Origin of the sequence: Pseudomonas karstica (genome assembly GCF_009707515.1) — a bacterium.
Classification (GTDB): domain Bacteria; phylum Pseudomonadota; class Gammaproteobacteria; order Pseudomonadales; family Pseudomonadaceae; genus Aquipseudomonas; species Aquipseudomonas karstica.
Genome location: NZ_WLYI01000037.1, coordinates 1 through 47,176, shown reverse-complemented (window position 1 = coordinate 47,176; position 47,176 = coordinate 1). Strand labels below are relative to the sequence as shown.

The window sequence follows — 47,176 nt, the reverse complement described above, 5'->3', positions numbered from 1 at the left end:
GAGATTGCTGAAGGTCCTTCGGCCCTTATCGCAGCCTCGTGCCTCGACAGCGGCTACAGGGGGCGACTCCCGCTTGTGGCCTCATTCGCCGCGAATGTACTGCTCCAGTTGTTTGATCAGGTCCGTCTGTTCGGCAATGGCTTCCTTGACCAAGTCACCGATGGACAATAGGCCCAAGAGTTGGCCGTCCTCAACCACTGGAAGATGGCGCAGGTGGCTGTCGGTCATGATGTTCATGCATTTCTCGACGGTTTGGTGGGTGTCAACGGTAATCACCGGCGAGTTCATGATCTCGTGGGCCTTGGTCGTCACGGAGGACAGGCCATGAAGGATGACCTTGCGGGCGTAGTCACGTTCACTGATTATCCCGACAACTTTCCCATCTTTGAGAACGGGCAAGGCACCGACGTTTTTCGACGCCATTACGATCAGCGCTTCAAACACCGTATGGTCATGTGGGATGGTGTGGACTTGCTGGTTTTTCTGGTCTTTGGACTTGAGCACTTGCGCAACGGTTTTCATGGAGGCCACTCCGATATTGTTATCGTTGGGAGGTTAGCAGTCCCTACAGAATCCTAGACTGCCCAAGGCAGGGCAAGGTCCAAAGCGGCGTATATCTCGTCGAAAAACGTCATTGTTCCGGTTTCTTCACCCTTCTACGTCTTGTTTATCGGTTTTTTCGCCTGCCTGGGGCTGCTCGCTGTCTTGCGCTTGGCCGGTTTGCGCTTGTTTTTCCAAGGTGTGGCTCCGCGTCCCGCTAGGCTGGCCGGACCGCTGATGGTCAGACGCATGCCGGTACAGCGCGCCACCTGTTTGCTCATCCACGCGGCCTGTTTGGCGACGAATTCTTCCAGGCTCATTTCACCACTCTGGACCATGTCCAGGGCCTGCTCCCAAATGGCCGTGGTGCCGGGATCGGCAATCGCCCGTGGCACTGCATCGATCAGGCTGAACGCTGCCGGTGTCGCCGACAGGGCCTTGCCGTTTTTCACCAGGTAGCCCCGGTCCAGCAAGCCCTGGATGATCCCTGCACGGGTGGCTTCGGTACCGATCCCGGTGGTGTCCTTGAGCTTTTGCTTGAGCAATGGGTCTTCCACCAGTTTGGCGACGTTTTTCATTGCCTTGATCAAGTCGCCCTCGGTGAACGGCTTGGGCGGTTGGGTCCACAGGTCCTTGAGGTTGACCTTGGCTACCGCGTAATCATTGCCTTGTACCAGCGTTGGCAAGGACTGCGGCGCCGACGCCTCGCGCCCCTTGGTCGGTGCCAGGGCTTCAGGCAGTGCGCGTTTCCAGCCCGGCTCGACGATGACTTTGCCCACTGCCCGCAAGGCTTCGCCCGCGCAATCGAAATCGGCCTGGGTACGGTCGTATTCGTGGTTGGGCAGGAACTGCGCCAGGTAGCGGGCACGAATCAGGGTGTAGACCGCGCGGTGCTTGCCCGTCAGTTGCCCCAGGTCCCTGCCGGCGCCAGTGGGGATGATGCCGTGGTGGGCGCTGACCTTGGCATCGTTCCAGGCCCGGGAGCGGCGCTGGGGGTCGATATGCGGCATCAAGGCTTGGACCGCCTGATCAGCCCGGCCCAGCGCTGCAAGAATGCCAGGTGCCTCGCTGTGTTGACTAAGGGGCAAATAGCCGCAATCACTGCGCGGATAGGTGATGACTTTGTGGGTTTCGTAGAGCGATTGGGCGATGTCCAGGGTTTCCTGGGCACCAAGGCCGAGTTTTTTCGAGCAGATTTCCTGCAGCGTGCCGAGGTCGAAGGGCAGAGGCGCCACTTCGCGCATGCGTTCGGTGCGCAGCTTGATCAACCGCGCATGGCTGGCGTTGTTCATGGCGTCGGCGGCATCTCGGGCCCGCTGTGGATTCAGACAGCGGCCCTGATCGTCACAGACGTCTTCGGCGGCGCGCCATTGGGCGGTAAAGGTTATAGGGGCATGGAGCAAATCGACATCGATGGCCCAGTAAGCCACCGGCACGAAGTCTGCGATGCTGCGGTCGCGATCGACGACCAGGCGCAGGGTCGGGGTTTGCACCCGGCCGACCGGCAATACGCCTTGATAGCCGGATTGGCGCCCCAGCAGGGTAAACAGGCGGCTCATGTTCATGCCGATCAGCCAGTCGGCACGGGAACGCCCCAGGGCCGAGTGATACAGGCTGAAGGTTTCGGCGCCGGGTTTTAGTGCCGTAAGGGCTTTGCGAATCGAGGCATCGTCCAGCGCCGAGAGCCACAACCGTTGGATTGGCCCACGATAACGGCAATGTTCCACCAGTTCCCGGGCGATCATCTCGCCTTCCCGGTCGGCATCAGTGGCAATCACCAGTTCCTGGGCTTCCCCCAGCAAGCGCTTGACCGCTTTGTACTGGCTGGCGGTCCTGGGCTTGACCAGCATCTTCCATTTTTCCGGGACGATAGGCAGGTCGGCCAGCACCCAGCGTTTGTACTTGGCGTCGTAGGCATCGGGCGGAGCGGTTTCCAGCAGGTGGCCGATGCACCAGGTTACCGTGACCCCCGGCCCCAGCCAGCAACCGTCGCCACGTCGGCTCGCGCCGAGTACGGCGGCGATATCCTTGGCCTGGGACGGTTTTTCACAGAGGAACAGCCGCATGGTCACCACATTCATCACGAAATTGAATGGGAGCAGGATGAGCAAGTAGACCGCGTTGATCAAGCTTTATCTGTATGGATGTACAGCTGAAGGTTTCAAGCTGCAAGCGACAAGTAAAAGCCGAATCGCTTTTTCTTGCCGCTTGAAGCTTGCCACTTGCTGCTCAGTCGCTATCGATATCCACATTCCGGGTTTCTTTAAGGCAGAACAACCCGACAATCAGGCTCACGCCGGTAATTACCACCGGGTACCACAAGCCATAGAAGATATCGCCGGTGTACACCACCAAGGCAAACGAGACCGTGGGCAGGAAGCCGCCGAACCAGCCGTTGCCGATGTGATAGGGCAAGGACATCGAGGTATAGCGGATGCGGGTCGGAAACAACTCTACCATCAGCGCCGCCAGCGGCCCGTAGCACATCGCGGCGATGAGGATCAGCGCGACGATCAGCACCACCACCATGGTTTTGTTGACCTGTGCCATATCGGCTGACTGCGGATAACCTGCCAGTGCCACTGCGCCCTTCAAGGCTGCTTCGTCGTAGCCGTCAATGCGTACCTCGCCCACGTTCACCTGCACCGGGCTGCCTGTCGGGGCGGCAGCGCTGCTGTAGGGCAGGCCCTGCTTGACCAGGAAGGTCTTGACCTTGTCGCATGGGCTGTCGAAACGCGCCTTGCCCACCGGGTCGAATTGGAAGGTGCAAGTGGCCGGGTCCGCCAGCACGGTGATCGGCGCCTGGTTGCTGGCCTGGTCCATCGCCGGGTTGGTGTAGTGGGCCAGGCCCTTGAAGATCGGGAAATACAACAGGGTAGCCAGCAACAGGCCGACCATCAGCACCGGTTTACGTCCCACTTTGTCCGACAGCCAGCCGAAGAAGATAAAGAATGGTGCACCGATCACCACGCTGATGATCAGCAGCATATTGGCCAGGGCCGGGTCCATCTTCAGGAACTGTGTGAGGAAGAACAACACATAGAACTGCGCGGCGTAGAACGTCACGGCTTGCCCGGCATTGATGCTGAACAGGGCGATCAGCACCACCTTGAGATTTTCCCATTTGCCGAAGGAGTCGCGGATCGGTGCCTTGCTGGTCTTGCCTTCTTCTTTCATTTTCAGAAAGGCCGGCGACTCATGCAGGCTCATGCGGATCCAGGTGGAAACCCCCAGCAGCACGATCGACAGCAGGAACGGCAGGCGCCAGCCCCAGACTTCGAATTGATCGCCGGTGAAATAGCGGCACGCCAGTACCACCAGCAAGGACAGCAGCAGGCCGAGGGTGGCGGTGGACTGAATCCAACTGGTGTGGAAACCGCGTTTGCCAGCCGGGGCGTGCTCGGCAACGTAAGTGGCCGCGCCGCCGTACTCGCCACCCAGGGCCAGGCCCTGGAGCATGCGCAGCGCCACCAGGATAATCGGCGCGGCAATGCCGATGCTGGAATAGGTCGGCAGCAAGCCGACGCAAAAGGTCGCCACGCCCATCAGGATGATGGTGGCGAGGAAGGTGTATTTACGCCCGATCATGTCGCCGAGGCGCCCGAATACCAGAGCGCCAAACGGCCGCACCACAAAGCCGGCGGCGAAGGCCATCAACGCGAAGATGAAGGCCGTGGTGTCGTTGACCCCGGCAAAGAATTGTTTGCTGATCACCGCAGCCAGGGCGCCATAAAGGAAAAAGTCATACCACTCGAACACCGTCCCCAGAGAGGAGGCGAAGATGACTTTTTGCGTGTCGTTGCTGGCGCGTGCGCCGAGCGCCGGGTCCAGAGGTTGAGCATGTTCTGACATTGGGTAGCCCTCACAGTGATTATTTATTGTTGTTCCACTGTCGACGCCGGATCGGCGCCGCTGTTCTTTTGTAGGAGCGAGCTTGCTCGCGAAAAACCTGAGAGCGACGTTGAGTACCAGGCTTCCCGCGTTATCGTTAACGACCTCCGCGAACAAGAACCAGGAATCCCCCTCGCTCCCACACTACAGGTCAAACCGATGTAACCCGTTGTTTCTCCGTGGCGAGACTCCTTGTGTTCGGCGAAAGGATCAGATGCGCGGCTTTTTCCGCGATCATCAGCGTCGGTGAACAGGTGTTGCCAGAGGTGATGCGCGGCATGATCGAGGCGTCGGCGATGCGCAGGCCAGGGATGCCATGGACCCGTAACTGCGCGTCGACCACGGCGTCCTTGTCGCTGCCCATGCGACAGGTACCTACCGGGTGGAAGATGGTGGTGCCGATCCGCGCAGCGGCTTCGTGCAATTGCTCTTCGGTTTGCAGGGCATCGCCGGGCAGGTACTCCACCGGCTTGAATAGCTTCAACGCGGGCGCGGCCACGATACGCCGGGTCAGGCGAATGGCGTCGGCGGCGACTTTCAAGTCGTGCGGATGGCTGAGGTAGTTGGGCTGAATCAGCGGCGCGTCCTGAGGATCGGTTGAGCGAATATCGATGCGCCCACGGCTTTGTGGCCGTAGGTCGCAGACCGACGCGGTAAAGGCCGGGAACGCATGCAGCGGCTCGCCGAAACGCTCAAGGGACAGCGGTTGAACGTGGTATTGGAGGTTGGCCGACGTCTGCTCCGGCCCCGAGCGGGCGAACGCGCCGAGTTGGCTGGGCGCCATGGACAGCGGGCCGCTGCGGTCATACAGGTAGCGCAGGCCCATGCCCATTTTGCCCCACAGCGTGCCGGCGACCTGGTTCAGGGTGCGGGCGTTTTCCAGCTTGTAGATCAGCCGCAGTTGCAAGTGATCCTGCAGGTTGCCGCCGACGCCCGGCAGTTCATGCACAACATCGATACCCAGCGGCTTGAGTACGCTGGCCGGGCCAATGCCGGAGCGTTGCAGAATCCCCGGTGAACCCACGGAGCCGGCGCACAGGATGATTTCCTTACGCGCCCGCCAGGTGTTTTGCTGGCCTTGCTGACGGCCAATGACGGCGGCAGCGCGGCTGTTTTCCAGCAACACACGATCGACCTCAACTTCGGTCAGTACGGTGAGGTTGGGGCGCTGGCGAATCGGCTTGAGAAACGCCTTGGCCGCATTCCAGCGCACCCCGGTTTTCTGGTTGACCTGGAAATAGCCGCAGCCCTCATTGTCGCCCTGGTTGAAGTCGCTGATGCTGGCGATACCGCTTTGTCTTGCTGCATCGCGAAAGGCATCGAGGATTGGCCAGTGCAGGCGCTGCTGTTCGACACGCCATTCACCACCTTCACCATGAAACTGTGAGCCACCGGCGAAATGGTTTTCGCTTTGCTTGAACAGGGGGAGCACATCGTCCCAGGCCCAACCGGGATTGTCATCGGCCGCCCAGCCATCGTAGTCCTGTGCCTGGCCGCGCATATAGATCATGCCGTTGATCGATGAACTGCCGCCCAGCACTTTGCCTCGTGGGTAGCTCAGGGCGCGACCTTGCAGGCCTGCCTGGGCTTGGGTCTTGAAGCACCAGTCGGTGCGAGGGTTGCCGATACAGAACAGGTAGCCGACGGGGATATGAATCCAGGGATAGTTATCGCGGCCACCGGCTTCAAGCAGCAGCACGCGATGGGCTGGGTTGGCGGACAACCGATTGGCCAGCAGGCACCCCGCAGGGCCGGCGCCTACCACCACGTAATCGTACTCAGCCGTTGCAGAATGCATCTGTGACCTCGTTTGTTGTTCTTATGGGTTTCATCCTAGTTGTTAGTTTTCGTCTTAAAAATGTTAATTTTTACCCAGCTGCTGTGCGTTTTTAAACAGCGCTACTCTTAAGGGAAGAGGGGAGGTGAAATGTTCGACTGGAATGATCTGCGGTTTTTTCTCGAGTTACAGCGCAGCGGGCGCCTGCTCACTGCGGCGCAACGCCTGAAAACGACTCACGCCACGGTGGCCCGGCATATCGAGGCCATCGAAAAAAGCCTGGGTACCGCGTTATTCGTGCAGCATGCCCAGGGCTATGCGCTGACGCCATCCGGTGAGGCGCTGCTCAAGCACGCTGAAGCCATGGAAAACGTCGCGCTGCTGGCCGCAGAGGAGTTGACTCATAGCGCCGCGCTCCTGGGCAAAATTCGTCTCGGCGTGGCCGAGGGGCTGGGCGTGATGTTTTTAGCCGGGCGCATGGGTGGCCTGTTCGAGCGTTATCCGGGGTTGGAAGTGGAGTTGGTGGCGGTGCCGCGCTTTGTCAGCATCCTCAACCGCGAGGCAGAAATCAGCATCCACCTGGAACGGCCAAGTGTTGATCAACTGGTGACCCGCAAGCTTACCGACTACCGCCTGGCCCTCTATGCCAGCCGCAGCTACCTGGATCGCACGCCACCCATCGAAAAGCGCGAAGACCTGGCAGGACATGCCTGGATCGATTATGTCGATGACCTGCTGTTCAGCCAGGAACTGAAACTCCTCAGCAGCTTTTGCCGCAATCCCAAAGTAGTGTTCCACAGCACCAGCGTCATCGCCCAGCACCAGGCGGCGCGCTCGGGGCTGGGGATTGCAGTTTTGCCGTGCTTCATGGCAGCGTCCGATCCGGACCTGGTGCCGCTGTTGCCGCAAGAAAGTATCCAGCGCAGTTATTGGATCAGCTCCCGGCGCGAACTGCACAAGTCGGTGCGGTTACGGGTGTTGTGGGATTATTTGGTGGAGCTGTGTGCACGGGAGCAGGGGTTGTTGTTGGGGGAGGTTTAGCTGGCGAAATTGGATGAGAGTGCGGGAGTTGGCTTGTCGAACGCCTGAAGCCGATTTTTGTAGCCGCTGGCGAGGCACGAGGCTGCGATAAGGGCCGCAGGACCTTCAGCAATTTCAAGCCCCAAACGACTGCTGCGCAGCCGATCGCAGGCTGCGCCAGCGGCTACAGAGATCGCTTGTGTAGCCGCTGTCGAGGTACGAGGCTGCGATAAGGGCCGCAGGACCTTCAGCAATTTCAAGCCCCAAACGACTGCTGCGCAGCCGATCGCAGGCTACGCCAGCGGCTACAGAGATCGCTTGTGTAGCCGCTGTCGAGGCACGAGGCTGCGATAAGGACCGAAGGACCTTCAGCGGTCTCAAGGCCCAGGCGACTGCTACGCAGCCGATCGCAGGCTACGCCAGCGGCTACAGAGATCGCTTGTGTAGCCGCTGTCGAGGCACGAGGCTGCGATAAGGGCCGCAGGACCTTCAGCAATTTCAAGCCCCAAACGACTGCTGCGCAGCCGATTGCAGGCTGCGCCAGCGGCTACAGATTTTCGACAGGTTTATCGGTGGTGTGGCTGATTATTGGGCCAGCGGCGTCAGTACCTCGGCCTTGTCGTCCATTACCATGACCACCAGCAGCTTGGCTGGCTTGGTCTGGCTGGCATTGCTGGATTCAAAGTGCCGGGAGCCTGCGGGTTCATAGAACGACTCGCCCACCTTATAGGTCACAGCCTTCTCGTCGTTGACCCGCGAGGTGATCTCGCCTTCCAGCACGTAAGCGACGGCCGTACCGGTGTGGCTATGGGGCGCGGTGGCCTGGCCGGGTGCGTAGTCCACGGTGAGCATGATGGTTTTCTTGCCAGGGAGGTTGGCCAGGGCATGTTCTTGCAGCACGTTGATTTTTTCCTGGTTGTACACCGGTTCGTGGGCAAAAACGCTTAACGAGGCCAGCAGAAGGGTAGTGCCGAGCAGTACTTTCATGACGATGCTTCCGAGTAGTTCCAGACCCTTTTACCCTAAGCTGCGGACGTCGATCGACCAATAGCCAATCCCGGCAAAGGCCAGGAGACCAATGAGTCAGTGATTGAAAACCAGATGGCTGGCCAGGCACTGGTTGGTCAGTTCGATAAAGCCTTGCAGGGCTGGCAACCGGAAGTGTGCGTGGAGTTGATCGACGGACTGCCAACGGCCACTGACGGTCCACTGCTCAGGGTCGACCGGGCTGCGTTGCACGCTGTAGTCCAGGCAGCCGGGGGCGGTACGCACGGCTTCGGCAATCTGTTGCAGGCGCTCGCCCAACGCAGGTGAGCGACCTGGCGTTGCACGAACATGAACGGTATTGAAGGCACTGGCAGGCATGGCGAAGGTCTCCGGGGTTCGGTATCAGCACGCAGGCTAGAACCACCGACTGCAAACACCAATAACCAATCCACTGGAAAACGGCTCAACCAATCTGCTGCAAAATATCGCGTACCTTGTCCAGCGCCGGGTCGATATCCAGGGTCTCGATGGCGCCAAAGCCAATCATCAAGCCCTCGCGTACCGGCGTCTCATGGAAGAACGGGCTCAGCGGATACACTCCCACCTCGACCTTGCGCGCCAACTCCATGAGCAACGGGATATTTACCGGCACTTTGCACAGCGCAGCCAGATGGAAGCCGGCGACGGTGGGCACGGCGTCGAACCAGGGCGAAAGGTCGCCGGCCAGGCGGGCAAGAATGCGCTCCCGACGTCCGGCGTACACCGTATGGCAGCGGCGGATATGCTTGAGCAGATACCCTTCGCTGATGAACTTGGCCAGGGCCCATTGGGGCAAGGTAGAGCTGTGCTGGTCGGTCAATTGCTTGGCCTTGAGTACCGCGCCCACGATGGCCGGTGGCAGTACCGCATAACCTAGGCGCAACTCGGGCAGCAGGGTCTTGGAGAAGGTGCCGACGTAAGCCACCATGCCGCGTGAGTCCATGCTTTGCAGGGAGTCGGTGGGGCGGCCTGAGTAGCGGAACTCGCTGTCGTAGTCGTCCTCGATCACGATCGCGCCCAGCTCGAAGGCTCGTGCCAGCAGGGCTTCGCGGCGTGGCAGGCTCATGGGCATGCCGAGGGGGAACTGGTGGGACGGCGTCACGTAGATCAGCCGTGTACCGTCGGGTATCAACTCGACCTGGATGCCTTGCTCGTCCACCGGCACCCCCACCACGGTCGCGCCCATGGCGTCGAACATCAGCCGCACCGGGGTGTAGCCTGGATCTTCCATGGCGACGAGACTGCCCGGTTCCAGAACCACGCGGGCGATCAGGTCCAGGGCTTGTTGCGCACCATTGGTGACCACGATGTCGTCGTCGCGGCATTTGACCCCGCGAGAAAAAGCGATATGCCGGGCGATGGCATTGCGCAACGCTGGCAGGCCTTCGGGCTGGCTGTAGAAACCGCTGTTCTGGGCAATGCGGCGCAGGGCGTCCTGGGTGCAGCGCCGCCATTCATCCTGGGGGAACAGGCTGCGGGTCGTGGCACCACCGATAAATTCGCAGCGCAATGCGCCGTCTCGGGTGGGGTGGCGCATAGGGGATGGCAGGGATTGCCATTTGCTCAGGTTGGCGGCGCAGGCCAGGTCGGTAGCATTTTGCAGGCGCTCGGACTGTGGCGCCCGGGCGTTGACGAAGGTGCCACGACCGGTCTTGCCGATCAGCAGGCCTTCGTAGCTCAGGGTGGCGTAAGTGTCGGATACGGTCTTGCGCGACACACCCAATTGCTCGGCCAGCAGGCGGCTGGGAGGCAGTTGCGCACCTGCGGCCAGGCGACCGGAGCCAATGGCCTCGCGCAGCTGCTGGTAAAGCTGTTCGGCCAGATCCTTGCGGCCGTTGATGACGACGTGCAGTTCCATGTTCCATCCTGAGGCGATCAATCAACGCCAAGGTTACCCGCAAGTGTGCCTCGCCGGTATAGCCAAAATGGACTCCCCATAAACCGCCTGATTGGCTATAGGGCCTATGCCCCGGGGGCTTTAGGCTAGGTCGTGATTGTATCTGCCGCCAGAGAGCCGCCCATGGAACCCCGCCTGGATTATTACACTGCCTCGCCGCAAGCGCTCAAAGGCATGCTGATGCTGGAGGCGACGACCTTCGGCTTGTCCATCGAAAAACCGTTGCTGGAGCTGATCAAGATTCGCGTCTCGCAGCTCAACCACTGCGGATTCTGCACCGATATGCACTCGATGGCGGCACGTCAGCGAGGGGAGAGTGAGCGACGTTTGTTTGCCTTGTGCGTGTGGCGCGACTCGCCATTTTTTACCGCGCGGGAAAAGGCGGCATTGGCCTGGAGCGAGTCGGTGGCGACGTTGCCGACCTCAAGCCTCTCGGATGAGTTCTACGCCGCGACGCGCCTCGAATTCAGCGAAGAGGAACTGGTGGACCTGACCATGGCGGTGTCCAGCATCAGTGGCTGGAACCGCTTGGCGGTCAGTTTTCGGCAGCAACCGCCGAACAACTGATCAGGACAGGAAACCGCCGTCCACATTCAGCGACACCCCGGTGGTGTAGCTTGACGCATCGCTGGCCAGGTACAACACCGCACCGGCCATTTCACTGGGTTCTGCCACACGCTTGAGTGGAATCTGTTGCAGGGCCATTTTCAGAATCGAGTCGTTCTTCACCAGTGCCGAGGCGAACTTGGTGTCGGTCAGGCCCGGCAGCAGGGCGTTGCAGCGAATGCCGAACTGTGCGCACTCCTTGGCAAATACCTTGGTCATGTTGATCACAGCGGCCTTGGTCACCGAGTAGATACCCTGGAAGTGCCCTGGCGAAATGCCGTTGATCGATGCCACGTTGATAATGCTGCCACTGCCGTTTTCGCGCATCAGTTTGCCGGCTTCCACCGACATGAAAAAGTAGCCGCGGATGTTCACATCCACAGTCTTCTGGAACGCGCCCAGGTCGGTGTCCAGCACATTGCAGAACTGCGGGTTGGTGGCGGCGTTGTTGACCAGGATATCCAGGCGCCCGAACTGTTCGCGAATATTGGCAAACACCTGGGTGATCTGCTCCATCTCACCAATATGACAAGCGATGGCCGTGGCCTTGCCACCGTCTTCGATGATCGCGTCCGCCACGTGCTGGCAGCCTTCAATCTTGCGGCTGGAGACAATCACATGGGCGCCTTGCTGGGCCAACAACTTGGCGATGGCCTCACCGATACCGCGACTGGCGCCGGAAACGAAAGCGATCTTGCCATCGAGGTCGAACAATTGGGTCTTGGACATGGTTGTTCCTTGTGGGGTCATAGCTCGGGCTATCAGAGTGCGGATTTGCCGATGACATTCAGGCTCATTTGCTCCAGCAGCTTGTTCATCTGGATGAACTGCGCAAAGCGTTTGTCCTGGGTCTGGCCATGGAAGAAGCGGTAGTAGATCTGCTGCACGATGCCGGCCAGGCGGAACAGGCCGTAGGTGTAGTAGAAGTCGAAATTGTCGATCTGGATCCCTGAGCGTTCAGCGTAGTAGTCAACGAACTGGCGACGGGTGAGCATGCCCGGCGCGTTGCTCGGCTGGCGGCGCATCAGTTGCACCGGCGCCGGGTCCGCCGCTTCTATCCAGTAGGCGAGGCTGTTGCCCAGGTCCATCAGCGGATCGCCCAGGGTGGTCAGTTCCCAGTCCAGCACACCGATGATCTGCATCGGATTGTGGGGGCAGAGGATCACGTTGTCGAAGCGGTAGTCGTTGTGGACGATGCTGGAGGTCGGATGGTCGGCGGGCATCTTGTCGTGGAGCCAGGCGCGCACGACTTCCCAGCGGGGAGCATCGGCGGTCAGGGCTTTTTCGTAGCGCTCGCTCCAGCCACGAATCTGGCGCTCGACGTAACCCTCGGGCTTACCGAGGTCGGCCAGGCCACAGGCGGTATAGTCCACCTGGTGCAACTCGACGAACTTGTCGATAAAGCTCTTGCACAACGCTTCTGCTTTCGCCGCATCCAGGCCCAGTTCCGGCGGCAGGTCCGAGCGCAGGATGATCCCGTTGACCCGCTCCATCACATAGAACTCGGCGCCGATCACTGATTCGTCGGTGCAATGCACGTAGGCTTTGGGGCAGTACGGAAAGCCGTCTTTCAGTTGATTGAGAATCCGGTATTCGCGGCCCATATCATGCGCGGACCTGGCCTTGTGGCCAAAGGGCGGGCGGCGCAGGACGAATTCCTGGCCGGGGTATTCCAGCAGGTAGGTCAGGTTGGACGCACCGCCGGGGAACTGGCTGATTTTCGGGGTGCCACTCAAACCCGGGATATGCGCCTTGAGGTAGGGATCGATCAGGTTGGCATCAAGTTCTTCGCCTGGGCGAATCTGGGTGGGTTGGTCGTTAAGCGCCATGCTTATCCCTTCTGCTTATTCTAAAGGCCTCGGACTATTGGCTAATCTAATGCGCACCACCGCCCAGCCACAAGGTGGGGGCGGCTTAATAGGTTAGCGTGTTGGCCGATGATCAGTGTTCCTGATGTGCCGGATGAGTCAGATCACCAACTGCGCACGACCACCGGGGCTGCAGGACAGGTGGGCACTGATTTCGACTTTTGCCAGGTCGATGCCCAGGCCGGCGAGGAGGTTGTTGACGATAGGGTCGAGCAGCGGTGCCAGTACGCCGGAGATCACACCACCCAGCGTCGACAGCAAACCGTTGAGCAGTCCAGTGACAAGGCTCAGTACCGCACCCAGCAGGCTGGCTATTTTCGGGGTGTGTTCAATCAACTGGATGCCCGTGAGTGTGCCTTTCAGGCTGCCAAGCACATCACTGGCGGAGAATGGATAATAGTCAGGCGGTTGGTTGACGGCGGGCGGGTTGATGAAGGTGTGGTCGCGCTCGGTTTTGGCGACCTCGCTGTAGATTCGGATGCCCAATCCGCCAGCCCCAAAGGCTTCCCGCGGGGTACAGTTGGTGGTGCCGGGGTTGCAGGTTTGGGTGCCCAGATCCACGAGCCCGTACTCGTTGACCTTGAGTTCTTTTGACGATGAGAACAAATTGGCCGGATCCACCTTGCCGACCAACAAGCGTACCGCCGAGGTTGTACCTTTCACGGTCAACGACTTGTCTTTGCTGCTGTTGCAGCTGTAACCGGTGACAGAACCGCTGCCGCTGGCCGCTTCCAGGGCAATGTCGAGCTGGTCTCCGATGGCCAGGTCGCTGACCAGACAACAATTGGGATCGAAAATGCCTAGAAGGCCGCTCAGTACACCATTTACTACCTTTACCAGGCCGGCTAAGACATCGTTTACCACTGTGACGATCGGCAACTTTACCGAAACCAAGGTCCTGACTTGGGCCGTTCGCACGAAGATGGGCTGAGTCTCGATCAGTTTCGGGTTGCCGATGGTAGACAACTGCGCAGGCTCGATGATCTTGGTCTTGACCGTGACGCCCAACAATCCCAGCACGTTTACCGGCAATTCCGCCGCCACCGCACTTTCTTTGTTCGACAGTTGCACAAAGCCCTGGATCAGATCGAACAGTTTCAGATTGAGGTCCAGCGCTGCCTTGTCGAGACCGGTCTGGAGGGACAGCAAGTCCTTGAGGTGGAGGATCTCGGTGCCGGCGGCAATCAGCTTGATCGCTTCCAGGTCATTGATGATGACCTTGACGCCTTCGCCACCTCGTTGCAGCACATCGATGGCGGCCTGGATCAATTGGCCGACGGTGGCGTCGGTGCTGAGCAGTGCGTCGTAGTTGCCGGCACTGACGTGCAGTTCAATGGCCAGGGCGTCGAGGTAGCTGAGCAGGCTGATGTCGGTGTCGAGCAAACCCTGCCAGCCGACAGCGTCAAGCTTCAACTTGCCGCCCAGTAATCCACCGATCAGGCCATTGAGTATCTCGGACTTGCTGCTGTCTACCGTCAGCAAGGTGCTACGGGTCGTCAGTGAGGCCATTGACTGTAACGGCACGGCAGCCACGGCGGTGGCGACCAGCGGCGTCATCAGGTCGACGCGGCCTGTCGAGAACAAGGCGAGGATGCCCCCGGCGATGCTGGTGAGAACCTGATGCCGGGCAGTCACCTGAATCGCATCAGCCTTGAGCGGATCGGCGCTGAAGGTGCGCACAAAGTTGGTACCGGTGGTCAATGTGCCGCAGGCGACGGCCAGGGAGCGGTTATCGTTGAGGGTGAAACTGTTACGCGCGGCGCTTTCACGGGCAAACGCCACGGCGTTATTGGCCGGCACGGCGCAGTTTCCTCCACGGCTCACGACTTCCAGTGCGGCAGTGTCAGCCACCCGCTGCAACTTGCGCTTTTCCAGGTACAACCGACCGCTATCGAGCACCAGCAACAACAACAATAGGGCGAGGCTAAGAGTTAGCGCGCCCATCAGCCCAATCGCTCCGCGCTGGCGGGCCGGGCCGGATCCATGGCGAGACATATTACGTTCCTTCGTCAGTGCTGCAGCGGCGGCTTGATACTCACCGCAAGCAGTGTAGTCAGGATCTGGCAAGTTGCTGGCTATAAGCTATTGTTTGTCGCGACGATAATTTCCCAATTGTTTCAGTTTGGCGGCGGCAAGCTCACCGGAGTCAGGACGGGGCGGCCGGCAAAGTACTCCAGCAGGTTGTCGGCCACCCGCTGTACCGTGTCATGGGTTGCTTCCGGCGACAGGCCGGCGACATGGGGCGTGAGCACGGTATTGCTCAGGTGCTTGAGGGCGTCCGGCACATTGGGTTCATCATCGAATACATCCAGCGCCGCGCCGCCAATGCGCCGCTGCTCCAGGGCGGTAATCAGGTCGGCGGTGACCACTACGCTGCCTCGGGCGATGTTCACCAAAAAGCCGTTAGGCCCCAAGGCATCCAGGGCCTGGCGGTCGATCAAATGCCGCGTGCCGATGCCGCCGGGCGTGGCCAGGATCAGGAAGTCCGAGGCCCGCGCCAACTCCACGGGTGTAGAGCAGTAGGTGTAGCTCACGTCATCCCGGGCTTGGCGGCTGTGATAGCTGACTTCCATGCCGAAGCCCAGGGCGGCGCGCTTGGCGATCTCCATGCCCACCGCACCCAACCCGAGAATGCCCAACTGTTTACCGGACAGGGACGGGCGCATGGCCTTGGGCCATTCGCTGCGCCGCACTGCTGCATCTGCCCGAGGAATATCCCGTACCAGCGACAACAACAGCGCCATGGCGTGATCGGCCACCGATGGTGCATTTACCCCGGCGCCATTGGTCACCACGATCCCGCGATTGCTGGCGGCCTGCAGGTCCACATGTTCGTAGCCGGCGCCAATCACACAAATAATCTTGAGCAACGGCAGGGCGGCGATTTCCTCGGCATGCAGCCCCAGCGGCCCACGGGTCAACACCGCCTGGATTTGCCCACCGTGGGACTTGATCGTTTGCGCACGTTCGGCTGGCGTTGGCGCCAGGATTACGTGAAAACCATTGCCTTCGATCAGTGGCAGATAGTCATTGATGGTTTCAACCAGGACCAGAACAGTGATGGGCATTCGGGGGCTCTTCTTGACGGCTTTGATGGAAGCAGTATGCGATATTTCTTCGGCCTGAAGCCTGCGTCTGCCGAATAAAAAACTGACACGTGCAGGGTAATTGTCTTCCCGCGTGCGTCGACGGGACGGCTCTTGCTGAAGACCGTTGCTCAGCTAAGTCTTTGCTTATTCGAGTGAATCCCGGACAATCGCGCCCCTGTTTCGGTGAGGGCGCTGCCTGTCGGGTTTTTCCGGCTAGCCCCCACTGTGTGGCAATGAACCGGAATGCGGAGATCCGACCGGATGAATGACCAGGTCAATAGCGTCGACGAACGCTACGCAATGACACCTGCAACCCTCACACGCTGGAGCCGCCAGGACACCACTTGGATGCTCGGCCTGTTTGGCACGGCCATCGGCGCCGGTACCTTGTTTCTGCCGATCAACGCTGGCCTGGGCGGTTTCTGGCCGCTGCTGATCCTCGCACTGCTGGCTTTCCCGATGACGTTCTATGCACACCGTGGCCTGACCCGCTTTGTGCTATCGGGACGCAAAGGTTCGGATATCACCGAAGTGGTTGAAGAACACTTCGGGATCAAGGCCGGTGCGCTGATTACCTTGCTGTATTTCTTGGCGATTTTCCCGATCCTGTTGATCTACAGCGTCGCCCTGACCAATACCGTCGGCAGCTTCCTTGAGCACCAGTTGCACATCGCGCCACCACCACGGGCGATTCTGTCGTTTGTGCTGATCCTCGGCCTGTTGGCCGTGGTGCGTTGCGGCGAACAGGTGATCATCAGGGCCATGAGCCTGATGGTTTATCCGTTTATCGTGGCCCTGCTGTTCCTGGCGGTATTCCTGATTCCCCACTGGAACGGCGGCATCCTCAGCACCGCCAGCACGCTACCGGCACCTTCGGCCCTGCTGCATACGCTGTGGCTGGCCATTCCAGTGATGGTGTTCTCGTTCAACCATTCGCCGATCATTTCGGCCTTTGCCGTTGACCAGAAACGTCGTCATGGCGAACACGCCGAGGAGCGCAGTTCGCAGATCCTGTCCCGCGCCCACCTGCTGATGGTGGCGATGGTGCTGTTCTTTGTCTTCAGCTGCGTGCTGACCCTGTCGCCGGCGCAGTTGGCGCAAGCCAAGGCGCAGAATCTGTCGATCCTGTCCTACCTGGCCAACCATTTCAGTAACCCGACCATCGCCTTTGCCGCGCCGTTGATTGCATTCGTGGCGATTGCCAAGTCATTCCTGGGGCACTACATCGGTGCCAGTGAAGGCCTCAAGGGCCTGGTCGTCAAGAGTGGGCGCCGCCCGAGCTCCAGGGCCCTGGACCGCATGACCGCGGCCTTCATGCTGGTGGTGTGCTGGATCGTCGCCACGCTCAACCCAAGCATACTGGGGATGATCGAGACCCTGGGCGGGCCGATCATCGCCTCGATCCTGTTCCTGATGCCGATGTACGCCATTCGCAAGGTACCGGCCATGGCCAAGTACCGTGGCCTGGCATCGAATGTGTTTGTCACAGCGGTTGGCCTGGTGGCGATTACGGCGCTGGTGTATTCGTTTGTAGCCTAAGTTCGGGATGCCGATCGTTCCCACGCTCCGCGTGGGAATGCCGCCCCGGACGCTCTGCGTCCAGCTGGCGATGCAAGGTTCAAGTCCTGCGATCATCCGGGCCTTTCTTCAGGCATAAAAAAACGCCGCGTATCGTGTGATACGCGGCGTTTTCTATATCAACACACCTTAGGCTTGAAGCACCGGGATGTTGGCGTTTGCAGCGCTTTCACGGAACTCGGCGATCTGGTCAAAACTCAGGTAGCGATATACATCGCTGGCCATGGTGTTGATCTTCGCGGCGTACTCCATGTACTCCTCGACGGTCGGCAGGCGACCCAGGATGGAGGCCACCGACGCCAGCTCAGCCGAAGCCAGGTAGACGTTCGCGCCGTCACCCAGGCGGTTCGGGAAGTTACGGGTTGAGGTCGACACCACGGTGGAGTTCGGCTCTACACGTGCCTGGTTACCCATGCACAGCGAGCAGCCCGGCATTTCCATGCGCGCGCCAGCCTTGCCGTAGATGCCGTAGTAGCCTTCTTCGGTCAGTTGGTGAGCGTCCATCTTGGTCGGCGGCGACAGCCACAGACGGGTAGGCAGTTGACCCTTGACCTGATCCAGTAACTTACCGGCAGCGCGGAAGTGACCGATGTTGGTCATGCACGAACCGATGAACACTTCGTCGATCTTCTCGCCAGCAACGCTGGAGAGCAGGCGGGCGTCGTCCGGGTCGTTTGGCGCGCAGAGCACAGGCTCATTGATATCGGCCAGGTCGATCTCGATGACTTCGGCGTATTCGGCGTCGGCATCGGCCACCATCAACTCCGGGTTGGCAACCCAGGCTTCCATCGCTTGGGCGCGACGTTCCAGGGTGCGGGCATCGCCGTAGCCTTCGCCGATCATCCAGCGCAGCAGGGTGATGTTGGAGTTCAGGTACTCGGTGATGGACTCTTTCGACAGCTTGATGGTGCAACCGGCAGCCGAGCGCTCGGCCGAGGCGTCGGACAGCTCGAAAGCCTGCTCGATGCTCAAGTCGTCCAGGCCTTCGATTTCCAGGATGCGGCCGGAGAAGGCGTTTTTCTTGCCTTTCTTCTCTACGGTCAACAGGCCTTTCTGGATCGCGTAGTAAGGAATGGCATGCACCAGGTCACGCAGGGTGATGCCAGGCTGCATTTTGCCTTTGAAACGCACCAGGATCGATTCCGGCATGTCCAGTGGCATGACGCCAGTGGCGGCGGCAAATGCTACCAGGCCGGAACCGGCCGGGAACGAGATGCCCATCGGGAAGCGGGTGTGGGAGTCACCACCGGTGCCGACGGTGTCCGGCAGCAGCATACGGTTCAGCCAGCTGTGGATGATGCCGTCGCCCGGACGCAGGGACACGCCGCCACGGGTCATGATGAAGTCGGGCAGGGTGTGGTGGGTGGTCACGTCAATCGGCTTTGGATAGGCCGCGGTGTGGCAGAAGGACTGCATTACCAGATCGGTGGAGAAGCCCAGGCACGCCAGGTCTTTCAGTTCATCACGGGTCATGGGACCGGTGGTGTCCTGGGAGCCGACGGTGGTCATCTTCGGTTCGCAGTAGGTGCCTGGACGAACGCCTGCCACGCCACAGGCCTTGCCGACCATTTTCTGCGCCAGGGTGTAGCCCTTGGTGCTTTCAGCCGGGGCTTCCGGCAGCTTGAACAGGGTCGAAGGTGGCAGGCCCAGCTCGGTACGCGCCTTCTCGGTCAGGCCACGGCCGATGATCAGCGGGATACGACCGCCGGCACGGACTTCGTCCAACAGCACCGGGGTCTTCATTTCGAAGGTGGTCAGGACTTCGTCAGTGCCGTGCTTGCAGACTTTGCCAGCATGCGGGTACAGGTCGATCACGTCGCCCATGTGCATGTTGGTGACGTCGAATTCGATTGGCAGTGCGCCGGCGTCTTCCATGGTGTTGTAGAAGATCGGGGCGATCTTGCTGCCGAAGCAGAAACCGCCATTGCGCTTGTTCGGAACAAAGGGCACGTCGTCGCCGAAGAACCACAATACCGAGTTGGTCGCGGATTTGCGGGACGAACCGGTACCTACCACGTCACCGACGTAGGCGATCGGGAAGTCTTGGCCGCGCATTTCTTCGATCTGCTTCATCGGGCCGGTGACGCCCTGGGCGTCCGGCACGATGCCTTCACGGGCCATTTTCAGCATGGCCAGGGCGTGCAGCGGGATGTCAGGACGGGACCAGGCATCCGGGGCAGGGGACAGGTCGTCGGTATTGGTTTCGCCGGTGACCTTGAACACCCGCAGGCTGATCTTGTCAGCCAGGACTGGGCGGTTCTTGAACCACTCGCCGTCGGCCCATGACTGGATCACGGCCTTGGCGTATTCGTTGCCGTTCTTGGCTTTTTCCGCGACATCGTGGAACGCATCGAACATCAACAGGGTGTGCTTGAGCTGCTCCGCGGCAACCGGTGCCAGGGTCGCGTCGTCCAGCAGATCAACCAGGGTCACGATGTTGTAGCCGCCTTGCATGGTGCCAAGCAGTTCAACGGCGCGTTTCTTGTCGATCAGGGGGGAAGAAGCTTCGCCCTTGGCCAGGGCAGACAGGAAACCGGCCTTGACGTAGGCAGCTTCGTCAACGCCTGGTGGGATGCGGTTGGTGATCAGGTCAACGAGGAAAGCTTCTTCGCCAGCCGGGGGATTTTTCAGCAGCTCGACCAGGCCTGCGGTTTGTTCGGCGTTAAGCGGCTGGGGAACGATACCCAGGGCTGCACGCTCTTCGATATGTTTGCGGTAGGCTTCAAGCACAGTTATTACCCTCATCAGTGGTCCCACGGGACGCTCATCCAGATATGCACGGCACGCATGCGCTCGGGGGCTTTTTGGGCCACAAAGCCAGCGCTGCCGGCATTTCTCACAGAAGCTGCTTTCAAAGTTTTACGCCTGCAGAACGGAGCTGATGAGGGTTGGCGCTGGTCATTCACCTACCGGGTAAATAACCATCGCCAACACCGTTCTGAAGGAACGACTGTGCTCGTGACGCTTTGAAAACAGCTTCCAGCGGATTATTGGCGCCTTACAAGGCCGGGTGATTCTACGGCAAAAAATGCCTAAAGGTAAGTTGCTGCGCCAAGTTTGCGCAGGTGTGAAGGTTAGACAAAGGGCTAACATGGGCCGTTGTTTTACTGATTGATGAGCTGCCGCCCATGCCCAGCCAGACCCTCAAAACCCTCTGCGCCGGGCCTGTAGCCTGGCCCCTGGCTATAAGACGAGCTCTTCCAGGTGGTCCATCAACGCCTGCGGCTTGAGCACCAGCACATCACTCTCCACCGCATCCAGCACTACTTCTGCCGTATTGCCAATCAATGCCCCGGAAATCCCTGTGCGCGCCACCGTGCCAATAATCGTCACCGCCGCTTGCCATTTATGCGCCGCGTGAGGGATCAGCACGTCCGCCGGGCCTTCTTCGATGTGCAGATGGAAGTCATCAATATCGAATTCGGCCTGGAATGCTTTGCACTGTTCGCGATAACGGGCTTCGATGGTTTCCGTGAGTTGGAGCACTGGGTCTTGCGCCGACAGCATGGGCGAGGGGTGGGCGCTGATCACATGCAACTGGGCCTTGGCCAGGCGGGCGATGTCGAAGCCGTGGTCGACGATGGCGTTGTGCAGGGAGCGGTGTTCGCTGTCGGTATTGCCCACGTCGATGGCCGCCAGAATGACACCGCCAACCCAAGGCGTGGCGGTCTTGACCAGTAGCACCGGGGACGGACAGTAGCGCAACAGTTTCCAGTCAGCCGGGGTCAGCAGGGCCTTTTTCAGCGAGCTGTCGGGAAAATGTTGCTTGATGACCAGGCCACAGCCTTCGGCCTGCTGCACGATGATGATGGTTTCATGCAGGCTGTCGCTCCATGCCTGCTCGGTGGTGACGCTATAGCCGTCCACCAGCAACCTCTCCTTGAGCAGGCTCAGCATTGCGCCATGGTCATGTTTACGGTCGCACACCAGCAAGTGCAGGTGCGCGCCGGTCACCCCGGCGATCAGCTTGGCGCGCCTGAGGGCCAGGCTTTCCGAATGCGCGGGTTCGATAACCACCAGAATGCTACGGATGGCTTGCATGGTCGGGATCTCCAGGAAAAAGGCCTGGAACAACTATAGTTGCTGCCCGGCATCCGTCATGTTGATGTGTATCAAAGTCCGTGACTGGTGGTCTGCGGCGCGGTCGGTATAATCGGCGCCCCTTTGTGATCCATTTGCCCGTGAGCCCGATGAACCTGCCAGAAATCCATGAATTCCTCGGTTGCCGCACCCCTGATGCCTGGGTCCAGGCTGCGCTGGCCGATCAGGACACCCTGCTGATCGACCACAAGAACTGCGAATTCAAAGCCGCCAGCACCGCTCTGAGCCTGATGGCCAAGTACCACGGCCACGTCGATCTGATCAATATGATGTCGCGCCTGGCCCGGGAAGAGTTGGTGCACCACGAACAAGTCATGCGCCTGATGAAAAAGCGCAAGGTCGAACTGCGCCAACTGCATGCCGGGCGTTATGCCTCCGGTTTGCGCAAAGTCGTGCGCAGTCACGAGCCGGTCAAACTAGTGGATACCCTGGTGGTCGGTGCCTTTATCGAAGCCCGCAGTTGCGAGCGTTTCGAAGCGCTGGTGCCGCATTTGGACGAAGAACTCGGCAAGTTCTACTTCGGCCTGTTGAAAAGCGAAGCGCGGCATTTCCAGGGTTATCTGAAACTGGCGTACCAGTACGGTGACGCCAAGGACATTGCCCAGGTCATTGAGCGGGTGCGCGTTGCCGAGCAGGATCTGATCGAGTCACCGGACGTCGAGTTCCGTTTTCACAGCGGCGTGCCGGCCTGAAGTAACGTAGACCACCCCACCTATCAAGAGGGTCATCCCGGCCAGTAGCAGGATGACCGTCTGGGTTCCCAGCGGCGCCGCCAACAGTGCAATCAGCAAGCCGGCCAAGGGCTGGGAGATATTGTTGAGCAGGGTCATCACCCCCACGGTCTTGCCAAAGTCTCGTGCCGGAATGATCCGTTGGCGAATGCTGCGCATATACACGTTGAACATCTTGTCAAACCCGGTAATCAGCAAGAACCCCAGGGTATAACCCCAGAGGTTGGGGCTGATCGCGGTGATCAGCGCCCCCACGGCAATCATCGAACAGGAAAGCCCGCCGAGCATTTTCAATGGCAGGGTAGCCCGCGCCAGGTAGAACAGAATGGCGATAGTCACTACCGCCCCCGCTGCCTGCAGCCCGGCGTAGGTGTCCTTGCCGGCGGCATATTGGCCGATGACCATGGCCGCCGAAGTCGCCAGGGTGACACCGATGATCAAGTTCACGCCGGCCGCCAGGGCGATGATCTTTTTCAGTTCCGCCAGGTTGCGGATATGCCCGAAGGCGATGCGCAGGGGTTGCAGCCAGATGTCCTGGTGTTGCTCAAAGCTTTCCAGGCCGACCGTCGTGCGGCGTTGCCAGAACAGCATCGCCAGGTCCGCCAGCAGGAATAGCCCGGCAATCCCCAGCAGCACCCAGTGCCAGGCCCAGATCTCCAGCATCAGTGCCGCTACCAGCGGGCCCAGTACCAACCCCGTCTGGTCGGCAATTTGCGAGTAGGACAGGGTTTTGGCATAGGTGTAATGCTTGAAGATATGTGGCATCACCACTTCCCGGGCCATGATGCCCAGGGTGGTGAGCACTCCGCATAGCGCCGACAGGATGACAATCCAGTAGATGCCTTCAAACATCCCGTACAACACCACCGCCACCACACAGGCCAGCGCCCGGTAAACCTGGCTGATGTGCAGGATGCGCACCGGCGAAAACTTGTCACACAGTGCCCCGCAGACCGGGAAGGCCAGGAAACGCGGCAACGATTCGACGAAGAACGCCAGCCCGGCCCAAGACACGCTATGGGTGGTCTGGAATACGATCAGCGGCACCATGAATAACAGAATCTGGTCGGCCAGCCGGGACAGAAACAGCGATATGAAGAAAGCCAGGTAATCCTTGCGCATACAGCGTCCTGTAATGGCAGTTAAAGACTGCAGGCTGTTTGTGAGAAGCACTTGAAAACATCAAGCTGCGTCGGAAGCCGGCTTGGAGGGTGGCTGCGCGCACTAGTGCAAGACGCGCTCCAGGAACTGACGGGTGCGTTCCTCCCGGGGTTCATTGACCACTTGGCGCGCATCACCGACTTCGCAGATCAAGCCGCTGTCAAAAAAAGCGATCTTGTCTGCCGACTCACGGGCGAAGGCGATGTCATGAGTCACCATGATGATAGTCATGCCTGATGCCTTGAGTTTGCGAATGGTGTCCAGCACCTCTCCTACCAGTTCAGGGTCGAGGGCCGAAGTTATCTCGTCAAATAGCATGTAGTCAGGTTTCATCGCCAAGGCGCGAGCAATCGCCAGTCGCTGCTGCTGGCCTCCGGAAAGGCTCGCAGGACGCATGTTCGCCCGCTCGCCCAGCCCAACGAACTCAAGATGCTCAATGGCCAGTTGCAGGGCTTGAGCCTTGGGGATTTTCTTCACCAGGCGCGGAGCCAGCGCCACATTCTCAAGCGCTGTAAGGTGCGGGAACGCATTGTATTGCTGGAATACGATGCCGAGTTTCTGGCGGAGTTTATTCAAGTCGGTTTCTTTGGCGTGCACGTTTATGCCGTCAACAATGATGTTACCGGCCTGGATCGGCTCCAGGCCATTGATACACTGCAACAAGGTGGATTTCCCCGATCCGCTGCCACCAATCAAGCAAAACACTTCACCCTTCTCGATCTTCAGGTTGATGCCTTTGATGACTTCCAGGCGGCCATAGCTTTTACGAAGGTTCTTGATCTCAATCATGCTGCATTACCTTTTCCAGGCGCTGGCTGTAGCGGGAGATGGGGTAGCAAATCACGAAGTAAAACAGTCCTGTGCCAGCCAACACCAGGAGCGCCTCGTTTGAACGGTTGATCAGGATTTGCGAGGCCCTCAGGAGCTCTACATAGCCCACCACGCTGACCAGGGCCGTGTCTTTGGTGAGGCCTATGACCGTGCCAATCCAGCCGGGAAACAGGCTGCGAAAGGCCAACGGCGCCGATACATGGAAAAGCTCTTGCCAGTAACTCAATCCGAGTGACCTGCCGGCCTTCTTCAGTTGTGGCCGGATTGATTGCAAGCCTGAGCGCACCAGCTCCGATGTCAGCATTCCCATATAGACGCTGAGAACGATCACGCCGATGAGTAATGGGCTCATGGCGAAGCCGGCCATTGCGAAGAAACTATTGACCAGGATGAACTGGATGATCAGTGGAATGCTGCGCGTGACATTGACAAAAGGTCCAAGGCCCACTCGGGCAGCCACTGAATTTTCTCGAAGCCATCCCACCAGTATGCCGATCAAGGTGCCGAAAAATGTCGCCAGGACGCTCAGCAGAAGGGTGTGCCAGATACCCGTGAGCACAAACGGAATATCGCTCCACTGCAAGCTTGAATAAGACAGTTGAAATTGCATGAAGGCTTACCCCTTGAACACGCGCCAGAAGGTGAGTCGGGCGCCGCTTTCGATGATTTTCGACATGAGGTAGTACATCAGCGCGGCGATGATGAAGAATTCGAACGTTCTGAAGGACTCCGACTGGGCCGCTTGTGTCGCGCCAGTCAGTTCGCGCAGGCCGATGATCATCCCCAGCGAACTATTGAGCAGTGCCCAATTGAGCTGGTTGACATAGGGGAAGTAGACAACCTTGAAGAGCTGCGGGAAAACCACGTGCGTGTAGGTATTGAATGAAGAAATGCCCAGTGATCGTGCAGCCGTGTGTTGTTGCTTTGGAATTGTCTGCAGGCCACCACGGAAAATTTCAGCCAGATAGCCTGCATTGTTGAATGAGAGCGCCAGCAGCATTGCTACGTAGCTGGAAAAGTGCAGCCCTATGGCGCCCAGCCCAAAATAAATCATGTAGATCTGGAACAGCGCGGGGGTGTTCCGGGCAACTTCGACCCAGGAGGTGGCGAAGGCATAGCCCATGCCTTTTTCCTGGCGCCGCAGCAACGTGAGTGCAAGGGCGATCAGCGTGCCGATGATCATCGAAAGAACCGTCAAGGCAAGTGTTGCTTTTGCACCTTCGATAAGCTCGGGAAGCTTCTCCCAAACCACTGACCAATAAAACGTATATCCGAACATGTCGCAGGCTCCAGGTGGAAGGTGCGCGGGTTACCCGTGCGGGTGACCCGGCACCCAGGCGGTGATTAGTAATCCACGCCGGAAACGGCGAGTGAAGGGGCTTCACCGTCACCGAAATACTGTGCATATAGTTCCTGGTAGCGACCGTTCTTCACTTGCGTCCAGACAAACGTTTTCACCCAATCAAGCATCTGTGTGTCTGCTTTGCGCACGGCAATACCGCACAGGTCGGGAGGAGTAGGGGCGACACCTTTTATTACGAGGGTGGGGAATTGCCCGCTCTGAACGAGCGCGGCGGCAGAGGCGTTACCGATGATGACGCCATCTATCTTGCCCTGAGTCAGCGCCAGATAGCTTTCAGCTTCGCTGCCAAAACCGGTGTAGCTGCCGCTGGTGTCATTCCAGCCCTTGCGCAGTACTTGCAGCTCTTGCTCGGTCGTGGTGCCTGTCACACCACCGATGTTGCGTCCTTTCAAGTCTTGAAACGCTTCAATCCTGGCGTCCTTGCGGGTCAGGACTACGTTGGTGTAGTTCACGTAAGGCTGCGAAAAACTGACGGACATCGCCCGCTGGGGCGAAATTGACGCAGAGGCAATCAGTACGTCAATACGATTTGAGACCAGGGCGGGGATGCGCTCGGAAGAAGGGGTTTCAACGATCTTGGGCGTTACCCCGAGGGCTTTGGCCATGTCCTTGCAGTACTGGACGTCATAGCCGTCCGGTTCATTGGCCTGGTTGCGAAAACCTGCCGGCGGGTAGTCGAGTTGGACGCCGCAACGCAGGGTCTTTGACGAAATGACTTTATCCAGGGTCGAGTCCGCAGCAACTGAAGCCATGGATGCCGTCGCCACGCAGGCAGCTAGAACGGAAGCATTTACATATCTTGTAATGGTCATGGGATGTACCCCGATGTGGTTGGCATTTGATTTTTTTATGGTGCTGAACCGGTGCCTACTGTATCCAATCTACAATGTTTTTCAACTGAAAATATACTCAATGTTTAATGATGGTAGAAGAGGTGTCATTTAGATATGGCGCCAGGATTTGAGCGATGTCGGTAGTTTTTTGTAAAAATATTCATATAAATCAGAGTTATATTGGGATTAGAAAAAATGTATCTGATTAATCCATATCTCAATCACCCTATGGTTTCACCAGGGAATTGACAATTTTGTCTACTGTATCCAATCTACACGAGTGAATATGTGGCGTATTGTTTAACATTGGATCGCTGCTTGAGTGACCGTCTACCAGCTGAAAGGGGTGTAGTTCATGAGGCACGTTATCGTCATCGGAGCAGGTATCGTCGGGCTATCAACTGCACACCATCTGCTGCGGGAAGGGGCAGAGGTCACGCTCATTGACCGCGACCCGGCAGGTGATAAAGCGTCGTTCGGTAACGCCGGCGGCATCGCGGTGACGGAAGTGATCCCGGCCTCGGTGCCGGGTCTGTTTTTCAAGGTGCCGGGTTGGTTGCTTGATCCGTTGGGGCCCTTGGCAATACGGCCGGCCCACGCGCCCAAACTGATCCCCTGGTTTTTACGTTTCTCGAAAGCAGGCAGTGCCGCCGAGGTCAAGCGCATAGCCGCAGCGCTGGCTGCGCTGAATGGCCGGGTCTACGAAGATCTCCTGCCGTTGCTCGCGGAAAATGGCTTGATGGGAGAGCTTCACCAGCGAGGTGCCCTGACGGTTTATGAACACGAAGAGGCATTCAAGAAAGAAGCGGGGCAGTGGGATCTCAAGCGCTCCCTTGGCATTGAGGTGCGCGTATTGAGTGGCAGCGAAACACGCGAGATGGAACCCGCACTGGGTGAGTCCATCTCTCGAGGGGTTTTCACGCCTCAGTGGTCGCACGTCAATGACCCTAAAGTGCTGGTGGATAAACTGCGCGAGTCTTTAGTCGCCCGTGGGCTGCGCATCCTGGTCGGCGAGGTTTCAAGTATCCAGCCCGGCATTGGCAATGGGTCAGTAGCCCTGGGGCTCAGCCACGGCCATCAGGTATTGGCCGATAAAGCGGTTGTAGCCGCCGGTGCGTGGTCTGGAATCCTGGCTCGAGGTGTGGGTGACAAGGTATTGCTGGAGAGTGAGCGTGGTTACAACACCACTATTGCGGACCCGGGTGTGAAGCTGTCCAGGGAGATCATTTTTGCCGAACGCCATTTTGTGGCCGCGCCGCTGAGCTGTGGCTTGCGGATCGGTGGCGCGGCTGAATTCGGCGGGCTGCATGCAGCTGCGAACTTCAAGCGTTCGCAAGCGTTAACCCAGCTTGCCGCTCTCTATCTTCCAGCCTTGAAAACTGAAGGCGGGACGTTCTGGGCAGGGCATCGCCCGGCAACGCCGGATAGCCTTCCGGTGATTGGGCGATCAACACATAACCCCAGCGTTATCTACGCATTTGGCCATGGCCATCTTGGCCTGACGCAAGGCGCAACAACGGGTCGCTTGGCAAGCGATATAGCCCTGGGCAAGCCGCCGTTGATTGATCTACGCCCGTATGCGATCAGCCGCTTCAACTAACCAACAACAAGAGAGTTTTCCCATGCCTCGCCATACTTTTTTTTGCGTCGACGCTCACACATGCGGCAACCCGGTGCGTGTCGTTACAGCGGGAGGGCCTTTATTGCCCAATGTCTCTATGGCCGAAAAACGTGAGATTTTTCAGCGCGATCACGACTGGGTTCGTCGGGCCTTGATGTTCGAGCCGCGTGGCCACGATGTGATGTCGGGAACAATCCTTTACCCTTCATCGCGCAATGATTGTGACATTGGCGTGCTGTTTATCGAGGTCAGTGGATGCTTGCCAATGTGTGGTCACGGCACAATCGGCACGGTGACCGTAGCGTTGGAAACAGGGCTGGTTGTTCCTGCTGTCGAAGGCAAGCTGGCAATCGAGACTCCGGCGGGGCGTGTTGCTATTGAGTACCAGAAACATGGCGCACAGGTGGAACAGGTGCGCTTGTTCAATGTTGCCAGCTATCTCCACGCCGCAGAGGTAGAGCTCGACGTTCCCACCTTCGGCAAGTTGACCGTCGATCTTTCCTATGGGGGTAACTACTACGTCATTATCGAGCCCCAGGCGGCCTGGTCAGGCCTGGACTCGATGTCGGTGCGCGATATCGTCCGGTTGAGCCCCTTGGTGCGTCAGGCAGCCCAAGAGGCACTGGCGCCGGTCCATCCCGAAGACGGCCGCATCCATGGAGTCAGCCATGTAATGTGGTGTGACAAACCGAAGCACCCTCGCGCTCATGCGCGTAACGCGGTGTTCTACGCAGAGAAGGCAATCGACCGCTCACCCTGCGGCACCGGCTCCAGCGCGCGTATGGCCCAGTTGGTGGCCAGGAATCGCTTGAAGGTCGGCGACGAATTCATTCATGAGAGCATTATCGGAACGCTATTTGATTGCAGGGTTGAGTCCGCGACTGAGGTCGGTAGCTTCGCCGCCATTATGCCGAGCGTCGCCGGGTGGGCGCAGGTGATCGGGCATAACACTATTTTCGTGGATGATCGCGATCCATTGGCACACGGTTTTCAGCTTGCCTAAGCCGAGCTCGAGTCGCGATAAAAAAGCCCCGGAAGCTTGAGCTTCCAGGGCTTTCTGAGCATGTTGAGCCTTTCACAGCCAGAGGCGTTGTCAATGACAACTCAAGCCATGGTCTCTTTGGTGCGTTTTTTCTTGAGCAGTCTTATCAGGTCAGAGCCAGCCCGTTGAATGTGTTTACGCAGGAACTGGACAGCTTTTTTGACATCACCTTGCTCACACAAGCGCAACAGTTCCCGGTGATCCACTTCGGCTTCTTTTTTTCCAGCGGTCAACAGTAGTTGCAAACGTATATAGCGATCAGTCTGGACGTTGATCCCCTGAACAATCGCCAGGGTTTGAACGCGCTCAGCTGCTGCATACAAGCTGTGATGAAATGCCCAGTTGAGCTTGCCCCATTGAGCGATGTCATCGTTCATGTAGGCGGCTTCGAGCTGCGGAAGCAACTGCTTGGTGACCGCGAAATGCTCCTCTGTCATTTTTGCAAGAGAGCGCTCCAGCAACTCTGACTCCAGCAGCGCCCGCAGCTCAAACAGTTCCTCAATTTGTTCCAGGGGGATAGATTTGACGACTGAGCCTTTATGAATCTGGGTAGAGATCAGTCCCGAGGCCTCCAACTCCTTGAAAGCCTCGCGCACAGGCATTCGACTGACGCCGTATTCAGTGGCGATCGCCTCCTGGATCAGCGATTCACCTTCTTTGAACTCGCCATTGAGGATCCGCTCCCGGAGTGACTCCGCCAGCGTTTCGGGCAAGCTTTGTCTTTTGATCCGTAGATTCGGCGAGGGTTCTTTTTTCATTTTTATGCACTTACTGAAGAATGGATCCAGGATTCGAGATCCTTGTTGCTCGATCATACCTCAGGTAAAAAAATGTAGGACAGTTCTTGAGTTCTACTCAACCGGACATAGCGTTAAGAGCACCACGGCAAGCTGCCCAAGCGCCCCTCATGAGGGTTGAATGACGCCGTTTACCCGGCGGCTAATACCGTAGGAGTTGTGATCTTGCAGTGTAGGAGGGAGCAGATGTTGCGGGAAGTCTTGATAGGTGACGGGTCGCAAAAAACGATGGATAGCCAGGCTGCCCACCGCTGTGGTTCGTGTGTCTGAGGTGGCTGGAAATGGGCCTCCGTGGACCATGGCGTGGCAAACCTCTACGCCTGTACCAAACCCGTTGAGCAATACGCGCCCGGCTTTTTTCTCCAGTGTTGGCAACAGTCTGCCAAGCGCTGGGTGGTCGTTATTACTGACGTGTACTGCAATGCTCAACTGGCCCTCAAGCGACTTCAGGACTTCAAGCAAGGTTGATTCATCTGGGCAACGGACAATCAATGATGACGAGCCAAAAACCTCTTCGCGCAATGTTGTGTGAGCCATGAACGCGGTTGCGGTGGTCGCAAACAGTGCGGCCTGACCCTGGAACAATCCACCGGCTTGACCTTTGCCGAGCAGCTCCACAGAGGGGTGTGAGCTGAGCCGTTCGACGCCCTCGCAGTAACTCGTATGGATACTGGGCGTCAGCATGGTCGCAGCCGTAACCGAGCCTATAGCAACACTTGCGGCACGCTCAAACGCTGCGAGTGCAGGGCTATCGATCGCCAGCACAAGCCCAGGGTTTGTACAGAACTGGCCTGCGCTCAACGTCAATGAGCCGATGAAGTCCCTGGCAATATCGGTACCTCGCTCGGTCAATGCCTGGGGAAGCAAGACCACCGGGTTGATCGCGCTCATTTCTGCATAGACAGGAATGGGTTCCTCGCGCGCAGCTGCGATGTTCATCAGCGCCACGCCGCCGCTGCGCGAACCGGTAAAACCCACCGCCTTGATCCGATGATCGGCGACAAGTGTCTGGCCAATCGTAAGGCCGCAATCGTAGATCAAGGAAAATACGCCTGCCGGCAAGTTGCAGTCGCGTACGGATTTTTGGATGGCCTGGCCTACCAGTTCCGAGGTGCCTGGGTGTGCCGAATGGGCTTTTACGATGACAGGGCAACCGGCGGCGAGTGCGGAGGCGGTATCGCCCCCCGCGACAGAAAATGCCAGTGGGAAGTTGCAGGCACCGAATACGGCGACAGGTCCTATTGCTACCTTGCGAAGCCGAATATCCGCCCGAGGGAGCGGGGTACGCTGGGGGAGCGCCGAATCAATCCGGGCATCGATAAAACCTCCATCGCGGACAACGGATGCAAACAGCGAGAGCTGGCCGATAGTGCGTGCGCGTTCACCTTCGATTCGCCCGCGAGGCAGGCCTGTTTCTGTCATGCAGCGTTCGATCAGTTCATCACCCAGCGCCAGGATGTGCTTGGCGATAGTCTCGAGAAAAACCGCGCGATCGTTCAGGGAGGTTTCGCGGTAGGTATCAAAAGCCGCATCGGCTAACGCGCATGCGTGTTCAAGGTCGTCTGGGGTGGCGCCGGCGAATGCTGGAGGGAGTTTTTCACCGGTAGCGGCGTTGATGCTCCAGATTTCTGCGTTCGTACCCTGAACGCTTGACTGCCCGATCAGGAGCTGACCTGTAATGGACATGGTGATCCTCGCTCGATGGAAAAAGGCTGCGCAATGGACAGGAAGGGGCCTTTGATTTGCGTTGCGCAGACGGAAAAAAGGCCCCTGGTGATTGCGAAGAGGGCTGCTGACTTATTTGCGGGCCGCCAGCGACTCCATGGCCTTGCATACCGTGCTGATCACGTATTCACGCTCCTGGCCAACCAGCGACAGGCGCGGGGCGCGAGTCCACTCAGGGGCGCCGTACACCAGATGCTCGGCCAACTTGATGTACTGGACCAACTTGACGTGCACATCCAGGTGAAAGGATGGGGTCAAGATGTGGTACAGCTCGCGGGCCTCAGAGAATCGTTCCTGGGCGCAGAGGTTGAAGAGCTCCACGCACTCGGCAGGCCAGACATTCGTCATGCCCGACACCCAGCCAGTGACCCCCAACGCGCTGCTTTCGACGATCAGGTCATCGACGCCGCAAAAGATGCTGAAGCGATCGCCGAACTCCACGTACATGTCGGTTGCCCGGCGAATATCTCCGGTTTCTTCCTTGATGCAGACAATTTCGGGGGTGCCTGCCAGGTCTTTCAAGATGGCGGGTGTGCAGTCAACGCCATACGCGATCGGGTTGTTGTAAATCATGATGGGTAGGTCGGTAGCACTGGCGATGCCCTTGTACCACTCGACGGTTTCGCGGTGGTCGGTCTTGTAGCCCAGGCTTGGAAAAACCATCAAGCCTTGAGCCCCGAACTGCTTGTACAGAAGCGCATTTTTCTTGGCTGCCTCCAGGGTGATTTCGGCCAGCCCCGATAGAACCGGGACGCGGCCGGCGGCCACCTCGACAGCGGCGCGAATGATCGACTCGCGCTCCTGCAATGACATCGAAGCGTTCTCGCCCAGCATCGGCAGGACGATGATGCCGCCCACGCCGTTGCTGATCAGGCGTTCGATACTGTTCTGGGTTGCCTTCAGGTCGACTTTGCCATCGTGGGTCAGTTTTGTGGTTACCGCGGGGAATACGCCTTTCCAGATTGCCATTTCATGGGCCTTTTATTTTTGTGGTGAGGTGGATTGTTAAGTGTCAACTGTATCCAATCTACAATCATCCAATTTTTCTGTCTACCCTGAATTTCAGCTGATTCAGGCAAAAGCTTGCCTGGGCGACGTGTATTGTCACTAAGTTCGAGAGATGGTGAATTTTGGATATTAGATCCAGAAAAGAGGGCGTGGGGCGTGCAGGGGGATTTACGCGTAAATCTATCAGGCTCCTTGGCAGAGCCTGCTGAAGGGGTTCAGGCAGACATCACCCCTCATTGATGTCAGGCATCAACGTCGCAATCAACGCCCTGATCGCTCCCGGTAGTGCATCCAGCTCGCGCACCAGGATGCTGCGCTCGCGGATTGCCCAGCTTTCATCGAGCTTGATGGTCACCAATGGCATGGTCTGGCTGTGCCGCACAGCGGCGGATTCGGGGATGATGCCGATGCCCACGCCAGCCTCGACCATCCGGCAGACCGCTTCGAAACTCGACACCTGAATCCGTAGCGACAACTGCTTGCCCAGGCGCTCGACATGTTCACGCAGGAAACTCAGCAAGGTACTGCCTTCGTGCAGGCCGATATGTTGATAGGCGAGGGTTTGCTCCAGGGTCACTGAAGGCTGTTCTGCCAGGGGGTGACCCACGGGCACTATCAGCACCAGGTGGTCAGTGCTGAAGTGCAGTACCTGCAATCCTGGCGCTTGCACGGGGCCGGCGATGATACCCATGTCGCTGGTGCCGTCGAGCACGCCACGCACGATGTCCCGGGACAGGCGTTCTTGCAGGTCTACCGTGACGCCGGGGCGCTGGGACAGGAAGCCGGCCAGCACCTCCGGGAGGAATTCGGTGACCGCCGTGGTGTTGGCGAAGATGCGGATATGCCCGGCGGAATCGGCGCCGTACTGGGTGAACTCGCTTTTCAGGTAATCCACCTGGCGCATGATCAGCCGGGCGTGGTGCAGCAGGCGCTCACCGGCCGGGGTGATCTCCACGCCACGGCTATCGCGGTACAGCAGGCGGGTTTCCAACTGGCCTTCCAGGGCCTTGATGCGCGCACTGGCGGCGGCCGGCGAGAGGAAGGCGCGTTTGGCGCCCTGGGTCAGGCTCGGGGACTCGGCGATATGGATAAACAGGCGCAAGTCGGCCAGGTCGAAGTGCATGGAAGGCTCCCGAAAATAATCATGACCCCCGTTGCCGCTGTCGAGGGGGCGATTCGGCGTTCAGCATAGCCGAACGCTGCTTTATTAAAATGCAAATTCTCAGAACGGCCAAGGGCTAGCATGATCCGGGACAGATTCCCTGCCCAAGGACATGCACCCGATGAGCGCCACAGACTGGATCGGCCGTAGCGAAACTGCCCACGACCACTTGAGCTATAACCTGCTCAAACGCATCGCCGCCACCTTGGGCGAGACGGTGCCGGCTGATGGCGAAGCTGTCCCGCCCTTGTGGCAATGGTGTTTTTTCCAGGACCCGCTGCCGGAGTCGGCCCTGGGTCGCGACGGCCACCCGGCCCGGGGCGGATTCCTGCCGCCGGCGGATAACCGCAACCGCATGTGGGCCGGTGGGCGTATCGAGTTTTTCCATGCCTTGCGCGCTGGAGAGGCCGCCAGTCGCGTTTCCACCATTACCCAGGTGGAAGAAAAAACCGGCCGCACCGGCTCGTTGCTGTTCGTCACCGTGCGCCATGACTATTCCCAGGACGGCCGCCTGGCGATTCGCGAAGAGCAGGACATCGTCTACCGCGAACCCACGCCGCCCAAGCAGGGCAGCGGCGACGCGTTGCCCCAGGGCGACTGGCGCGAAGCCGTCGACCCCACCCCGACCTTGCTGTTTCGCTACAGCGCCGTGACCTTCAACGGTCATCGCATTCATTACGACTACCCCTATGTCACCGGCACCGAAGGCTATGCGGGGTTGGTGGTGCATGGCCCGCTGATTGCCACCTTGAGTCTGCGGGCGTTTTGCCGTGCCCATCCCGAGGCGACCTTGCGCCGCTTTTCCTATCGTGGTGTGCGGCCATTGATCGCCCCGCAGCCCTTTGACGTCGGCGGGCGCATCACCGCGCCGGGCGTCGCTGAACTCTGGGCTGGTAACGCGTCGGGCCTGGCCCAGCGTGCCGAGCTTGGTTTCGAATAACCCCTGACAAGAACAATAGGCGCAGAGCCCCATGACCAATCCCAACGACAACGAAGAACTCAACGCCATCCGCGAAGGCGTGCGCGCCTTGTGTGCCGAATTCGACGCCGCCTACTGGCGCAAGATCGACGAAGAAAAAGGTTTCCCCGAAGCCTTCGTCAAGGCGCTGACCGACGCCGGCTGGCTGGCGGCGATGATTCCCGTGGAATACGGTGGCTCGGGACTGGGCCTGGCTGAAGCCTCGGTGATCCTCGAGGAGGTCAACCGCTGCGGCGGCAACTCCGGCACCGTCCATGGCCAGATGTACAACATGTTCACCTTGCTGCGGCACGGCAGCGAGGCGCAAAAAAGCTTCTACCTGCCGAAACTCGCCAGCGGTGAATTGCGCCTGCAATCGATGGGCGTCACCGAGCCCACCACCGGTACCGACACCACCAAGATCAAGACCACTGCAGTGAAACGTGGCGACAAGTATGTGATCAACGGCCAAAAAGTGTGGATCTCGCGGGTCCAGCATTCCGACCTGATGATCCTGCTGGCGCGCACCACTGCGTTGGCCGAGGTCAAGAAGAAGTCCGAGGGCATGTCGATTTTCCTGGTGGACCTGCGTGATGCCATCGGCAACGGCCTGACCGTGCAACCCATCGCCAACATGGTCAATCACGAAACCAACGAGCTGTTCTTTGACAACCTGGAACTGCCACTGGAGAGCCTGATTGGCGAGGAGGGCAAGGGCTTCCGCTATATCCTCGACGGCCTCAATGCCGAGCGGACCCTGATCGCCGCCGAATGCATCGGTGACGGCCGCTGGTTTATCGAGAAGGCCAGTGCCTATGCCCGTGACCGCGTGGTGTTTGGCCGGCCTATCGGGCAGAACCAGGGCGTGCAGTTCCCGATTGCCGAAGCCCATATCGAAATCGAGGCGGCGGATTTGATGCGCTGGCGCGCGTGTGCGGAATACGACAGCGGGGCCAACGCCGGAGCCAGTGCCAATATGGCCAAGTACCTGGCGGCCAAGGCTTCCTGGGAAGCGGCCAATGCCTGTCTGCAAACCCACGGCGGCTTTGGTTTCGCCTGTGAATATGACGTGGAGCGCAAATTCCGCGAGACGCGCCTGTACCAGGTGGCACCGATCTCCACCAACTTGATCCTGTCGTACGTGGCCGAGCATTTGCTCGAGCTGCCGCGCAGCTTCTGAGGACCTGACCATGAGCCATACCCAGGCCTTGTGCCAATTCCTGGCCGCGCTGGATTACGATCAACTGCCGGACGAGGTGCTGGCCCGTACCGAAGACCTGTTTCTCGACTGGCTTGCCTCGGCACTGGCCAGCAAGGGCGCGCACCCGATTCCCTTGTTCGAGCGTTACGCTGCGAAGATGGGCCCGGGCACGGGGCCGGCGCAGATCATCGTCAACGGTGGCAGCAGCAGCGCTTATTTTGCCGCGCTGGTGAATGGCGCTTCCTCCCATTTGGTGGAGCAGGATGACCTGCACAACAGCTCGGTCTTGCACCCGGCCACCGTGGTGTTTCCTGCCGCATTGGCCGCCGCCCAAGACCTGGGCAAGTCCGGTCGTGAGCTGCTGTTGGCCTCGGTGGCCGGCTACGAAGCCGGGATTCGCATCGGCGAATTCATGGGCCGTTCCCACTACCGGATCTTTCACACCACGGCTACCGTCGGCACCCTGGCCGCTGCGGTGGCGGTGGGCAAGTTGCTGGATTTCAATCAAGAGCAATTCACCAACCTGCTGGGCAGTGCTGGCACCCAGGCCGCTGGGCTGTGGGAGTTTTTGCGGGATGCCGCTGACTCCAAGCAACTGCACACCGCCAAGGCTGCGGCCGACGGGTTGCTCGCGGCCTATTTGACCGCGGACGGGCTCACCGGGGCGCGCAATATTCTGGAAGGTGACCAGGGGCTGGCGGCGGGCATGTCCACGGACGCCGATCCACGCCAACTGTCTGATCGCCTGGGCAGTCGCTGGGCCTTGCTGGAAACCTCGTTCAAGTACCACGCTTCGTGTCGCCACACCCACCCGGCCGCCGATGCGCTGCTGGACTTGATGCAACGTGAAGGCCTGTGCCATGAACAGATCGTTTGTGTGGAAACCCGAGTGCATCAGGGGGCTATCGATGTGTTGGGCCGGGTGACCCTGCCGCAGACGGTGCACCAGGCCAAGTTCTCCATGGGCACCGTGTTGGGTTTGATTGCCGTGCATGGCAAAGCCGGGCTCCCTGAATTTCACGAACTGGCCTTGCACGACTCGAACGTCGCTGCGTTTCGCGACAAGGTCAGCATGACCCTCGACGCCGAGGTCGACAGCGCCTATCCCCAGCGCTGGCTGGGCCGGGTCATCGTCACCACCACCGATGGCCGCACGTTGCAGGGCGCCATCGATGAACCCAAGGGCGACCCGGGCAACACCCTGAGCCGCGAGGAGCTGGCTGACAAGTTCCAGCGCCTGACCCAATTCAGTGCTGCTCGCACACCGTCCCAGGCCGACGAGTTGATCGGCAAGGTATGGGGTCTGCGCGGTGTCGTATCCATGGCTCATTGGCTTTGAGGAATCCTCATGACTGTTAATCAACGACCATTGGACGGCATCACTGTCGTCAGCCTTGAACATGCGATTGCCGCGCCGTTCTGCACCCGCCAGTTGGCCGACCTGGGCGCCCGCGTGATCAAGGTCGAGCGCCCGGGTGCCGGCGACTTTGCCCGCGGTTATGACGAGCGCGTGCGCGGCCTGGCCTCGCACTTCGTCTGGACCAACCGTTCCAAGGAAAGCCTGACCCTGGACCTCAAGCAGGACGAAGCGGGCGTTATCCTCGAGACCCTCTTGGCCGACGCCGATGTGCTGGTGCAAAACCTCGCACCGGGGGCGGCGGCACGCATGGGGCTGTCGTTTGAAGACTTGCATGCGCGCTTTCCCCGGCTGATCGTCTGCGACATCTCCGGCTATGGCGAGGGCGGGCCCTATGAGAAGAAAAAAGCCTATGACCTGCTGATCCAGAGCGAAGGCGGCTTTCTCTCGGTCACCGGTGGCCCTGGCGACGATCAGATGGCCAAGGCCGGTTGTTCGATTGCCGACATCTCTGCCGGAATGTACGCCTACAGCGGCATTCTTTCGGCGCTGCTGCTGAGGGGGAAAACGGGCAAGGGCAGCCGTATCGACGTCAGCATGCTGGAAAGCCTGGTGGAGTGGATGGGCTACCCGATGTACTACGCCTTCGACGGCGCACCTCAACCCCCTCGGGCCGGCGCGGCGCATTCGACGATTTATCCCTATGGGCCGTTTCCTGCGGGTGACGGCGGCACAGTGATGCTCGGCTTGCAGAATGAGCGTGAATGGGCGGCGTTTTGCGACAAGGTGCTGTTGACCCCGGAGTTGGCCACCGACGAGCGCTTCTCGGCCAACTTCAAGCGCTCGGCCAATCGCGAGGTGCTGCGCCAGATCATTGTCGACAGCTTCTCCCAACTGAGTGTAGAGGCGCTGATCCAGCGCCTGGAAGGCGCGCAGATCGCCAGTGCCCGGGTCAATGACATGCAAGGCGTGTGGGACCATCCGCAACTCAAGGCGCGGGACAGCTGGCGCGAAGTCGACAGCCCGGCGGGCAAGTTGCCGTCGCTGTTGCCGCCGGCCCGCAATGGTGCGTTCACGCCGCGCATGGATGGGGTTCCAGGGCTTGGCCAGCACAGCCAGGGGATCCTTGATCAGTTGGGTTATTCCACTGAGGCCATCGAAGTCTTGCGCACACGCGGTGTCATCTAACAAGGAGTCCAGCTATGTCCAACCCCATTGTGCGCTCGGCGCTGTTCGTTCCTGGCAGTCGCCCCGAGCGTTTTGCCAAGGCATTGGCCAGCGGCGCCGATGCCGTGATTGTAGATTTTGAAGACGCGGTGGAAGAACCGCTCAAGCGCCAGGCTCGGGACAATCTCGCGGCGTTCTTGCAAAGCACGCCCGAGGTCCGTGTATGGGTGCGGATCAATGCCCCAGAGCATCCTGAACACGCGGCGGATGTCGCCTTCTGCCAGGCCCACTCCAACGTCGCCGGCGTGCTGCTGCCGAAAGTCGAGAGTGCGGCCCAGGTCGCGGTGGTGGCCGCCACGGGCAAAGTTATCTGGCCGATTATCGAGAGTGCCCGGGGTTTGCTGGCCGTGGCCGAAATCGCCCATGCACCCCAGGTCGAGCGCTTGTCGTTTGGCGGCCTGGACCTGGCACTGGACCTGAACCTGAGCAGCAACACCCCGGCCGCGCAATTTGCCCTGGACCAAGCCCGCCTGGCGCTGATCGTGCATTCCCGGGCCGCCGGGCTGGTGGCGCCGCTGGATGGCGTACATCCGGCCATCGACGACCCTGAAGGCCTGCGACGCTCGATTCGTCATGCCTATGAAATGGGCTTCGCCGGGGCGTTGTGCATCCATCCCAAACAAGTGCCGGTGATCCACCAGGCCCTGGCACCGAGTGCCGAAGACCTGGCCTGGGCCCGACGCGTGGTGCAGGCCGGCGCCCATGGGGCAGGGGCTTATCAGTTGGACGGGCAAATGGTGGATGCGCCGGTGTTGCTGCGAGCACAGCGATTGTTGGCCGCCCGGATTTAGCGTTCGGCCACACCGAACGCAGGTATCTAAAGTTCGAAATTCTCTATGCGCGTGACATCAGGCACCTTGCCTTGCAACACAACAACAATAAGAAGGTGATTACCATGTTCAAGCTATCCCGGGCGCTGTTCTGCGCCGCCACGTTGTTTGCCACGGGCCTGGCCCAGGCGGCGGACCCGATTATCATCAAGTTCGCCCACGTGGTCGCCGACAACACCCCCAAGGGCCAGGGCGCGCTGCTGTTCAAGAAGCTCGCTGAAGAACGCTTGCCGGGCAAGGTCAAGGTCGATGTCTACCCCAACTCGTCGCTGTTCGGCGACGGTAAGGAAATGGAAGCCTTGCTGCTGGGTGACGTACAGATGCTGGCACCGTCCCTGGCCAAGTTCGAGCACTACACCAAGCAGGTGCAAATTTATGACCTGCCATTCCTGTTCAATGACCTGGCGGCCGTTGATCGTTTCCAGGCCGCCGAGGGCAAGCAGTTGCTGAGCTCGATGCAGGACAAGAACATCCTCGGCCTGGCCTACTGGCACAACGGCCTCAAGCAGCTGTCGTCCAACAAGGCCCTGCATGAACCCAAGGATGCCCGTGGCCTGAAGTTCCGCGTGCAAGCGTCCAGCGTGCTGGAGGAGCAGTTCAAGGCCATCCGCGCCAACCCGCGCAAGATGAGTTTTGCCGAGGTCTACCAGGGCTTGCAGACCGGCACCGTCAACGGTACCGAGAACACTTGGTCGAACTATGAAAGCCAGAAGGTCAACGAGGTGCAGAAGTACTTCACCGAGTCCAACCATGGCTTGATCGACTACATGGTGATCACCAACGCCAAGTTCTGGAATGGCCTGCCGCCGGACATTCGCACCGAGCTGGACAAGATCATGCTCGAGGTCACCGTTGAGGTGAACAAACAGGCCGAAGCGCTGAACCAGTCGGCCAAACAGACGATCATCGACGCCAAGACCAGCGAAATCATCGAACTGACCCCTGAGCAACGCCAGCTCTGGCGCGATGCCATGCGCCCGGTGTGGAAGAAGTTTGAAGGTGAGATCGGTGCCGACCTGATCCAGGCGGCGGATCAGTCGAACCAGTGATCGAGTGAACGTCGTTGTTCACGGCCCTGGTGCTGTAGTTTTCCATCGCGCGTATTCGGCCGGCATGCACACTGCACACGGCCGATACCCGGCCTTGCTGGCCGTCGCTTCATCCAGGAAAAACACCCGGTTCGCCACATAGCCGCCTCGTGTCAGGGTGCGCAGGGCAGCCGGGCAATCCAGCCGGCCGTAGAGCCGGCTTTTTTTATGCCCGCCGACAGTGCCAGGGTGTTCGCTGGAAAACGGCCGCCCCTGGCTATCGAGCAGTGTCCACTGACGGTCGGGCATTGATGAGTGTCCTATTGATCCATGGCGCTCAAGATAGCGTGGGCGGCTTTCACCCGCTCGGCATTCGGGTAGTTCTTGTTCGCGAGAATCACGATGCCGATGCCCCTGCTTGGCACGTAGGCCACATAAGCGCCGAAGCCATTGGTGGAGCCGGTCTTGTTGACCAGCGTGTCGGCATGGGGCGGTTGTGGCGGGGTCAGCCAGTTGACCTTGTGCGGCTCCATGGCCATGGGTGTCGAGTTGCCGGCAATCAAGGCATCCAATTTGATCGGGTAGGGGTACATCTCCCAGCCCAGGCCCTGGGTGATGCCGTCGACGGTGTAGTAGCCAGTGTGAGTGCTGGCGATGGCCTGTTGCAGGGGTTTTTCAAGGTTTGCAGGATTCATGTTCACTTGCACGTAGTGAATCAGGTCCGAGGCGCTGCTCTTTACCCCGTAGGCCTCGCTGTCCAGCGCACCAGGGCCGACGCGTACCGGCTTGCCGTCTTTGTCATAACCTTGGGCGTAAAGGCTCATTTGCGCGTTAGGCACATTGATGTAGGTGTGCTTGAGGCCGAGTTTGGGCAGCAGGGTCTTTTCCATCGACTGGTCGAACGGTTGCCCCAGGCTTTGCGCCGCCAGATAACCAAACAGCCCCAGGCTCGGGTTTGAATACAGGCGCTGAGTGCCGGGAGCGAAATCAGCTTTCCAGTGCTGGAAGTAGCTGAGCATCTTGTCGGCACTGTCGGCTTCCTGGGGGAATTGCAGCGGCAGGCCACCGGCTGTGTAAGTACCGAGGTTGAGGACGCTGATGTGATCAAACTGGCCGCCCCGCAGCGCGGGCAAGTACTGGCTGGCGGGAGCTTGCAGCTTCAGTTTGCCGGTGGCCTGGGCGTAGCCGGCGAGGGTGGCGGTGAAGGTTTTGCTCACCGAGCCGATTTCAAACAGGGTGTTTTCAGTGACCGGTTGCTGGCCGTTCTTCGAGGCGGCACCATAGTTAAAGTATTGCGCCTGGCCATTCTGCATAATCGCTACCGACAGGCCGGTAATGGCCTGTTGTTGCATCAGCGGTTTAACCGTTGCATCTACGACCTGACGAATCCCGGTGGCCGCCATGCAGTTGCCTGCGCCGAGCAATAAGGCGAATATCGTGACGTTGCGCACTCGAGACAAAGATTTTTCGTACATGATGGTGTCGCTTCCATAAGGTTGATTCGCTGGATACCTGCACCGGCGCGGGCGTTGCAAATCTAGGCAGTTTGTCGCGATTGGGCAAACGAGCATATCTCGGCACAGCCATTAGAAAAATTTGGATCAAACCATGCTTCGTTCACATCTGCCCCTCAATGCCATGCGGGCCTTCGAGGCCTCGGCGCGCCATCTGAGCTTTACGCGGGCGGCCATTGAGCTGTGCGTCACTCAGGCCGCGGTCAGCCACCAGGTCAAAAGCCTGGAGGCACAGCTCAATGTCACCTTGTTCAAACGCTTGCCCAGGGGCCTGATGCTCACCAGTGAAGGCGAAACCCTACTGCCGGTGCTACGCGAATCCTTCGACCGCATTGCCCAGACCCTGGGTCGGTTTGAGGGTGGGCATTATCGCGAAGTGCTGACAGTTGGCGCCGTGGGGACGTTTGCCGTCGGTTGGCTGCTGCCACGCCTGCCGGACTTTCAGGCGCGTTATCCCTTCATCGACTTACGCCTGTCCACCCACAATAATCGCGTCGACGTTGCCGCCGAAGGCCTGGACTACGCCATTCGTTTCGGGGCTGGCGCCTGGCACGGCACTGAGGCGTTCCAGTTGCTGGAGGCGCCACTCACCGTGCTGTGCGTGCCGCAGATCGCCCGGCAATTGCAGGCCCCGGCCGACCTGTTGAAATACACCTTGCTGCGCTCCTACCGCACCGATGAATGGACCCAATGGTTCCAGGCCGTCGGCCTGCCAGCCGATACGCTGGTGCCGCGCAGCATCGTCTTCGACTCTTCCCTGGCGATGATGGAAGCGGCGCAGCAAGGCGTGGGCGTGGCCCTGGCTCCGGCGCTGATGTTTTCCCGGCAACTGTCCACGGACATGATCCGGCAACCGTTCGAGGTGGGCATCACCACGGGCAGTTACTGGCTGACGCGCTTGCAGTCACGGACCGAAACCTCGGCGATGCTGGCGTTCAAGGAGTGGTTGCGGGAAGTGGTGGCGGGCTGATCGTGAGCACGCTCAAACCAGATACTTGCGAAACCACCCCAACGTTCGCTCCCAGGCTAGATTCGCCGCTGCTTCGTCATAGCGAGGTGTGGAATCGTTGTGAAAACCATGATTGGCGCCCTTGTAGATAAACGCTTCATAGGTGGTGCCCGCTGCCTTCAAAGCCTTCTCATACGCTGGCCAACCCTCGTTGATCCGCGTATCCAGTTGGCCAAAGTGCAACATGATCGGTGCCTTGATCCGGGGTACATCCTTGGTGTCGGGCTGGCGACCATAAAACGACACCGCCGCGCCCAATTCGGGATAAGCCACCGCCGCCGCATTGGTCACGCCGCCGCCATAACAGAAGCCGGTAATACCGACTTTGCCGGTGCTGGTCTCATGCTGCATCAGCCATTCGATGGCGGCAAAGAAGTCGTTCATCAGTTTTTGCGGGTCGACGGTCTGTTGCAGTTCCACGCCCTTTTCATCGTTTCCGGGATAGCCTCCCACCGATGTCAGGCCATCAGGAGCAAGGGCGATAAATCCGGCCTTGGCCAGTCGCCGGGCGACGTCCTCGATATAGGGGTTGAGCCCACGGTTCTCATGCACAACCACCACTGCCGGTAGCTTGCCAGCGGCCTTGGCCGGGCGTACCAGGTAGCCGCGCACGGTACCGTTGCCTTTGGGTGAGGGGTAGGTGATGTAGTCGGCGAGGATGTCCGGGTCGGTGAACTTCACCTGTTCGGCCAGGGCGTAATTCGGGCTCAGGGCCGCGAGCAGCGCCGAAGCCGTCAGCCCGCCGAGGGTAAACAGTGCAGCGCGGTCGAGAAACTCGCGGCGGTTGATCTTGCCGTGGGCGTAGCCGTCGTAGAGCTCGAGCAGTTCAGGGGCAAAGTCCTTGGCGGTCAGGCGGGTCATGGGAGTGTTCCTCATTCAGCGGATGGCATTGAATGTAGACCACTTTCAGGTATCCCGGCCATGAGCGGCGGCGGCCAGTTGCCCGGTGTCGACCCGAACGAAAATCGAATCGCCGATCGCCGTGAGCACGCCGTCGGCATAGACCTCGCAGACCACGCGGCTCTTGCGCCCGACCGCACCTTCGACCTTGGCCCGCAAGGTCAGTGGCACGCCCATCGGCGTGGGCTTGATGAATTTGATGCCGAGGTTGCCGGTGACGCAATCGATACGTGGCAGGCTGCCCGGCTCGCGGTTTTCAGCCCGGTAGTGGTAGGCCATGGCGGTCCAGTTGGAGTGGCAGTCCACCAACATCGCGATCAGCCCGCCGTAGACCAGGTCGGGCCAGCCGCAGTACTTGGCGTCGGGTTGGTGTTCGGCGGTGACGTGGACGCCGTCTGCATCCCAGCGGCTCTTGATGTGCAGCCCGTGGGGGTTGCTGCCGCCGCAGCCGTAGCAAATGCCTTCGGGCGCGGTGGTGTCCTGCAGGGAGTCGAGGGGCATCGGGGATCCTTATTGTTCTGGGGGCAATTGAGCTGCGTAGGGCACGAGCCTAATGCCAGGCGCCAGCCCCTTGCAACTGGACCTTCATTCGCTTGAGTGCCTGGGCTAGCGGGCAAATTTCTTCGCCCCGGCCACGCACAGGATCACGGCCAGGGTGACCGCCAGCATCCCCTGGCTGACCTGTTCATGGAGCAAGGTCGCCGCCAGTGCCAGGCCGAAGAACGGTTGCAGCAACTGCAACTGGCCGACGGCGGCAATACCGCCCTGGGCCAGCCCGCGATACCAGAACACAAAGCCGATCAGCATGCTGAACAGCGACACATAGGCCAGGCTCAGCCAGGCGGGCAGGCTGATGTCCGAGAAAGAGGCGGGCGTCAGCAGCGCTGTCAGGGGCGCCACCACCGGCAACGACACCACCAGCGCCCAGCAAATCACCTGCCAGCCGCCGAGGGTCCGGGACAGCTTTGCCCCTTCGGCATAACCCAGGCCGCACGCCAGTATCGCCAGTAGCATCAGCAGGTCGCCCAGAGGTGTCGCGCTTAGTCCTTGGGACACGGCGTAGCCCATCACCAGCAAGCTGCCCAGTATCGAGAACAGCCAGAACACCGGCCGCGGGCGCTCGCCGCCGCGCAACACGCCGAACACGGCGGTGGCCAGAGGCAGCAGGCCGACAAATACAATGGAGTGAGCGGAGGTCACGTATTGCAACGCCAGTGCCGTCAACAGCGGGAAGCCGATCACCACGCCCAACGCGACGATGACCAGCGAGACTCGTTGATTACGTGCGGGGCGCTTTGCCTTGAACAGCCAGAGCAGGCAGACCCCGAGCAGGGCGGCGATACTCGCCCGGGCCACGGTCAGAAACACCGGGTCGAACTCCAGCACAGCCACCCGGGTTGCCGGCAGCGAGCCGCTGAAAATAACCACGCCGATAAAGCCGTTGACCCAACCGCTGGCGGTGTGTTCCGGGGTACTGAGGGAAGATGTGCGTTCCATGAGGGGCTGGCTCGATAGGGGTGGGTTGCGTTCAGCACATCCTATGATCGAAGATTAAGACAATCAAAAAATTGTCATGGATACAGCACCTATGCCTCGCGCCCGCTACAAATCTTTGGTCGACAGTTTCGCCCGGGATATTCGCTCAGGAAACCTGGCCCCGGGCACGCGCTTGCCGACACACCGACAATTGGCCGCCACCTATGGCCTGGCGTTGGTCACGGCCAGCCGGGTGTATACCGAGCTTTCGGCCATGGGCCTGGTCAGCGGCGAAACCGGTCGCGGGACCTTTGTGCGGGAGATTTCGCTGTCGCCAGGGCAGGGCATAGGGCAGGTTGCCGTGGCGGCCGGCATGATCGATCTCAACTTCAACTACCCCTCCTTGCCGGGCCAGGCTGACCTGCTGCGCACGGCTCTGCGCCAGTTGGCGTTGTCCGGTGACCTGGAATCCCTGTTGCGCTACCAGCCCCATGGCGGGCGCCTGCACGAACGAGCCGTGGTGGCGCGTCATCTGCGTAGCAGGGGGCTGGCGGTGCCGGCCGAGCAGGTGCTGATGGTCGGCGGTGCCCAGCATGGCCTGGCAGTAGCGATGATGGCATTGCTCAAGCCTGGCGATGTAGTGGCGGTGGATGGGCTGACCTACTCCGGTTTCAAGGTGCTGGCCGAGACGCTGCACCTTGAAATTGTCGCCCTCCCGGTCACGGCGACGGGGCCTGACCTTGGATTCCTGGAAGACCTTTGTCGCCGGCGCAAGGTGCGTGCCGTATACAGCATCCCGACCCTGCATAACCCCCTGGGTTGGGTATTGGGAATCGAACAGCGCCAGCAGTTGGTGGCGATCGCCCGTCAGCACGACCTGATCCTTATCGAAGACGCGGCCTATGCCTTCCTGGCAGAGAACGCACCGTCACCGTTGGCGGAGCTGGCGCCGGAGCGCACGGTGTACATTTCAGGGCTGTCCAAGAGCGTCGCCACCGGCCTGCGTGTCGGCTTCGTGGCCGCGCCCCTTCAATGGGTGCATGCGCTGGAGCGCACCATCATGGCGACTGTCTGGAGCGCGCCTGGAGTGATGACGGCCATTGCCGTCGCCTGGATCGAAGACGGCACCGTCCTGCAGTTGGAAGCGCACAAGCGCGAAGACGCCAAGGCGCGCCAAGTGCTGGCGGATGAGATGCTGGTTGGGCTGGATTACATTCGCCATCCATCTTCGTACTTTCTCTGGCTGCCGTTGCCGGAAGATGCCCGGGCGGATCAGTTCGCCATGGCACTGGCGAGGGAGAATATTTCGGTGTCCACGGCCGAGCCATTTGCGACAACGGCCCATGTGCCCCATGCGGTTCGTTTGGCGCTGGGCTCGGTGGATATGGCTGCGCTGCGGGAGGCGTTGCGCAAGGTGCGGCGATTGGTGGCATGGTGAGGGGGGCGTCCCCCTCGCTCCTGCATTTGCGCTTTATCAGAACTTGAACGCCTGCCGCCCAATCAGCAGCCATTGGCCATTCTGCTTCTGCCAGATCTGAAAGTTCTCAATCTCGGTCGGCACTTCCACGCCACTGTTAACCGCTTGAGCCGAGAAGTGATTGCGCACCAGGGCGGTGTCGCCGCTGAGGGTGATGGTCTGTTTCTGCATTTGGAGGGTCTTGAAGCCGCTGCGGCCGGTTTCGATGTCGGCGATGAACGCCTGCTTGTCCTGGATCTTGCCGCTGGAGTGGCCGTAGGTGAGGTTGTCCGCGGTGAGAGCCTGAAGCTGGGGGATGTCTTTGTGCAGCATGGCCTGGGTCAGGTGGTCGACGGCCTGGGCGACATCTTTGTCGGCGGTGGCCGGGCTGGCGGCCACATAGCCGCTGAATAGGCACAGAAAACCGATCAGCATTTTGACGTTTTGCATGGGGATTTCCTTGTTGTTATGGGGTATGCACGAATGAGCCAGACTTTGCGGCGGTCAGTCTTTATGTCGTCATACAACATTGCAATAAATGTTCATAAAAAGG

At 59.7% G+C, this 47,176-nt stretch carries 42 protein-coding genes; 14 read left to right on the top strand and 28 right to left on the bottom strand.

The genetic code is table 11. The features are described from left to right. Positions 1 to 81 precede the first annotated feature (81 nt). From GIR22_RS22465 to GIR22_RS22450, 4 genes are all read right to left on the bottom strand, one after another. A complete protein-coding gene (locus GIR22_RS22465) occupies positions 82 to 522 on the bottom strand; it encodes a CBS domain-containing protein (protein ID WP_154745467.1) in 441 nt (146 codons plus the stop codon). Between the two features lie 134 nt (positions 523 to 656). After that, complete coding sequence (locus tag GIR22_RS22460; protein ID WP_154745468.1) at positions 657 to 2,606, bottom strand: DNA topoisomerase III; 1,950 nt, start codon at positions 2,604 to 2,606, stop codon at positions 657 to 659. A 163-nt stretch (positions 2,607 to 2,769) separates the two neighbouring features. Further along, complete coding sequence (locus GIR22_RS22455) at positions 2,770 to 4,392, bottom strand: MFS transporter (protein ID WP_154745466.1); 1,623 nt, start codon at positions 4,390 to 4,392, stop codon at positions 2,770 to 2,772. A 190-nt stretch (positions 4,393 to 4,582) separates the two neighbouring features. Beyond that, positions 4,583 to 6,229 carry a GMC family oxidoreductase gene (locus tag GIR22_RS22450; protein ID WP_154745465.1) on the bottom strand — a complete coding sequence of 549 codons (1,647 nt, stop codon included), beginning with the start codon at positions 6,227 to 6,229 and terminating at the stop codon, positions 4,583 to 4,585. Between the two features lie 129 nt (positions 6,230 to 6,358). Here GIR22_RS22450 and GIR22_RS22445 point away from each other — a divergent pair, with 129 nt between their 5' ends. Next, positions 6,359 to 7,249: a LysR family transcriptional regulator gene (locus tag GIR22_RS22445; protein ID WP_154745464.1), complete on the top strand. Its 891-nt coding sequence runs from the start codon at positions 6,359 to 6,361 to the stop codon at positions 7,247 to 7,249. 564 nt (positions 7,250 to 7,813) lie between these two features. On the opposite strand, the gene GIR22_RS22440 is transcribed toward GIR22_RS22445, so the two are convergent. The 3 genes from GIR22_RS22440 to pdxR all read right to left on the bottom strand — a co-directional run bounded on the left by GIR22_RS22440 (position 7,814) and on the right by pdxR (position 10,112). Beyond that, positions 7,814 to 8,215 carry a cupin domain-containing protein gene (locus tag GIR22_RS22440; protein WP_154745463.1) on the bottom strand — a complete coding sequence of 134 codons (402 nt, stop codon included), beginning with the start codon at positions 8,213 to 8,215 and terminating at the stop codon, positions 7,814 to 7,816. Positions 8,216 to 8,311: 96 nt separating this feature from the next. After that, positions 8,312 to 8,593 (bottom strand): putative quinol monooxygenase, encoded by a 282-nt coding sequence (locus GIR22_RS22435; protein ID WP_154745462.1) that lies wholly within the window; start codon positions 8,591 to 8,593, stop codon positions 8,312 to 8,314. Between the two features lie 85 nt (positions 8,594 to 8,678). After that, a complete protein-coding gene (pdxR, locus tag GIR22_RS22430) occupies positions 8,679 to 10,112 on the bottom strand; it encodes a MocR-like pyridoxine biosynthesis transcription factor PdxR (RefSeq protein ID WP_154745461.1) in 1,434 nt (477 codons plus the stop codon). Between the two features lie 162 nt (positions 10,113 to 10,274). Between pdxR and GIR22_RS22425 the strand changes: the two genes are divergently transcribed. Then, entirely contained in the window at positions 10,275 to 10,718 is a 444-nt protein-coding gene (locus GIR22_RS22425) for a carboxymuconolactone decarboxylase family protein (RefSeq protein WP_154745460.1), read from the top strand. Here the strand turns inward: GIR22_RS22425 and GIR22_RS22420 are convergent, their stop codons facing one another. The 4 genes from GIR22_RS22420 to GIR22_RS22405 all read right to left on the bottom strand — a co-directional run bounded on the left by GIR22_RS22420 (position 10,719) and on the right by GIR22_RS22405 (position 15,693). After that, complete coding sequence (locus tag GIR22_RS22420; RefSeq protein WP_246208466.1) at positions 10,719 to 11,486, bottom strand: SDR family oxidoreductase; 768 nt, start codon at positions 11,484 to 11,486, stop codon at positions 10,719 to 10,721. A 32-nt stretch (positions 11,487 to 11,518) separates the two neighbouring features. After that, positions 11,519 to 12,586 (bottom strand): phosphotransferase family protein, encoded by a 1,068-nt coding sequence (locus GIR22_RS22415; RefSeq protein ID WP_154745458.1) that lies wholly within the window; start codon positions 12,584 to 12,586, stop codon positions 11,519 to 11,521. Between the two features lie 138 nt (positions 12,587 to 12,724). Beyond that, a complete protein-coding gene (locus tag GIR22_RS22410) occupies positions 12,725 to 14,620 on the bottom strand; it encodes a pilus assembly protein TadG-related protein (protein ID WP_154745457.1) in 1,896 nt (631 codons plus the stop codon). Positions 14,621 to 14,742: 122 nt separating this feature from the next. After that, positions 14,743 to 15,693 (bottom strand): 2-hydroxyacid dehydrogenase, encoded by a 951-nt coding sequence (locus GIR22_RS22405; protein WP_154745456.1) that lies wholly within the window; start codon positions 15,691 to 15,693, stop codon positions 14,743 to 14,745. 282 nt (positions 15,694 to 15,975) lie between these two features. Between GIR22_RS22405 and GIR22_RS22400 the strand changes: the two genes are divergently transcribed. Beyond that, the gene (locus GIR22_RS22400) at positions 15,976 to 17,253 is read left to right on the top strand and encodes a serine/threonine transporter (protein ID WP_154745455.1); all 1,278 of its coding nucleotides are present in this window, start codon (positions 15,976 to 15,978) and stop codon (positions 17,251 to 17,253) included. A gap of 168 nt (positions 17,254 to 17,421) precedes the next feature. Here the strand turns inward: GIR22_RS22400 and acnB are convergent, their stop codons facing one another. Next, positions 17,422 to 20,022 (bottom strand): bifunctional aconitate hydratase 2/2-methylisocitrate dehydratase, encoded by a 2,601-nt coding sequence (acnB, locus tag GIR22_RS22395; RefSeq protein ID WP_178122419.1) that lies wholly within the window; start codon positions 20,020 to 20,022, stop codon positions 17,422 to 17,424. Positions 20,023 to 20,475: 453 nt separating this feature from the next. After that, positions 20,476 to 21,333 (bottom strand): universal stress protein, encoded by an 858-nt coding sequence (locus tag GIR22_RS22390; protein ID WP_154745453.1) that lies wholly within the window; start codon positions 21,331 to 21,333, stop codon positions 20,476 to 20,478. Between the two features lie 149 nt (positions 21,334 to 21,482). Here GIR22_RS22390 and GIR22_RS22385 point away from each other — a divergent pair, with 149 nt between their 5' ends. Next, the gene (locus GIR22_RS22385; protein WP_154745452.1) at positions 21,483 to 22,085 is read left to right on the top strand and encodes a MiaE family protein; all 603 of its coding nucleotides are present in this window, start codon (positions 21,483 to 21,485) and stop codon (positions 22,083 to 22,085) included. Here GIR22_RS22385 and GIR22_RS22380 read toward each other — a convergent pair. From GIR22_RS22380 to GIR22_RS22360, 5 genes are all read right to left on the bottom strand, one after another. Next, positions 22,041 to 23,246: an MFS transporter gene (locus GIR22_RS22380; protein WP_154745451.1), complete on the bottom strand. Its 1,206-nt coding sequence runs from the start codon at positions 23,244 to 23,246 to the stop codon at positions 22,041 to 22,043. The genes GIR22_RS22385 and GIR22_RS22380 overlap by 45 nt on opposite strands. Positions 23,247 to 23,348: 102 nt before the next feature. Next, entirely contained in the window at positions 23,349 to 24,074 is a 726-nt protein-coding gene (locus GIR22_RS22375) for an amino acid ABC transporter ATP-binding protein (RefSeq protein ID WP_154745450.1), read from the bottom strand. Next, positions 24,067 to 24,726 (bottom strand): amino acid ABC transporter permease, encoded by a 660-nt coding sequence (locus GIR22_RS22370; RefSeq protein ID WP_154745449.1) that lies wholly within the window; start codon positions 24,724 to 24,726, stop codon positions 24,067 to 24,069. Before GIR22_RS22370 ends, GIR22_RS22375 begins: the two co-directional genes overlap by 8 nt. Before the next feature lie 6 nt (positions 24,727 to 24,732). Then, complete coding sequence (locus GIR22_RS22365; protein ID WP_154745448.1) at positions 24,733 to 25,395, bottom strand: amino acid ABC transporter permease; 663 nt, start codon at positions 25,393 to 25,395, stop codon at positions 24,733 to 24,735. A gap of 65 nt (positions 25,396 to 25,460) precedes the next feature. After that, positions 25,461 to 26,231, bottom strand: coding sequence for a transporter substrate-binding domain-containing protein (locus GIR22_RS22360; RefSeq protein WP_246208465.1), 771 nt, complete (start codon positions 26,229 to 26,231; stop codon positions 25,461 to 25,463). 436 nt (positions 26,232 to 26,667) lie between these two features. Here GIR22_RS22360 and GIR22_RS22355 point away from each other — a divergent pair, with 436 nt between their 5' ends. Both GIR22_RS22355 and GIR22_RS22350 read left to right on the top strand, forming a co-directional pair. Next, the gene (locus GIR22_RS22355) at positions 26,668 to 27,912 is read left to right on the top strand and encodes an NAD(P)/FAD-dependent oxidoreductase (RefSeq protein WP_154745446.1); all 1,245 of its coding nucleotides are present in this window, start codon (positions 26,668 to 26,670) and stop codon (positions 27,910 to 27,912) included. Between the two features lie 22 nt (positions 27,913 to 27,934). After that, entirely contained in the window at positions 27,935 to 28,936 is a 1,002-nt protein-coding gene (locus GIR22_RS22350; RefSeq protein ID WP_154745445.1) for a 4-hydroxyproline epimerase, read from the top strand. A 101-nt stretch (positions 28,937 to 29,037) separates the two neighbouring features. Here the strand turns inward: GIR22_RS22350 and GIR22_RS22345 are convergent, their stop codons facing one another. From GIR22_RS22345 to GIR22_RS22330, 4 genes are all read right to left on the bottom strand, one after another. After that, entirely contained in the window at positions 29,038 to 29,733 is a 696-nt protein-coding gene (locus tag GIR22_RS22345) for a GntR family transcriptional regulator (protein WP_154745444.1), read from the bottom strand. 147 nt (positions 29,734 to 29,880) lie between these two features. Then, positions 29,881 to 31,458: an aldehyde dehydrogenase (NADP(+)) gene (locus GIR22_RS22340; RefSeq protein ID WP_154745443.1), complete on the bottom strand. Its 1,578-nt coding sequence runs from the start codon at positions 31,456 to 31,458 to the stop codon at positions 29,881 to 29,883. A gap of 111 nt (positions 31,459 to 31,569) precedes the next feature. Further along, positions 31,570 to 32,466 carry a dihydrodipicolinate synthase family protein gene (locus GIR22_RS22335; RefSeq protein ID WP_154745442.1) on the bottom strand — a complete coding sequence of 299 codons (897 nt, stop codon included), beginning with the start codon at positions 32,464 to 32,466 and terminating at the stop codon, positions 31,570 to 31,572. Positions 32,467 to 32,731: 265 nt separating this feature from the next. Continuing rightward, on the bottom strand, positions 32,732 to 33,628 hold the full coding sequence (locus GIR22_RS22330; protein ID WP_154745441.1) for a LysR family transcriptional regulator: 897 nt from the start codon (positions 33,626 to 33,628) through the stop codon (positions 32,732 to 32,734). Between the two features lie 160 nt (positions 33,629 to 33,788). Between GIR22_RS22330 and GIR22_RS22325 the strand changes: the two genes are divergently transcribed. From GIR22_RS22325 to GIR22_RS22300, 6 genes are all read left to right on the top strand, one after another. Then, entirely contained in the window at positions 33,789 to 34,607 is an 819-nt protein-coding gene (locus GIR22_RS22325) for an HTD2 family dehydratase (protein WP_154745440.1), read from the top strand. Between the two features lie 31 nt (positions 34,608 to 34,638). Further along, entirely contained in the window at positions 34,639 to 35,805 is a 1,167-nt protein-coding gene (locus tag GIR22_RS22320) for an acyl-CoA dehydrogenase family protein (protein WP_154745439.1), read from the top strand. Between the two features lie 10 nt (positions 35,806 to 35,815). Next, positions 35,816 to 37,165, top strand: a complete 1,350-nt coding sequence (locus tag GIR22_RS22315) for an MmgE/PrpD family protein (RefSeq protein ID WP_154745438.1) — start codon at positions 35,816 to 35,818, stop codon at positions 37,163 to 37,165. A 3-nt stretch (positions 37,166 to 37,168) separates the two neighbouring features. After that, positions 37,169 to 38,371 (top strand): CaiB/BaiF CoA transferase family protein, encoded by a 1,203-nt coding sequence (locus GIR22_RS22310; RefSeq protein WP_377663880.1) that lies wholly within the window; start codon positions 37,169 to 37,171, stop codon positions 38,369 to 38,371. 14 nt (positions 38,372 to 38,385) lie between these two features. Continuing rightward, on the top strand, positions 38,386 to 39,201 hold the full coding sequence (locus GIR22_RS22305) for an HpcH/HpaI aldolase/citrate lyase family protein (RefSeq protein ID WP_154745436.1): 816 nt from the start codon (positions 38,386 to 38,388) through the stop codon (positions 39,199 to 39,201). 104 nt (positions 39,202 to 39,305) lie between these two features. Further along, complete coding sequence (locus tag GIR22_RS22300) at positions 39,306 to 40,289, top strand: TRAP transporter substrate-binding protein (protein WP_154745435.1); 984 nt, start codon at positions 39,306 to 39,308, stop codon at positions 40,287 to 40,289. Positions 40,290 to 40,307: 18 nt separating this feature from the next. Here the strand turns inward: GIR22_RS22300 and GIR22_RS22295 are convergent, their stop codons facing one another. Both GIR22_RS22295 and ampC read right to left on the bottom strand, forming a co-directional pair. Further along, a complete protein-coding gene (locus GIR22_RS22295) occupies positions 40,308 to 40,577 on the bottom strand; it encodes an Ada metal-binding domain-containing protein (protein ID WP_154745434.1) in 270 nt (89 codons plus the stop codon). An 11-nt stretch (positions 40,578 to 40,588) separates the two neighbouring features. Further along, the gene (gene ampC / locus GIR22_RS22290; RefSeq protein ID WP_154745433.1) at positions 40,589 to 41,743 is read right to left on the bottom strand and encodes a class C beta-lactamase; all 1,155 of its coding nucleotides are present in this window, start codon (positions 41,741 to 41,743) and stop codon (positions 40,589 to 40,591) included. A gap of 133 nt (positions 41,744 to 41,876) precedes the next feature. On the opposite strand from ampC, the gene GIR22_RS22285 reads away from it, so the two are divergent. Next, the gene (locus GIR22_RS22285) at positions 41,877 to 42,752 is read left to right on the top strand and encodes a LysR family transcriptional regulator (protein WP_154745432.1); all 876 of its coding nucleotides are present in this window, start codon (positions 41,877 to 41,879) and stop codon (positions 42,750 to 42,752) included. A 12-nt stretch (positions 42,753 to 42,764) separates the two neighbouring features. On the opposite strand, the gene yghX is transcribed toward GIR22_RS22285, so the two are convergent. The 3 genes from yghX to GIR22_RS22270 all read right to left on the bottom strand — a co-directional run bounded on the left by yghX (position 42,765) and on the right by GIR22_RS22270 (position 45,188). Beyond that, positions 42,765 to 43,652, bottom strand: coding sequence for a YghX family hydrolase (gene yghX, locus GIR22_RS22280; protein ID WP_154745431.1), 888 nt, complete (start codon positions 43,650 to 43,652; stop codon positions 42,765 to 42,767). 45 nt (positions 43,653 to 43,697) lie between these two features. Then, positions 43,698 to 44,192, bottom strand: a complete 495-nt coding sequence (locus GIR22_RS22275) for a PaaI family thioesterase (protein ID WP_154745430.1) — start codon at positions 44,190 to 44,192, stop codon at positions 43,698 to 43,700. Positions 44,193 to 44,297: 105 nt separating this feature from the next. Further along, positions 44,298 to 45,188: a DMT family transporter gene (locus GIR22_RS22270; protein WP_154745429.1), complete on the bottom strand. Its 891-nt coding sequence runs from the start codon at positions 45,186 to 45,188 to the stop codon at positions 44,298 to 44,300. Between the two features lie 91 nt (positions 45,189 to 45,279). On the opposite strand from GIR22_RS22270, the gene GIR22_RS22265 reads away from it, so the two are divergent. Further along, positions 45,280 to 46,605, top strand: a complete 1,326-nt coding sequence (locus tag GIR22_RS22265; protein WP_154745428.1) for an aminotransferase-like domain-containing protein — start codon at positions 45,280 to 45,282, stop codon at positions 46,603 to 46,605. A gap of 36 nt (positions 46,606 to 46,641) precedes the next feature. Here the strand turns inward: GIR22_RS22265 and GIR22_RS22260 are convergent, their stop codons facing one another. Next, a complete protein-coding gene (locus tag GIR22_RS22260; protein WP_154745427.1) occupies positions 46,642 to 47,073 on the bottom strand; it encodes a nuclear transport factor 2 family protein in 432 nt (143 codons plus the stop codon). Between the last annotated feature and the right edge of the window lie 103 nt (positions 47,074 to 47,176).

Bases quoted from the DNA above. Each gene is read 5' to 3' on its own strand.
- GIR22_RS22275 (WP_154745430.1), bottom strand. From the start codon at position 44,192: ATGCCCCTCGACTCCCTGCAGGACACCACCGCGCCCGAAGGCATTTGC.
- GIR22_RS22295 (WP_154745434.1), bottom strand. From the start codon at position 40,577: ATGCCCGACCGTCAGTGGACACTGCTCGATAGCCAGGGGCGGCCGTTT.
- ampC (WP_154745433.1), bottom strand. From the start codon at position 41,743: ATGTACGAAAAATCTTTGTCTCGAGTGCGCAACGTCACGATATTCGCC.
- GIR22_RS22380 (WP_154745451.1), bottom strand. From the start codon at position 23,246: ATGCGCAAGGATTACCTGGCTTTCTTCATATCGCTGTTTCTGTCCCGG.
- GIR22_RS22375 (WP_154745450.1), bottom strand. From the start codon at position 24,074: ATGATTGAGATCAAGAACCTTCGTAAAAGCTATGGCCGCCTGGAAGTC.
- GIR22_RS22390 (WP_154745453.1), bottom strand. From the start codon at position 21,333: ATGCAAGCCATCCGTAGCATTCTGGTGGTTATCGAACCCGCGCATTCG.
- GIR22_RS22455 (WP_154745466.1), bottom strand. From the start codon at position 4,392: ATGTCAGAACATGCTCAACCTCTGGACCCGGCGCTCGGCGCACGCGCC.
- GIR22_RS22445 (WP_154745464.1), top strand. From the start codon at position 6,359: ATGTTCGACTGGAATGATCTGCGGTTTTTTCTCGAGTTACAGCGCAGC.
- GIR22_RS22425 (WP_154745460.1), top strand. From the start codon at position 10,275: ATGGAACCCCGCCTGGATTATTACACTGCCTCGCCGCAAGCGCTCAAA.
- GIR22_RS22405 (WP_154745456.1), bottom strand. From the start codon at position 15,693: ATGCCCATCACTGTTCTGGTCCTGGTTGAAACCATCAATGACTATCTG.
- GIR22_RS22270 (WP_154745429.1), bottom strand. From the start codon at position 45,188: ATGGAACGCACATCTTCCCTCAGTACCCCGGAACACACCGCCAGCGGT.
- GIR22_RS22285 (WP_154745432.1), top strand. From the start codon at position 41,877: ATGCTTCGTTCACATCTGCCCCTCAATGCCATGCGGGCCTTCGAGGCC.
- GIR22_RS22420 (WP_246208466.1), bottom strand. From the start codon at position 11,486: ATGTCCAAGACCCAATTGTTCGACCTCGATGGCAAGATCGCTTTCGTT.
- GIR22_RS22315 (WP_154745438.1), top strand. From the start codon at position 35,816: ATGAGCCATACCCAGGCCTTGTGCCAATTCCTGGCCGCGCTGGATTAC.
- GIR22_RS22320 (WP_154745439.1), top strand. From the start codon at position 34,639: ATGACCAATCCCAACGACAACGAAGAACTCAACGCCATCCGCGAAGGC.
- GIR22_RS22325 (WP_154745440.1), top strand. From the start codon at position 33,789: ATGAGCGCCACAGACTGGATCGGCCGTAGCGAAACTGCCCACGACCAC.
- GIR22_RS22400 (WP_154745455.1), top strand. From the start codon at position 15,976: ATGAATGACCAGGTCAATAGCGTCGACGAACGCTACGCAATGACACCT.
- GIR22_RS22415 (WP_154745458.1), bottom strand. From the start codon at position 12,586: ATGGCGCTTAACGACCAACCCACCCAGATTCGCCCAGGCGAAGAACTT.
- yghX (WP_154745431.1), bottom strand. From the start codon at position 43,652: ATGACCCGCCTGACCGCCAAGGACTTTGCCCCTGAACTGCTCGAGCTC.
- GIR22_RS22305 (WP_154745436.1), top strand. From the start codon at position 38,386: ATGTCCAACCCCATTGTGCGCTCGGCGCTGTTCGTTCCTGGCAGTCGC.
- GIR22_RS22355 (WP_154745446.1), top strand. From the start codon at position 26,668: ATGAGGCACGTTATCGTCATCGGAGCAGGTATCGTCGGGCTATCAACT.
- GIR22_RS22345 (WP_154745444.1), bottom strand. From the start codon at position 29,733: ATGAAAAAAGAACCCTCGCCGAATCTACGGATCAAAAGACAAAGCTTG.
- GIR22_RS22260 (WP_154745427.1), bottom strand. From the start codon at position 47,073: ATGCAAAACGTCAAAATGCTGATCGGTTTTCTGTGCCTATTCAGCGGC.
- GIR22_RS22365 (WP_154745448.1), bottom strand. From the start codon at position 25,395: ATGTTCGGATATACGTTTTATTGGTCAGTGGTTTGGGAGAAGCTTCCC.
- GIR22_RS22465 (WP_154745467.1), bottom strand. From the start codon at position 522: ATGAAAACCGTTGCGCAAGTGCTCAAGTCCAAAGACCAGAAAAACCAG.
- GIR22_RS22435 (WP_154745462.1), bottom strand. From the start codon at position 8,593: ATGCCTGCCAGTGCCTTCAATACCGTTCATGTTCGTGCAACGCCAGGT.
- GIR22_RS22265 (WP_154745428.1), top strand. From the start codon at position 45,280: ATGCCTCGCGCCCGCTACAAATCTTTGGTCGACAGTTTCGCCCGGGAT.
- GIR22_RS22370 (WP_154745449.1), bottom strand. From the start codon at position 24,726: ATGCAATTTCAACTGTCTTATTCAAGCTTGCAGTGGAGCGATATTCCG.
- GIR22_RS22360 (WP_246208465.1), bottom strand. From the start codon at position 26,231: ATGGCTTCAGTTGCTGCGGACTCGACCCTGGATAAAGTCATTTCGTCA.
- pdxR (WP_154745461.1), bottom strand. From the start codon at position 10,112: ATGGAACTGCACGTCGTCATCAACGGCCGCAAGGATCTGGCCGAACAG.
- GIR22_RS22340 (WP_154745443.1), bottom strand. From the start codon at position 31,458: ATGTCCATTACAGGTCAGCTCCTGATCGGGCAGTCAAGCGTTCAGGGT.
- GIR22_RS22350 (WP_154745445.1), top strand. From the start codon at position 27,935: ATGCCTCGCCATACTTTTTTTTGCGTCGACGCTCACACATGCGGCAAC.
- GIR22_RS22330 (WP_154745441.1), bottom strand. From the start codon at position 33,628: ATGCACTTCGACCTGGCCGACTTGCGCCTGTTTATCCATATCGCCGAG.
- GIR22_RS22410 (WP_154745457.1), bottom strand. From the start codon at position 14,620: ATGTCTCGCCATGGATCCGGCCCGGCCCGCCAGCGCGGAGCGATTGGG.
- GIR22_RS22440 (WP_154745463.1), bottom strand. From the start codon at position 8,215: ATGAAAGTACTGCTCGGCACTACCCTTCTGCTGGCCTCGTTAAGCGTT.
- GIR22_RS22385 (WP_154745452.1), top strand. From the start codon at position 21,483: ATGAACCTGCCAGAAATCCATGAATTCCTCGGTTGCCGCACCCCTGAT.
- GIR22_RS22460 (WP_154745468.1), bottom strand. From the start codon at position 2,606: ATGCGGCTGTTCCTCTGTGAAAAACCGTCCCAGGCCAAGGATATCGCC.
- GIR22_RS22300 (WP_154745435.1), top strand. From the start codon at position 39,306: ATGTTCAAGCTATCCCGGGCGCTGTTCTGCGCCGCCACGTTGTTTGCC.
- GIR22_RS22450 (WP_154745465.1), bottom strand. From the start codon at position 6,229: ATGCATTCTGCAACGGCTGAGTACGATTACGTGGTGGTAGGCGCCGGC.
- GIR22_RS22335 (WP_154745442.1), bottom strand. From the start codon at position 32,466: ATGGCAATCTGGAAAGGCGTATTCCCCGCGGTAACCACAAAACTGACC.